Source organism: Longimicrobium sp., assembly GCF_036388275.1.
Lineage (GTDB): Bacteria > Gemmatimonadota > Gemmatimonadetes > Longimicrobiales > Longimicrobiaceae > Longimicrobium.
Map to the genome: position 1 here is coordinate 1 of NZ_DASVSF010000096.1, position 56,257 is coordinate 56,257.

The 56,257-nt window shown below is 68.0% G+C and carries 42 protein-coding genes, 28 tRNA genes and 1 pseudogene (1 of these 71 cut by a window edge); 45 read left to right on the forward strand and 26 right to left on the reverse strand.

The window, feature by feature from the left end:
* Nucleotides 1-54: 54 nt before the first annotated feature.
* Nucleotides 55-1,662, reverse strand: coding sequence for a peptide MFS transporter (locus VF632_RS19540; protein WP_331024618.1), 1,608 nt, complete (start codon nt 1,660-1,662; stop codon nt 55-57).
* A 220-nt stretch (nt 1,663-1,882) separates the two neighbouring features.
* Between VF632_RS19540 and VF632_RS19545 the strand changes: the two genes are divergently transcribed.
* The 6 genes from VF632_RS19545 to VF632_RS19570 all read left to right on the forward strand — a co-directional run bounded on the left by VF632_RS19545 (nt 1,883) and on the right by VF632_RS19570 (nt 8,073).
* Complete coding sequence (locus tag VF632_RS19545) at nt 1,883-2,695, forward strand: inositol monophosphatase family protein (protein WP_331024664.1); 813 nt, start codon at nt 1,883-1,885, stop codon at nt 2,693-2,695.
* Between the two features lie 91 nt (nt 2,696-2,786).
* On the forward strand, nt 2,787-2,996 hold the full coding sequence (locus VF632_RS19550; protein ID WP_331024619.1) for a hypothetical protein: 210 nt from the start codon (nt 2,787-2,789) through the stop codon (nt 2,994-2,996).
* Between the two features lie 81 nt (nt 2,997-3,077).
* On the forward strand, nt 3,078-3,506 hold the full coding sequence (locus VF632_RS19555; RefSeq protein WP_331024620.1) for an OsmC family protein: 429 nt from the start codon (nt 3,078-3,080) through the stop codon (nt 3,504-3,506).
* Between the two features lie 54 nt (nt 3,507-3,560).
* A complete protein-coding gene (pabB, locus tag VF632_RS19560) occupies nt 3,561-5,309 on the forward strand; it encodes an aminodeoxychorismate synthase component I (protein WP_331024621.1) in 1,749 nt (582 codons plus the stop codon).
* Nucleotides 5,310-5,323: 14 nt separating this feature from the next.
* The gene (locus VF632_RS19565; protein ID WP_331024622.1) at nt 5,324-5,803 is read left to right on the forward strand and encodes a carboxypeptidase-like regulatory domain-containing protein; all 480 of its coding nucleotides are present in this window, start codon (nt 5,324-5,326) and stop codon (nt 5,801-5,803) included.
* Between the two features lie 95 nt (nt 5,804-5,898).
* A complete protein-coding gene (locus tag VF632_RS19570; protein WP_331024623.1) occupies nt 5,899-8,073 on the forward strand; it encodes a TonB-dependent receptor in 2,175 nt (724 codons plus the stop codon).
* Between the two features lie 649 nt (nt 8,074-8,722).
* Here the strand turns inward: VF632_RS19570 and VF632_RS19575 are convergent.
* From VF632_RS19575 to VF632_RS19635, 13 genes are all read right to left on the reverse strand, one after another.
* Nucleotides 8,723-8,795: transfer RNA gene (locus VF632_RS19575), tRNA-Gln, on the reverse strand.
* 34 nt (nt 8,796-8,829) lie between these two features.
* Nucleotides 8,830-8,903: transfer RNA gene (locus tag VF632_RS19580), tRNA-Asn, on the reverse strand.
* A 14-nt stretch (nt 8,904-8,917) separates the two neighbouring features.
* A tRNA-Gly gene (locus tag VF632_RS19585) sits at nt 8,918-8,990 on the reverse strand.
* A gap of 20 nt (nt 8,991-9,010) precedes the next feature.
* Nucleotides 9,011-9,085: transfer RNA gene (locus VF632_RS19590), tRNA-Val, on the reverse strand.
* Nucleotides 9,086-9,089: 4 nt separating this feature from the next.
* Nucleotides 9,090-9,163 (reverse strand) — tRNA-Met (locus tag VF632_RS19595).
* Nucleotides 9,164-9,180: 17 nt separating this feature from the next.
* Nucleotides 9,181-9,253, reverse strand: a tRNA-Glu gene (locus VF632_RS19600).
* A gap of 13 nt (nt 9,254-9,266) precedes the next feature.
* Nucleotides 9,267-9,350, reverse strand: a tRNA-Leu gene (locus tag VF632_RS19605).
* A gap of 21 nt (nt 9,351-9,371) precedes the next feature.
* Nucleotides 9,372-9,445, reverse strand: a tRNA-Arg gene (locus tag VF632_RS19610).
* 4 nt (nt 9,446-9,449) lie between these two features.
* A tRNA-Lys gene (locus tag VF632_RS19615) sits at nt 9,450-9,522 on the reverse strand.
* A gap of 194 nt (nt 9,523-9,716) precedes the next feature.
* Nucleotides 9,717-10,442 (reverse strand): PHB depolymerase family esterase, encoded by a 726-nt coding sequence (locus tag VF632_RS19620; protein WP_331024624.1) that lies wholly within the window; start codon nt 10,440-10,442, stop codon nt 9,717-9,719.
* A gap of 164 nt (nt 10,443-10,606) precedes the next feature.
* Nucleotides 10,607-11,449 carry a KPN_02809 family neutral zinc metallopeptidase gene (gene ypfJ, locus VF632_RS19625; protein ID WP_331024625.1) on the reverse strand — a complete coding sequence of 281 codons (843 nt, stop codon included), beginning with the start codon at nt 11,447-11,449 and terminating at the stop codon, nt 10,607-10,609.
* A gap of 161 nt (nt 11,450-11,610) precedes the next feature.
* Nucleotides 11,611-11,916, reverse strand: coding sequence for a hypothetical protein (locus tag VF632_RS19630; RefSeq protein WP_331024626.1), 306 nt, complete (start codon nt 11,914-11,916; stop codon nt 11,611-11,613).
* A 71-nt stretch (nt 11,917-11,987) separates the two neighbouring features.
* Nucleotides 11,988-12,455 (reverse strand): hypothetical protein, encoded by a 468-nt coding sequence (locus VF632_RS19635; protein WP_331024627.1) that lies wholly within the window; start codon nt 12,453-12,455, stop codon nt 11,988-11,990.
* A 153-nt stretch (nt 12,456-12,608) separates the two neighbouring features.
* Here VF632_RS19635 and VF632_RS19640 point away from each other — a divergent pair, with 153 nt between their 5' ends.
* From VF632_RS19640 to VF632_RS19650, 3 genes are all read left to right on the forward strand, one after another.
* On the forward strand, nt 12,609-13,688 hold the full coding sequence (locus VF632_RS19640; RefSeq protein WP_331024628.1) for an isocitrate/isopropylmalate dehydrogenase family protein: 1,080 nt from the start codon (nt 12,609-12,611) through the stop codon (nt 13,686-13,688).
* Nucleotides 13,689-14,311: 623 nt separating this feature from the next.
* Entirely contained in the window at nt 14,312-14,749 is a 438-nt protein-coding gene (tnpA, locus tag VF632_RS19645) for an IS200/IS605 family transposase (RefSeq protein ID WP_331024629.1), read from the forward strand.
* Between the two features lie 127 nt (nt 14,750-14,876).
* Entirely contained in the window at nt 14,877-16,058 is a 1,182-nt protein-coding gene (locus tag VF632_RS19650; protein WP_331024630.1) for a CapA family protein, read from the forward strand.
* 465 nt (nt 16,059-16,523) lie between these two features.
* Here VF632_RS19650 and VF632_RS19655 read toward each other — a convergent pair whose 3' ends face one another.
* Nucleotides 16,524-17,117 carry a C40 family peptidase gene (locus VF632_RS19655; protein ID WP_331024631.1) on the reverse strand — a complete coding sequence of 198 codons (594 nt, stop codon included), beginning with the start codon at nt 17,115-17,117 and terminating at the stop codon, nt 16,524-16,526.
* Between the two features lie 308 nt (nt 17,118-17,425).
* Between VF632_RS19655 and VF632_RS19660 the strand changes: the two genes are divergently transcribed.
* From VF632_RS19660 to VF632_RS19675, 4 genes and pseudogenes are all read left to right on the forward strand, one after another.
* A complete protein-coding gene (locus VF632_RS19660) occupies nt 17,426-18,364 on the forward strand; it encodes a serine hydrolase (protein ID WP_331024632.1) in 939 nt (312 codons plus the stop codon).
* Nucleotides 18,365-18,387: 23 nt separating this feature from the next.
* Nucleotides 18,388-18,483, forward strand: a pseudogene (locus VF632_RS19665) (epimerase); the annotation flags it as partial.
* A gap of 629 nt (nt 18,484-19,112) precedes the next feature.
* Entirely contained in the window at nt 19,113-19,919 is an 807-nt protein-coding gene (locus VF632_RS19670; protein ID WP_331024634.1) for a hypothetical protein, read from the forward strand.
* 468 nt (nt 19,920-20,387) lie between these two features.
* The gene (locus VF632_RS19675) at nt 20,388-21,104 is read left to right on the forward strand and encodes a hypothetical protein (RefSeq protein WP_331024635.1); all 717 of its coding nucleotides are present in this window, start codon (nt 20,388-20,390) and stop codon (nt 21,102-21,104) included.
* A 450-nt stretch (nt 21,105-21,554) separates the two neighbouring features.
* Here the strand turns inward: VF632_RS19675 and VF632_RS19680 are convergent, their stop codons facing one another.
* Nucleotides 21,555-22,640, reverse strand: coding sequence for a M23 family metallopeptidase (locus VF632_RS19680; RefSeq protein WP_331024636.1), 1,086 nt, complete (start codon nt 22,638-22,640; stop codon nt 21,555-21,557).
* A gap of 274 nt (nt 22,641-22,914) precedes the next feature.
* On the opposite strand from VF632_RS19680, the gene leuS reads away from it, so the two are divergent.
* From leuS to VF632_RS19820, 28 genes are all read left to right on the forward strand, one after another.
* Nucleotides 22,915-25,401, forward strand: a complete 2,487-nt coding sequence (leuS, locus tag VF632_RS19685) for a leucine--tRNA ligase (RefSeq protein WP_331024637.1) — start codon at nt 22,915-22,917, stop codon at nt 25,399-25,401.
* A 3-nt stretch (nt 25,402-25,404) separates the two neighbouring features.
* Nucleotides 25,405-25,764: a hypothetical protein gene (locus VF632_RS19690; protein ID WP_331024638.1), complete on the forward strand. Its 360-nt coding sequence runs from the start codon at nt 25,405-25,407 to the stop codon at nt 25,762-25,764.
* Between the two features lie 131 nt (nt 25,765-25,895).
* A complete protein-coding gene (locus VF632_RS19695; protein WP_331024639.1) occupies nt 25,896-26,492 on the forward strand; it encodes a hypothetical protein in 597 nt (198 codons plus the stop codon).
* A 159-nt stretch (nt 26,493-26,651) separates the two neighbouring features.
* Nucleotides 26,652-26,725, forward strand: a tRNA-Met gene (locus VF632_RS19700).
* A gap of 56 nt (nt 26,726-26,781) precedes the next feature.
* Nucleotides 26,782-26,854: transfer RNA gene (locus VF632_RS19705), tRNA-Phe, on the forward strand.
* A 12-nt stretch (nt 26,855-26,866) separates the two neighbouring features.
* A tRNA-Trp gene (locus VF632_RS19710) sits at nt 26,867-26,939 on the forward strand.
* 7 nt (nt 26,940-26,946) lie between these two features.
* Nucleotides 26,947-27,019: transfer RNA gene (locus tag VF632_RS19715), tRNA-Thr, on the forward strand.
* 10 nt (nt 27,020-27,029) lie between these two features.
* Nucleotides 27,030-27,101: transfer RNA gene (locus tag VF632_RS19720), tRNA-Glu, on the forward strand.
* Between the two features lie 18 nt (nt 27,102-27,119).
* Nucleotides 27,120-27,192, forward strand: a tRNA-Gly gene (locus VF632_RS19725).
* A 42-nt stretch (nt 27,193-27,234) separates the two neighbouring features.
* Nucleotides 27,235-27,308: transfer RNA gene (locus tag VF632_RS19730), tRNA-Asp, on the forward strand.
* A 52-nt stretch (nt 27,309-27,360) separates the two neighbouring features.
* Nucleotides 27,361-27,433, forward strand: a tRNA-Ala gene (locus tag VF632_RS19735).
* 24 nt (nt 27,434-27,457) lie between these two features.
* A tRNA-Tyr gene (locus VF632_RS19740) sits at nt 27,458-27,541 on the forward strand.
* Nucleotides 27,542-27,545: 4 nt separating this feature from the next.
* Nucleotides 27,546-27,619 (forward strand) — tRNA-Val (locus VF632_RS19745).
* Nucleotides 27,620-27,634: 15 nt separating this feature from the next.
* Nucleotides 27,635-27,707 (forward strand) — tRNA-Ala (locus VF632_RS19750).
* A gap of 14 nt (nt 27,708-27,721) precedes the next feature.
* Nucleotides 27,722-27,793: transfer RNA gene (locus VF632_RS19755), tRNA-Thr, on the forward strand.
* 41 nt (nt 27,794-27,834) lie between these two features.
* A tRNA-Gly gene (locus VF632_RS19760) sits at nt 27,835-27,907 on the forward strand.
* A 23-nt stretch (nt 27,908-27,930) separates the two neighbouring features.
* Nucleotides 27,931-28,003, forward strand: a tRNA-Gln gene (locus VF632_RS19765).
* A 45-nt stretch (nt 28,004-28,048) separates the two neighbouring features.
* Nucleotides 28,049-28,135 (forward strand) — tRNA-Ser (locus tag VF632_RS19770).
* Between the two features lie 9 nt (nt 28,136-28,144).
* A tRNA-Ser gene (locus VF632_RS19775) sits at nt 28,145-28,230 on the forward strand.
* A 16-nt stretch (nt 28,231-28,246) separates the two neighbouring features.
* Nucleotides 28,247-28,320 (forward strand) — tRNA-Pro (locus VF632_RS19780).
* Nucleotides 28,321-28,340: 20 nt separating this feature from the next.
* Nucleotides 28,341-28,423, forward strand: a tRNA-Ser gene (locus tag VF632_RS19785).
* A gap of 531 nt (nt 28,424-28,954) precedes the next feature.
* Nucleotides 28,955-32,032, forward strand: coding sequence for a SusC/RagA family TonB-linked outer membrane protein (locus tag VF632_RS19790; protein WP_331024640.1), 3,078 nt, complete (start codon nt 28,955-28,957; stop codon nt 32,030-32,032).
* A 36-nt stretch (nt 32,033-32,068) separates the two neighbouring features.
* Nucleotides 32,069-33,472, forward strand: coding sequence for a RagB/SusD family nutrient uptake outer membrane protein (locus tag VF632_RS19795; RefSeq protein ID WP_331024641.1), 1,404 nt, complete (start codon nt 32,069-32,071; stop codon nt 33,470-33,472).
* Nucleotides 33,473-33,574: 102 nt separating this feature from the next.
* Nucleotides 33,575-34,177: a hypothetical protein gene (locus VF632_RS19800; RefSeq protein WP_331024642.1), complete on the forward strand. Its 603-nt coding sequence runs from the start codon at nt 33,575-33,577 to the stop codon at nt 34,175-34,177.
* 623 nt (nt 34,178-34,800) lie between these two features.
* Nucleotides 34,801-36,249: a S8 family serine peptidase gene (locus tag VF632_RS19805; protein WP_331024643.1), complete on the forward strand. Its 1,449-nt coding sequence runs from the start codon at nt 34,801-34,803 to the stop codon at nt 36,247-36,249.
* 252 nt (nt 36,250-36,501) lie between these two features.
* Nucleotides 36,502-37,869 carry a sigma-54 dependent transcriptional regulator gene (locus VF632_RS19810; protein WP_331024644.1) on the forward strand — a complete coding sequence of 456 codons (1,368 nt, stop codon included), beginning with the start codon at nt 36,502-36,504 and terminating at the stop codon, nt 37,867-37,869.
* A gap of 195 nt (nt 37,870-38,064) precedes the next feature.
* A complete protein-coding gene (locus tag VF632_RS19815) occupies nt 38,065-38,610 on the forward strand; it encodes a hypothetical protein (RefSeq protein ID WP_331024645.1) in 546 nt (181 codons plus the stop codon).
* Nucleotides 38,611-38,642: 32 nt separating this feature from the next.
* Nucleotides 38,643-39,935 carry a tetratricopeptide repeat protein gene (locus tag VF632_RS19820; protein WP_331024646.1) on the forward strand — a complete coding sequence of 431 codons (1,293 nt, stop codon included), beginning with the start codon at nt 38,643-38,645 and terminating at the stop codon, nt 39,933-39,935.
* A gap of 77 nt (nt 39,936-40,012) precedes the next feature.
* On the opposite strand, the gene VF632_RS19825 is transcribed toward VF632_RS19820, so the two are convergent.
* The 3 genes from VF632_RS19825 to VF632_RS19835 all read right to left on the reverse strand — a co-directional run bounded on the left by VF632_RS19825 (nt 40,013) and on the right by VF632_RS19835 (nt 43,031).
* Nucleotides 40,013-40,237, reverse strand: coding sequence for a hypothetical protein (locus tag VF632_RS19825; RefSeq protein ID WP_331024647.1), 225 nt, complete (start codon nt 40,235-40,237; stop codon nt 40,013-40,015).
* Nucleotides 40,231-40,635, reverse strand: a complete 405-nt coding sequence (locus VF632_RS19830) for a hypothetical protein (RefSeq protein ID WP_331024648.1) — start codon at nt 40,633-40,635, stop codon at nt 40,231-40,233. The genes VF632_RS19825 and VF632_RS19830 overlap by 7 nt, the downstream gene beginning before the upstream one ends.
* 170 nt (nt 40,636-40,805) lie before the next feature.
* Nucleotides 40,806-43,031: an aconitase family protein gene (locus tag VF632_RS19835; RefSeq protein ID WP_331024649.1), complete on the reverse strand. Its 2,226-nt coding sequence runs from the start codon at nt 43,029-43,031 to the stop codon at nt 40,806-40,808.
* 395 nt (nt 43,032-43,426) lie between these two features.
* On the opposite strand from VF632_RS19835, the gene VF632_RS19840 reads away from it, so the two are divergent.
* Together VF632_RS19840 and VF632_RS19845 are read left to right on the forward strand one after the other, a co-directional pair.
* Nucleotides 43,427-43,828 (forward strand): hypothetical protein, encoded by a 402-nt coding sequence (locus VF632_RS19840; RefSeq protein WP_331024650.1) that lies wholly within the window; start codon nt 43,427-43,429, stop codon nt 43,826-43,828.
* A 90-nt stretch (nt 43,829-43,918) separates the two neighbouring features.
* Nucleotides 43,919-43,991 (forward strand) — tRNA-Ala (locus tag VF632_RS19845).
* 151 nt (nt 43,992-44,142) lie between these two features.
* Here VF632_RS19845 and VF632_RS19850 read toward each other — a convergent pair.
* Complete coding sequence (locus VF632_RS19850) at nt 44,143-44,559, reverse strand: hypothetical protein (RefSeq protein ID WP_331024651.1); 417 nt, start codon at nt 44,557-44,559, stop codon at nt 44,143-44,145.
* Nucleotides 44,560-44,566: 7 nt separating this feature from the next.
* Nucleotides 44,567-45,373, reverse strand: coding sequence for a TorF family putative porin (locus tag VF632_RS19855; protein ID WP_331024652.1), 807 nt, complete (start codon nt 45,371-45,373; stop codon nt 44,567-44,569).
* Nucleotides 45,374-45,567: 194 nt separating this feature from the next.
* Here VF632_RS19855 and VF632_RS19860 point away from each other — a divergent pair, with 194 nt between their 5' ends.
* Entirely contained in the window at nt 45,568-48,327 is a 2,760-nt protein-coding gene (locus VF632_RS19860; RefSeq protein ID WP_331024653.1) for a phosphoenolpyruvate carboxylase, read from the forward strand.
* 55 nt (nt 48,328-48,382) lie between these two features.
* On the opposite strand, the gene VF632_RS19865 is transcribed toward VF632_RS19860, so the two are convergent.
* The 5 genes from VF632_RS19865 to VF632_RS19885 all read right to left on the reverse strand — a co-directional run bounded on the left by VF632_RS19865 (nt 48,383) and on the right by VF632_RS19885 (nt 55,409).
* The gene (locus tag VF632_RS19865; protein ID WP_331024654.1) at nt 48,383-50,482 is read right to left on the reverse strand and encodes a tetratricopeptide repeat protein; all 2,100 of its coding nucleotides are present in this window, start codon (nt 50,480-50,482) and stop codon (nt 48,383-48,385) included.
* A 75-nt stretch (nt 50,483-50,557) separates the two neighbouring features.
* A complete protein-coding gene (locus tag VF632_RS19870; protein ID WP_331024655.1) occupies nt 50,558-51,970 on the reverse strand; it encodes a hypothetical protein in 1,413 nt (470 codons plus the stop codon).
* A gap of 330 nt (nt 51,971-52,300) precedes the next feature.
* Nucleotides 52,301-53,635 carry a PAS domain-containing sensor histidine kinase gene (locus VF632_RS19875; RefSeq protein ID WP_331024656.1) on the reverse strand — a complete coding sequence of 445 codons (1,335 nt, stop codon included), beginning with the start codon at nt 53,633-53,635 and terminating at the stop codon, nt 52,301-52,303.
* Entirely contained in the window at nt 53,632-54,444 is an 813-nt protein-coding gene (locus VF632_RS19880; RefSeq protein ID WP_331024657.1) for an alpha/beta hydrolase, read from the reverse strand. The genes VF632_RS19875 and VF632_RS19880 overlap by 4 nt, the downstream gene beginning before the upstream one ends.
* 170 nt (nt 54,445-54,614) lie before the next feature.
* Nucleotides 54,615-55,409 (reverse strand): Cof-type HAD-IIB family hydrolase, encoded by a 795-nt coding sequence (locus tag VF632_RS19885; RefSeq protein WP_331024658.1) that lies wholly within the window; start codon nt 55,407-55,409, stop codon nt 54,615-54,617.
* Between the two features lie 350 nt (nt 55,410-55,759).
* Between VF632_RS19885 and VF632_RS19890 the strand changes: the two genes are divergently transcribed.
* Nucleotides 55,760-56,257, forward strand: partial view of a RelA/SpoT domain-containing protein gene (locus tag VF632_RS19890; RefSeq protein WP_331024659.1) — the 5' end (the start) only. 846 nt of this gene lie beyond the right edge of the window; 498 of the gene's 1,344 nt are visible here — the first part of the coding sequence; the start codon lies at nt 55,760-55,762; its stop codon lies beyond the right edge, outside the window.

Sequence of the window (56,257 nt, forward strand, 5' to 3'; positions counted from 1 at the left end):
CGCCGCGCGCGAATCCAATCGCGCGCGGCGCTTCTCGAACCCCGAGCGACAGGATCAGTGCGCGCCCGCCGCTCCGCCCTCTTCGCGCATCATCCGCCGGATGGGAATGCTCAGCAGCGCCAGCACCGCCGCGGCGATGAACAGCGACGCCGTGGTCACCGTGAACAGGCGGGGCATCTGCTCCAGCTTCTCCGGGTCCACGTGGCCGCCCACCAGGCCGCCGATCAGCGTGCCCACGGAAGACGCCAGGAACCAGATTCCCATCATCTGCCCCACGAACTTGCGCGGCGACAGCTTGGTCATCGACGACAGGCCCACCGGGCTCAGGCACAGCTCGCCGACGGTCTGGAAGAAGTAGCTGCCCACCAGCCACCAGGGCGAAACCAGCACCTGCCCGCCGCCGGCCACCACCTTGTTGGCCGCGAAGATCATCATCAAGAAGCCCAGGCCGGCGAAGAACAGGCCCAGCGAGAACTTGCCGGGGCTGGAGAAGTCGCGGTTGCGGCGGCCCAGGGTCAGCCAGAGCGCGGCGAACACCGGCGCCAGCGCGATGACGAAGAACGAGTTGATGGCCTGGAACCAGGTCGCAGGCATCTCCCAGCCGCCGATGTTGCGGTCCGTGAAGTCGGCCGCGAACAGGTTCAGCGAGGTGGGCGCCTGCTCGAAGGCGCTCCAGAAGATCGCCGCGAAGATGAACAGCACCATGATCACCGCCACCCGCTTCACCTCGTCGCGATTCAGCTCGCCGAAGATGAAGATGTAGCCGAAGTAGACGGCCGCGGTGCCCACCAGCACGTACGTCATGTATCCACCGATCGCCTGCGCGTTCAGGTGGATCGTCTTGGTGGCGCCCAGGATGAACACGATGGCGATGGCGATGCCGATGCCGCTGATGACGCCCTTGACCGTGCGCTCCTGCCGGGCCTGCACCACCGGGTCCGGGTGGCGCGTGGGCTCGTTGCCGATGTCGCCCAGCGTCTTCTGCGCGCGCAGCCAGTACCACAGCAGGCCCAAGAGCATGCCCACGCCCGCGGCCGTGAAGCCCGCGTGCCAGCCCACTTCCTCGCCCAGGTAGCCGGTGATCAGCTGGCCGGCGAAGGCACCCAGGTTGATGCCCATGTAGAAAACGCTGAACCCCGCGTCGCGCCGCGATCCGCCCTCGGGGTACAGGTCGCCCACGATCGCCGAGATGTTGGGCTTCAGCAGGCCGGTGCCGCAGACGATCAGCAGCAGGCCCAGGAAGAACATCGACTTGCCCAGCGTGCCCTCCCCGCCGAAGTACGACAGGCCGATGGAAAAGTGGCCCGCCGTGATCAGCGCCGCCCCCACGAAGATGGCGCGGCGCAGCCCCAGCAGCCGGTCGGCCACCCATCCGCCCGGCAGCGACGCCAGGTACACCAGCGAGCCGTAGATCCCCACGATGGCCGACGCCTCGCCGCGCTCGAAGCCGAAGCCCCCGCTGGTGACCGCCGCCGTCATGAACAGCACCAGCAGCGGGCGCAGGCCGTAGAACGAGAACCGCTCCCACATCTCGGTGAAGAACAGCGTCGACAGGCCGAGCGGATGCCCGAAGAACCGGGTGTCCTGCGAGGCGTGGCCGCGCATCGGGTCGTCGGCGAGGGTTCCGCCGCCGCCGTACTGGGGTGAGAGTCGCTTGCTCATGCCGAATCGCGTGGATGGGTGTGGGGCCGGGAAGCCGGATAAACGTTCGTCCGACCGGCGGTGCGGCGATGGGCCGCAACTGACAGCGTGCGGACGTGCTTGCGTGTGGGCGGCGCAATGTACAGAATGCCCCCGCGCCGCGCCACCATGGGTGCGGTGCGGCCCCTTGCGGGCGGATTTGCGTACCGGCGGCGGCACCCGGGAGTTCCCTTTCGTGACGATGGATACGGGGCCGTTCGCGGCCGAGCTGGCGGTGGCGCTGGATGCGGCGGCGGGCGCGGCGGCATTGATCACCGCGCGGGGCGGTGCGGCCGAGGTGCGCGAAAAGGGCAGGGCAGACCTGGTGACGGCGGTGGACGAAGCTGCCGAGCGCCTGGTCGCGGAGCGCATCCTGGCCGCCTTTCCGGGCGACACCGTCGTGGGCGAGGAGCTGTCGTCGACCCACGTGCACAGGGGCCGGCGCTGGTACGTGGACCCGGTGGATGGAACGACGAACTTCGTCCACGGCCATCCGTTCGTGTGCACCAGCATCGGCTTCGCGGACGACGATGGCATGGCCGTAGCCGTCATCCACGCGCCGCTGCTGGGCGAAGTGTACCACGCCGCGCGCGGGGGCGGCGCTTTTCTGAACGGCGCGCCGATCCGCGTATCCGATGTGACGGACGCGCGGCGGGCACTGCTGGCGACGGGGTTTCCGTTCAAGAGCGGCAAGGGAAACCTTGACGCGTACATGCGGCTGGTGGCGGATGCGGTGCGCGGCACCCACGACGTCCGCCGGGCCGGCAGCGCGGCGCTGGACCTGGCGTTCGTGGCCGCGGGAAAGGTGGAAGGCTTCTTCGAGGTGGGCCTGTCGCCATGGGACGTGGCCGCGGGAATGCTGCTGGTGCACGAGGCCGGGGGACGCGTCACCGGCTGGCCGGGTGATGCTCACGAGCCGCTGGTCACCGGCCGCGCCCTGGCGAGCAACGGCGCGATCCACGGCTGGCTGTCGGCGCTGGCGGCGGCGCACGTGGAGGCGATCGGCCGGGCATAGCAGCGCCCGTCCCGCTCCGGCACCTCTCGTGCATCGGTGGCTTGTGGACCGCGCCGCTACACGCGGCCACACCAACGCGGAGAGAACGACAATGTCGGCTTTCGGAACGTACCTCGTGGGATTCGTGATCTTCGTGATCGGCCTGGCGTTCATCGCGCACCTGCTGGATGTGCCCACGATGTGGATTGGCGCTGGCGTGATCGTGATGATCGGCATTGGCATCATATCCGCCACCAGCCGCACCAAGCCGCGCGACCCGCAGCAGCCGCCATCCGGCGGGCCGCCGCCGCCGCGGTACTGAGCGGACCGGTATTCGCGGCGCCGCCCGCCCCGCCCCGCGCCGGGGCGGGCGTTTTTCCGTTATTGCTTTCGAGAGACCGAGATGCCCGAGGGAGTGCCCGCGGAGTACCCGATCGAGGTGGTGTGGGAGGGCGGCATGCGTTACCGCGGCGGGCGCGCCGGCGGGGCGACGCTCACGGTGGACGGTGACGCGCAGGCGGCGCCCAGCCCGGTGGACGCGCTGGTGATCGCGCTCGCCTCCTGTTCCGCCATCGACGTGGTGGATTACTTGGAGAAGCGCCGCACGCCCGCGTCGTCGCTGTCGGTTTCGGTGCGCTTCTCCCGCGCGCCCAATCCGCCGCGCCGGCTGACGGAGGCCGTGCTCACCTATCGCCTCGCGTCCGATTCGCCCCGCGAACACGTGGAGCGCGCGGTGCAGCTCTCGTTCGAGAAGTACTGTTCCGTCGCAGGCTCGCTGGCGCCCGACACGCGGCTGGACTACGAGATCGAGCTGAGCCCCGCCGCCGGCTGACTCATCGACCGGGTCTCGGCGATCCGGCGAGCCGTCTCCTCATCCCATCCGCCCGTGGCCGCCCCGCCCGTCATTCGCTTCGATTCGCTGGATCCGCAGCGCGGCGCGCGTTCCCTGCGCTTCGCGGATTTTCAGCGCGTCCTCCGGGCGGAGACCGTCGACGAGGTGCGGCCGGTTCTCGCCGCCGTCCAGCGCGCGGTGGACGCGGGCCTGCACGCCGCCGGATTCGTGGCGTACGAGGCCGCGCCCGCGTTCGACCCCGCCCTCGTCACCCGCCCGCCCGATCCGCGCCTTCCCCTCGCCTGGTTCGCCCTCTACGCCCGGCGCGAAGAGGTGAAGCCGGCGTTCGGTGACGCGGCGGACGTGGATCTAGGTCCGTGGCGGATGGACATTTCGGAGGACGAATATCGCGATCGGATCGAACGCATCCGCTTCCTGATCGCGGCCGGCGACACCTACCAGGTGAACTTCACCGCCCGGCTGCGTGCGGACGTTCGAGGAGACGATCTGGCCTTCTACGAGCGTCTCTGCCTGGCGCAGCGCTCCGCGTTCTGCGCGTTCCTGCGGCTGGACGGCTTCTCCATCCTGTCCGCGTCGCCCGAGCTGTTCTTTCACGCCACGGCTAGCGACCTGGAGCTTCGGCCGATGAAGGGAACCCGGCCGCGCGGCAGGTGGCCGGACGAGGACCGCGCGCTCGCCGCGGAGCTGGCTGCCTCGCCCAAGGACCGCGCCGAGAACCTGATGATCGTCGACCTGCTGCGGAACGACGCCGGCCGGGTGGCCGAGTTCGGCAGCGTGCGCGTGGAGCGGATGTTTCAGCCCGAGCGATACGAGACGGTGCATCAGCTTACCTCCACCGTACGCGCACGGCTGCGGCCCGGCGCGGGGCTCCCGGAGATCTTCGGCGCGCTGTTTCCCTGCGGATCCGTAACTGGCGCGCCCAAGGTGCGGACGATGGAGATCATCGCCGAGCTGGAGGATGCGCTCCGTGGCGTGTACTGCGGCGCCATCGGCTTCGCGTCGCCCGGGGAGTCGGCGTTCAGTGTGGCGATCCGCACGCTGGTGCTCGATCACGCCACCGGTGAGGTGGAACTGGGTGTCGGCAGCGGGGTGACGTTCGATTCCGACGCATCCGCCGAATACCGCGAGTGCCTGGCGAAGGCCGCTTTCGCCCGCCGCGCGCCCGCCGGGTTCGACCTGCTCGAAACGCTGCTGTGGGAGCCGGACGGCGGATGGTACCTGCTGGACGGCCATCTCGATCGGCTCGCCGGCTCCGCGGAGTACTTCGACTTCCCGTTCGATCGCGAGGCGGTGATCCAGTCCCTGGCCCGCGCCGCGGGTACGTTCACGAGTCGCCCGATGCGGTCTCGCCTGACGCTCGCCCGCGACGGGCTGATTACCGTCGAAAGCGCGCCGCTGGAGTCATCACCCGAGCCCGTCCGCGTTTCGATTGCGCTGGAGCCGGTCGACAGCCACGATCCGCTGCTGTACCACAAGACCACGAGCCGCGCGTTGTACGAGAGCCGAGCGGCCACGCGACCCGACTGCGAAGACGTGCTGCTGGTGAACGAGCGCGGCGAGATCACCGAATGCACGATCGCGAACCTCATCGTCCGCATCGGTGGCGCGCTTTGGACGCCCCCGCTGGAGAGCGGCCTGCTTCCCGGCGTATTGCGCGCGGAGTTGCTGGCGCGCGGCGAGATCCGCGAGCGCGTCATCCGCCCGGACGACCTCGTCCGCGCCGAGGAAATCTGGCTGATCAACTCCGTCCGCCGCTGGCGCCGGGCGGCCCTTGTCCCGTAACGCAGGAGACGCCCATGGCTGAACGACGTGCGGTTCTTCCATTTCTCATCGGCTTCACCGTGCTGGCCGGTGCCGCCGCTTGCATCCCCATCCCCAATACCGTGACGCTCTCTCCGGCCATCGAGGGGCGGTACATTCACGATGACCGTACCCCGATCCCGGGCGCGCGGGTTCTGCTCTCCACCGCGGACAACGACTCCACGTGCGCCCGCCCCGCCGTGAGCGCCGTCACGGACGGGGAGGGCCGCTTTCAACTGGCGGCGACCACGCGGAGGGAACAGGTGATCCTGGTGATCCCAAACTTCGATCGCATGTTCTGCTATCAGATCTGCGGAGGCAGATCGGAGCCTCTCCATCGCGCCGAGCGCAGGTGCGAGATGCACTCGGTGGACGCGAGCCAGGAGGTGCGCTGCGTGGAGTACCCGGCGTCCGCACAACGGGACAGCGTCCGTCTTGCCTGCTACCAGACCGCACGAGAGAACGACGAAGCCTGATCCACGCGGCCGCCGTGGTCGCGTAAGTACGCGCGGCAATGTAAGTTTGGCCCGGTTTCCAACTCGCATCACCGATCCCGGGCCGCCGCGCAGACATGTCCGCTCGCTTCACGTTCCTGATCGCCCTCCCCCTGCTCACGGCTCTGCTCGCCCCGGCGGACGCGCGCGCGCAGACGGCGCCGGACTCCGTTACGGTTTCCCTCACCGTCACCTCCGGCGGCAACCCCATCTCCGCCGCGGAGGTGCGGGTCGAGAGCCGCTCGTGGCGAACGGACCCGGCCGGGCGCGCAGATCTTCGCCTGCTCCCCGGCCGCCACCGCCTGAACGTTTCCGCCGAAGCCCTCGAGCCCGCGTCGGTGGCCATCAACACCCATCGCGACACGACCATAACCGTCGCCCTCGCCCCGGCCGAGGACGAGCACGAACACGAGGCCGAAGAGCTGGAGGCGGTGATCGTGACCGCCACCCGCAGTGAGCAGCGCATCGAGGATGCGCCGGTTCGCGTGGAGGTGCTGGCGCGCGAGGAGGTGGAGGAGAAGATGATGATGACGCCCGGCGACGTTTCGATGATGCTCAACGAAACGAGCGGGCTGCGGGTGCAGACCACCTCGCCTTCGCTGGGCGGCGCCAACGTCCGGGTGCAGGGGCTGCGCGGGCGGTACACGCAGGTGCTCTCGGACGGGCTGCCGCTGTACGGGGGCCAGAGCGGGTCGCTGGGCCTGCTGCAGATTCCGCCGATGGACCTGGGGCAGGTGGAGGTGATCAAGGGCGCGGCGTCGGCGCTGTACGGCGCGTCCGCGCTTGGCGGCGTGGTGAACCTCGTTTCGCGCCGCCCGGCGGACGATCGCGAGCTCCTGCTGAACGCCACCACGCTGGGCGGGGCGGATGCGGTGCTCTGGTCGTCCGGCGCGCTGAGCGGTCGCTGGGGCTACACCTTCCTGGGCGGGGCGCACGGGCAGCGGACGGCGGACGTGGACGGCGACCGCTGGGCAGATCTTCCCTCGTACGCCCGCGGCGTGGTGCGCCCGCGGCTGTTCTGGGACGACGGGCAGGGCCGCTCGCTCTTCGTCACCGTCGGCGCGACGGCCGAGGACCGAAACGGTGGCGGGGAGATCCCCGGCGGGGCGCGCTTCGCCGAAGAGCTGCGCACGCGCCGGGCAGACGCGGGCCTCGTCGCCCGCTGGCTCACCGGTGGCGCCCTGCTGAACGTCCGCGCGTCGGCGATGGGGCAGCGGCACGACCACCGCTTCGGCGAGGTGCGCGAGCGCGACCGGCACGCCACCTGGTTCGGCGAGGGATCGGCGGCGTGGACGCGGGGCGCGCACACGCTCGTCGTGGGCGCGGCCCTGCAGCGCGAGGCGTACGCCGCGCGCGACGTGCCCGGCTTCGACTACACGTTCGCCATCCCCTCCCTGTTCGCGCAGGACGACTGGCACCCTGCCGAGTGGCTCGGCGTAACGGCCAGCGGCCGCGTGGACCGGCACAGCGAGTATGGCACCTTCGTCAGCCCGCGCGTCTCCGCGCTGGTGCGTCCAGGCGCGGGGTGGAACGTCCGCGCGTCCGCGGGCGGCGGCTACTACGCGCCGACGCCGTTCACGGAAGAGACGGAGGCGATCGGCCTGGCGCCCCTGCGGCCGCTGGAGGGGTTGAAGGCCGAGCGAGCCCGGGGCGCCTCGCTGGACGTCGGCCGGACGCTCGGCGACCTGGAGCTGAACGCGAGCGTGTTCGGGTCCGTCGTCGACGATGCGCTTCAGCTCGTGGTCCCGGAGCTGACGACGGACCTGGGGCTGGTGAACGTCCCCGGCGAAACCCGCACGTGGGGAACGGAGGCGCTGCTGCGGTACCATCGCGAGCCGTGGCACGTAACGGCCACGCACACCTACGTGCGCGCCACCGAGCCGCAGTTCCGGACGAGCGAACGGCGCACTGTGCCGCTCACACCGCGGCACCAGTCGGGGCTGGTGGCCATGTGGGAAGCGGAGGGGCGGGGAAGGCTCGGGCTGGAGCTGTACTACACGGGTCTGCAGTCGCTGGAGGACAACCCGTATCGCGACCAGAGCCGGCCGTACCTGGTCGTCGGGATGCTGGCGGAGCGCACAATCGGCCGTGCGCGCGTGTTCGTGAACGGCGAGAACCTGCTGGATGCGCGGCAGACGCGGTGGCAGCCGCTCGTGCTCCCCGCGCGCTCCGCCGAGCGCCGCTGGACGACGGACGCCTGGGCGCCGCTGGAGGGCCGCGTCATCAACGCGGGCGTGCGGCTCTCCTGGTAGGAGCCCTCACCCGGCCGCGCTGACACGCGTGCCACCCTCTCCCACAAACAGCGTGGGAGAGGGGGTACACTTCGAAACTTCGGTGCGCACGAAAGCCTGTCATCCTGAGGCCCAGGCGCGCCGCAGCTGCCCGTAGCACGACCGTCGCGGGCCGAAGGATCTAGCCTGAACCACGAATCAGCCCGGGCGCGGCAGCGGGCACACAGCCTGGGCCTCGGACGTGGGCGAGCCACGCCTCGCGGCCGGAAGCCACGGGAATGGCGCGCCCTCGGGGCTGCACGGGCGAATGAATTCGCTGCAACAACCACACGAAGTCCACCTTCGTGGACTACAAGCTTTTGTGTGGTGATTGGGTGGGTGGCGCGACCTGGTAGAGCAGGGCCGGGTGAGCCGGATGGAATGGTGCGCTTCGGTTGGTGTGTGGCGGATCCCTCGGTCGCTGCGGTCGGCGGTGCACCCTCAGGGTTGGCCGTGGCCGCTCCGTCGGGATGACACTCGCGCTCCGGCTGGTGAGGTGCGCGTGCGGTTGATGCCCCGCCACGCGCCAGCCGCGGGTTCACCCGCTCCCGCGGGGGGCGTCGGATCGGAACCACCGGTGGGATAGACGACGAAACGCCCGGACCGCTTGCGCGATCCGGGCGTTTGGGAGTTGCCCCTCCAGGGCTCGAACCTGGACTCTTCTGATCCAGAGTCAGACGTGTTGCCAGTTACACCAAGGGGCAGCATGCCGAACCGAACCAACCATCCCGACGAGAGCGCCCACTCCAGGACTCGAACCTGGGACCCTCTGATTAACAGTCAGATGCTCTAACCAACTGAGCTAAGTGGGCTTACCGACCTACAGAGCGGGCAACCAGATTCGAACTGGCGACCTCAACCTTGGCAAGGTTGCGCTCTACCAACTGAGCTATGCCCGCACTCCGTACTACACCAGCAGTGGTCGCCGTAGGATTCGAACCTACGACCTCTCGCGTGTGAAGCGAGCGCTCTGGACCAGCTGAGCTAGGCGACCCTCATAGCGGGGGCGGGATTCGAACCCGCGACCTTCGGGTTATGAGCCCGACGAGCTACCAGGCTGCTCCACCCCGCGACACGTTCTGCAAAAAGTACCCCGTACGGGAATCGAACCCGTGTTTTGGCCTTGAGAGGGCCATGTCCTAGGCCACTAGACGAACGGGGCCCTGCATCCATCATGCTCCCGAGAGGACTCGAACCTCCACGAGCTTGCGCCCACTAGATCCTGAATCTAGCGCGTCTACCAGTTCCGCCACAGGAGCAAATTGTCAAACACCGGAAGGTGCGCCCAGAGAGATTCGAACTCCCGACCTTCTGATCCGTAGTCAGACGCTCTATCCAGCTGAGCTATGGGCGCGCAGTGCACCGAGTAGGAATCGAACCTACAACCTTGGGATTAAGAGTCCCCTGCTCTGCCAGTTGAGCTATCGGTGCCTAATTGCTTGCAGCCGCAGAATTTACATCCACCCGGCCGCCTGCGCAAGCCCCCGCCGCGTCGCCGTGTCGCGCGTCCTGCCACGCTTCGGTCGGTGCGGGGCGACGAATATACCAGCGCGGCGCCCGCTTGTGAAGCCCCCCATCGCGATCTCCTGTCGCGCCCTGCCGATCCGCCCAAAACGCGGCCCGCCTCAGGTCAGCGGCGGCTGCTCCGCCGCGGGCTCCCGGCCCAGGAACCACGCCACCGCCTCCGCCGCCAGGTCGGGCGGAACCGTGTGCGCGCCGTCGAACTCGTGGTAGTTCACCGCGTAGCCCGCCGCCGTCAGCCGGGGCACAAGGCGGCGGCTGCACGCGTCGATGGGCAGCACCCGGTCGGCCCGGCCGTGCGACACGTAGATCTCCGGCGCGCCCCGCTGGGCCGGGGGCGCCGCGAAGCCGGGTGAGAACGCGATCAGGTGGGTGAACAGGTCGCCGTTGGCGAGGCCCAGCGACAGGGCGTACGAGGCGCCGTCGGAAAATCCCTCCACCGCCACGTGCGCGGGGTCCACGGCGCACCGGTCGAAGGTCGCCTCCATCGCCGACTGGATGAACGCCACGTCGGGGCCGAAGCCGCCCACGATCACGTCCCACGTCTGGTCGCGCGAATCGGGGGCCAGCAGCACCAGCCCGGCCTCGTCGGCCAGCCCCTGCAGGATGCGCAGGGCGTTCTGCCCGCTGCCCCCCGCGCCATGAAGCATCACCACCAGTGGCGCCGGCCGCGCGGCGTCGTACCCGGCGGGAACGTAGAGCAGGGCGTCTCGGCGCGGATCCAGCCCCAGCCGGTGCAGCCCCGGCTCCACGGCCCGGGTCGGCTGCCCGGGCCGGGCCGTCAGCCGCCCGCCGGCATCGTCACCGCGAATGGTTCTGCTTACGCTCACACGACGGGTCCGGTGGATGGGTTTCGGCCAAGACCTCGGGGGATTGACAACGAACGTGCCGCCCGTGCCGCAGCACCGCTCCCGCACGTCGGCTTCTCCCGGGAAACGAACGCGGGGCCGCCCGTTCCAGGCAGCCCCGCGTCGTTCCTCCGCTCGATCCCCTTCTAGAGTCGTTCCGCCTTGAAGGTGTCGCACGAGCGGTCGTCGCCCGATTCGAAGCCCTGGCGGAACCAGCGCACCCGCTGTGCACTGCTCCCGTGGGTAAAGGTTTCTGGCCTGACGTCCCCCTGGCGCCCCTGCAGCGCATCGTCGCCGATGGCCGTCGCCGCCCCCAGCGCCTCTTCCACGTCGCCCGTCTCCAGCCACTTCCGCTGCTGCTGCGAGTGGTGGCCCCAGACGCCGGCGTAGCAGTCGGCCTGCAGCTCCTGCATCACGGACAGCTGGTTGGCCTCTTCCTCGCTCACCCGCTGGCTGGCCGCGTTCACCTGCTGTGAGATGCCCCGCAGCGTCTGCACGTGGTGCCCCACCTCGTGCGCGATCACGTACGCCTGGGCGAAGTCGCCGGGCGCGCCCAGGTCGCGCCGCAGCTGCTCGTAAAAGCTCAGGTCGATGTACACGCGTTTGTCCGCCGGGCAGTAGAACGGCCCCACTGCGGCGCTCGCCCCGCCGCACGCCGACTGCACGCGGCCGGTGAACAGCCGCAGCTTGGGTTCTTCGTAGGTTTCGCCCGACTGCTGAAAGAGTCCGCGCCACACGTCCTCGGTGCTCGCCAGGACCACCGACACGAACTGCGACATCGAGTCCTGCTGGGCGGTGGTCTGCGTGGGAGCCGGCTCCGCCTGGGGCGTCGCCGCCTGCTGCAATCCGGACGAGTCGCCGGTCAGCGCGTAGTAGAGCAGGCCCAGGACCAGCGCTCCGATGCCGCCCCCCGCCGCCATCCCGCCTCCGCCGCCGCGCCCGCGGCCGTCCTCGAGGTTGGAGCTTTGTCGTCCGCCTTGCCAGCGCATGTGCTTCTCCTCAGTGGATATCCGCCGTTCCGCGTTGCGCGGGACACTCTCGCCCTCCCTCTCGCAAGCGCAGTGCTAGCCCGCGCGGCGGCCGGGCTGCGACGAAAAAGAGCGGGGCGGCGGACCGTGTGATCCGCCGCCCCACTCTCCATCCAGGCGCCTCAGCCGTTCTGCGGGCCGGTGCGGTTGATGTCGTCCGGGGTCGATGCCTCTACCCGGCGCGCCTGGTCCCGCAGCGCCTCGGTGTTCTCCTGGACGTTGCGAAGGTTGTCGTTGGCCTGCGACGCGTCTTCGCCGCCCATGCCATCCACGCGGAAGCCCTCGACGGGCTGGTCGGTGTCGGGCGCCGTCGCTTCTACGCGGCGGGCCTGGTCCTGCAGCGCCTCGAGGTTTTCGTGCGCGTTGCGGACGTGCGCTTCGGCGTTGCGCGTGTCTTCGTTGCCCTGGTTGCGATCGTTCTGGTCCATCCGTTCCTCCTGAGATGGGTCGATTTGCGTTTGCAGCCGGGCGCGTCCCGGTGCACGTCCCGTTCCGGCGCTCAGCCCCGCGCGTCCCCGTCCCCACTCCCGTCCGCGGGCCCGTCCACCTGCGGGACCTCGGTCCGGGCGATCTGGTTGCTCACGTCGGAGAGCTGGTCGCCCAGTGCGCGGACGTTGTCCTGGATGTCGCCCACGTCCCCGCGGTTGTCGCGCACGGCGCTTTCCGTCCGCCTGAGCTCCTGGCCCGTCTGGCGCAGCCGCTCGGCGTTTTCCTGCAGCAGCTGGGCGGCTTGCCGCTGCCCTTCGGCGACGTTCGCCTGCCGGTTCATCAGGTCCACGTCGTCGGCGCCGCGGATGCGGTCGGCCTCGGCCATGTCGGGCGGCAGGCGAAAGGCGTAGTCCGTCTCCTGGCCGCCGTTCATCGCCCGGACGTTCTCGTCCAGCGAGCCCGCTGCCTCGCGTGCCACCCGCGCCGCCGTGTCCTCCACGTCGCGCAGCGTGCCATCGCCACCCTGGTCCTGGTCCATCGTCCACCTCGGTGTGGGAGTTCGCGTTCCACCCCGGCGGGTGCAAACGCCTCGCCACGGGATCGCCGTGGCGTCGCGGGCGTGCTTGCCGCGCTGCCGCCGCCGCGCCTAGCTTCCGCGCCTTCGGTGCTCCATCAGGCAATGTCCCCCAGCATGAAAGCTCGAGAGATGGCGAAAGTGGCGGTGATTCCTGGTGACGGCGTGGGCAAGGAAGTCACGCGCGAGGCGGTGAAGGCGCTCCGCGCGGTGACGGAAGGCACCGGCTTCGAGCTGGACCTGGTGGAGTGGCCGCACGGGGCCGACCGCTACCTGGAAACCGGCGAGGCCATCACCGACGCCGAGTTCGCCGACCTGCAGTCCAATTACCAGGCCATCCTGCTGGGCGCGCTGGGCGACTCGCGGGTGCCGGGAAACGAGCACGCGCGCCAGATCCTGCTGGGAATGCGCTTCCGGCTGGACCTGTACGTGAACTTTCGCCCCGTGCGCCTGTTCCACGAGCGGCTGACGCCCCTTCGCGACAAGCGGGCGGAGGACGTGAACTTCGTCATTTTCCGCGAGAACACCGAGGGCGTGTACGTGGGGATGGGCGGCACCTTCAAGCAGGGCACGCCCGACGAAGTGGCCATCCAGGAAGACGTGAACACCCGCAAGGGCGTGGAGCGCATCATCCGGGCGGCGTTCGAGTACGCGCGGCGGAACGGCCTGACGCGCGTGACGATGTCGGACAAGGCGAACGCGATGGAGTTCGCGGGCGGGCTGTGGCGGCGCGTGTTCAAGCTCGTGTCGGCCGAGTACGGCGACATCGAGAGCGAGGCGCTGTACGTCGACATGCTGGCCATGGACATGGTGCGCCGCCCGGAGCGATACCAGGTGATCGTCACCGGCAACCTGTTCGGCGACATCCTGTCGGACCTGGGGGCTCAGCTGGCCGGCGGGCTGGGGCTGTCGCCGTCCGGGAACATCCACCCGGGGCGGATCGGCCTGTTCGAGCCGGTGCACGGGTCGGCGCCGGACATCGCGGGAAAGAACCTGGCCAACCCCTTCGCCGCCATCCTCACCGCGGGGTTGATGATGGAGCACCTGGGCCGCCCCGCCGAAGCCGCGAAGCTGGAAGACGCGGTGCGCGCCTGCATCCTGGCCGGCGAGGCGACCACGGATCTGGGTGGGACGCTGGGAACGCAGGCCGCGGGTGATGCGATCGTGCGGCGGCTGAGCGTAGCGGATGCGCCGTAGCAGCGGACGCGAGGTGGGTAGCAGCGGACGCGGTGGCAGCCTGTCATCCTGAGCCCCAAGCGCACCGCACTCACCCGTAGTGCAGACTCCGCGGGGCGAAGGATCTAGCCTGAATCGCCTCTCAGCCTAGGCGCGGCAGCGACACCGAACCATGGGCCTCGGTCTTGTTCCTCGCCTGGGGAGTGAGCCCAGGCCCGCACGGGCGAATGAATTCGCTGCAACGACCACACGATGTCCACCTTCGTGGACTGGCCTGCTGTCGTGTGGCTTCGGTGATGGGGCGCGCCCTGGCCTCTTCCCTTCCTTCGAGTGCTGCTTTCTGGGGTCGATCGCACCATACTCAGGCCGAGCGCAATCTGTAATCCAGAGGCCCGAGCGCACTGACCGGCCCGCAGTTGCATACCATGCACCGTGGGATCTTGCCGCGGAAGCCACTTTACCCGGGCGCGGCAGCGACACCGACCATGGGCCTCGGTCTTGTTCCTCGCCTGGGGAGTGAGCCCAGGCCCGCACGGGCGAATGAATTCGCTGCAACAACCACACGATGTCCACCTTCGTGGACTACGAGCTTTCGTGTTTCGGCAGGTGTGTGGCGCGACTCCACCTCTTCTCGGGAGTGGGATATGCGGGAGCCTTTCACCCAGTTGTACCTGCACGTCACCTGGGCCACGTGGAACCGTGCGCCGCTGATCACGCCATGGCTGATGGAGGCGATCGACCAGTGCATTCGCGCCGAGTGCGTAAAGCTGGGCGCCAACGTCGAGGCGTTCGGGGGCGTGCAGGATCACGTGCACCTGCTGGTCCGCTTCCCGACCACCGTCTCGGTCGCCGACCTGGTGAAGCAGGTGAAAGGCTCGTCGTCGCACCTGGTGGGGCAGAGGCTGCGAACGGCCTTCAAATGGCAGGGCGGATACGGCGCCTTCACCGTATCGCCCTACCACGTCGAGAAGGTGCGCAACTACGTGCTGCACCAGCCCGAGCACCACGCGGCGGGCAACACCCATCCGGCCCTGGAGCTTCCACGGCGCGACGAAAACGGAGCCGGCCCACGCGCCGCGTAGCGCCCAATCAAAGGCGCGCACCTGGAACCCGAACCATCCCAAAGCCGGTAGTCCACGAAGGTGGACTTCGTGTGTTTGTTGCAGCGAATTCATTCGCCCGTGCACAGCCTGCCCCGGAACCATCGTCATGGCACTCACGCAGACCCTGGCGCTCCCCCTCTTGGCCGCCGCCCTGAACGCAACCCTCGCCGCGCCCGCCGCCGCCCAGGCGGCTCGCCCGGGCCAGCCGCCCGCTCCCGTGCGCGCCGACACGGTGGGCGTGCGTATCTGCGCGGGCGGAGACATCACGCTGGGGACCAACCTGGACACCGCGTGGGTGCACACCGCGCGGGCGCGGCTGGGCCGGCGCGTTCCCGCGCTGCCGCCGCCCGACTCGCTCATCGAGCCGCTTCGCCCTCTGGTCGCAGACGCGGACATCGTGCTGTGGAACGTGGAGGGCGCGATCGGGGACGGGCCCATCAACCGGCGGAAGTGCGCGCCCGGGTCTACGGCATGCTACGCCTTCCGCTCGCCCCAAGCATCAGCGGACGCACTGCGGCAGGTGGCTGAGGGAGCCGAGGTCGTCGCCAACGTCGCCAACAACCACGCGCGGGACGATGGCGACGTAGGCCGACGCAACACCATCCGCAGCCTGGAGAGCGCCGGCGCACACGTGACCGGGGCCGACACCCTGGCCACCGTGGTCGCCACTGCGGAGGGCGACACCGTGGCGTTCCTGGGCTTCGCGCAGTGGGCAGGGCCGGACCCGCGGAACCTCGCCGCCGTGCGCCGCCACGTGAGCCGGGCCGCGGAGCGCTGGCCCCGGCTGGTGGTGACCATGCACATGGGTGCCGAGGGCCGCGGGCACCAGCGCACGCCCGACCGGCGCGAGATCTTCTACGGCGAAGACCGCGGCAACGTCGTCGCGTTTGCGCGTGCGGCCACCGGCGCCGGCGCGGACCTGGTGGTCGGGCACGGGCCCCACGTGATGCGGGCTGTGGAGTGGCGGGACGACGCGCTGGTGTTCTACTCGCTGGGCAACCTGCTGACGTACGGGCCGTTCTCGCTGGTAGAGCCGCTGAACCGTAGCGCCATCGCCTGCGCGGTGCTCGACGACGAGGGCCGCGTGCTCTCAGGCCAGCTCCGGTCCACGCGCCAAATGCCACCGGGCCAGGTGCAGGCGGACGACACCGGCCGCGCCGCTGCCCTGGCCGACTCGCTCTCGGCACTGGACTTTCCGGACACAGGTGCCCGCATCGATCCCGTCACCGGCGAAGTGCTGCGCCCGGACATTCGGCTCCCCGCGGACGTGCCCCGCCGCCCCTACTAAAGCGATCGAACAACGCGGTCAGATCCACAGCAAGGTCGCGCCCCGGTCTCGACGAGTGCACCAGAGCAAGCCAGTCCGCGAAGGCGGACTTCGTGTGGTCGTTGCAGCGAATTCATTCGCCCGCGGGGGCCGGGGCCACCTCGGGGTGGGATCCCATCACCCGTGCAGGGCCGGGGGGGCTGGCTTCTGGTTGGGATTCCCACGGCTCGGCCCACCCTCACACGAGGTTCCGAGCCCCAATACTCGGTGTCGCTGCCGCGCCCAGGCTGTTACGTGGTTCAGGCTAGGTCCGTCGGCCCGGCATAGGGGCATGTGCGGGTGAGTGCGGTGAGTTCGGGCCTCTGGATGACAGGTTTTGGCGAGGGACGGCAGGGGACGGCAGGGAGCGGCGGATCTTGGTGATGCGCACAAACGAAGAAGCCGGCCCCCCTCGGGCCGGCTTCGATGTTTCCACAGCGTCCGTGCTCAGCCGCGGCGTTTCGGCGCGACGGGGCGGGTGCTGGGCTGGGGCGCGGGGGCTGCCTGCGCCACCGCCCGCGTTTCGGCGCTGTCGCCGCGGATGTAGCGACGAACGCCCATCCACGCGCGCACCAGGTTGGACTGCGGCCGGTCGAGGCTGCTTTCCACGATGCGCCCCTGGCCGCTGCTGGCGTGCACGTACCGCCCCTCGCCCACGTATACGCCCACGTGCGTCACGCGGCCGCCCCGCCCGAAGGTGAGGATGTCGCCCGGGCGAAGCAGCGACCGGTCGCGCGGCACCTCCTGGCCCGCCCGCGCCTGCTGCGCCGCCGTCCGCGGCGTTTCCACCCCGAAGGCACGCATCAGGTACTGCGTAAAGCCGCTGCAGTCGAAGCCGCGCGGGCTGGTGCCACCGAACACGTACCTCCGCCCGAGCTGCTGCCGGGCCATGCTCACCACGGAATCGCGCCGAGCCTCGATGCTGAAGCGGGGCCCCGCCGAACGGACGGAGCGCGGGCCTTCCTGTGCGGCGACGAACACCGGCGCGGACAGAAATACGAGCACGAGCGCGCAGAGCGCGTTCCGGGGTGACCAGGCCATCTGTGTTGCGGGAGTTCGGGTTCGACAGATCGGTGCCAGGAACCGGATCACCGGGGGGCATCCCCTGCCAGGGACGGCCGCGGCGGCACCGAAGCGAATCGCAGAAGCGAGTGCGTTTGAGACGGACGCCATCTTACGCCCGCGGTCCGGCAGGCGCAACACCTTCGGTCTGGACGGATTCCTAAGCTGTTGAACCACAACCCGTTGCGGATTCATCTTCGGTTCGCCCCACAGGGCGCGGTGGACAGCGGATGCGCAACGCTCCATCTTGCCCTCGCATCCTCTTCCGCCCCGACGCACACACGCCCATGCCGCTGATCCGACTCGCCCTGCTCCTGGCGCTGGCCCTGCTCCCCGCCTGCGCGCCCGCCGCCGCACAGGCCGGCTCCACGCGCGCCTCCACCGACACGGCCGCGCTCCGGCGCACCATCGAGAATGCCTCCGCGGGCTACCAGGGAATCGTGGGCGTCAGCGTGCGGAACCTGGCGACCGGGGAATCCCTCTCCATCCGCGGCGGCGAAACGTTCTCCAGTGCCTCGCTGATCAAGGTGGCCGTCCTGGTCGCGCTGCTGGACGAGGTGGAGAAGGGAACCATGCGGCTGGACGAGCCGCTGTCGATGCTGGCGCGCGACCGGGTGGGGGGCAGCGGCGTCCTTCAGCACTTCCATCCCGGGCTGCAGCTGACGGTGGAAGACGCGGCCCGGCTGATGATCATCATCTCCGACAACACGGCCACCAACCTGCTCCTCGAAAAGCTGAACATCCGCACCGTGTGGACGAAGATGGAGGCGCTGGGGCTGCCCCACACCAAGATCCACTCCAAGACCTTCAACCGCGCCACCAGCGTGGCGATGGACAGCTCGGTGAAGTACGGCCTGGGCGTCACCACCCCGGAAGAAACGGTGGAGCTGTTCGCCCGGCTGCACGCCGGGACCGCCGTGTCGCCGCGGATGGACTCGCTGGCGCTCGCGATCCTGCGTGAGAACGAGGACTCGAACAAGCTCACCCGCTGGCTTCCGGCCGGCGCCCGGGCGGCGCACAAGAGCGGCGACGTGGACCAGGCGAGAAACGACTGTGGCATTCTGTACGGACCGGATGCAGCGGTCGCGATCTGCGTGATGACTCGCGAGAACCGTGATACCTCGTATGCGACCGACAATCCAGCTAACCTGCTGATCGCGCGGATCGGCAGCGAAATCTACCGTCACTACAATCCGTCGGCCCCGCCACCGGCGATCTCCCGATGACCTCAGGCCAGGAGAAACGGCGGATGAAGATCGTGTTGCCGGGCGGGTCGGGGCAGGTGGGAACCCTGCTGGCCCGCGCCTTCGTGGCGGATGGGCACGAGGTGGTGGTGCTGTCGCGAGATACCGGTAGGTTCTGGCCCCTTCCGCGCCTTTAGCAAATTGTACACATCAAGAAGATGAAATGCGAGAACGTCGGCTCACTGTTGACTCTGGCTATTTTTGTTGACCGAAACTAAAGTTAGCTCGACCTTCAGGAACTCGCGCGTCGAGAGCGATGCCTATAAAGCCGGCCAAGCAGGCCAGACCGAGAATTCGGGCGGAACGTCCCCTCTACGAGCCAACTCCGCGGCCGCCTCATCTGATTTTGGATGAGGGCGTGGATGGCGTAGCCATTGATCTCTGGCAGATTCTTAACGATTGCGAGCTTTGGCGGTCGAGCAACTCCAGGGGAGGGTTGTTCCGCGTCGGTGGGCGGGAGTGGAGGGAGGAACTTTGGGCTCCCGAACTAGTGGAATCGCTTTCAGTGCTTCGTGCCGTCTCGGCGGGGACCGATCTCGCCCGCAGTGACGACCTAGCCGTCGCCGCAGCTAATGTTTGGGAATGGGCGGAGCAGAACCAGCTCGTCGAAACAGCGCTTCAGTTTAGTGAACTCGCGGCTCGGCTCAGTCCTGCCTCGCCTGAGCGCTCTGCCACAGCAGGACGCCTATCCCGTCGAATCGGCGATGTAAGACGGGCGACGCGATGGTTCATGCGTGCGATTCGCCTCGCTCGCTTAGCGGACAATGAAGTGGCGCTCGCGACCGCCCATCTCGGCTGGGGTATGCTCTACTTCAATCAGGGCGATTACCTACATGCGGAGGTTCACTTCACGAGAGGGTACCGTTGTGCGATGCGTGCGGGATTCCATGGGCTGGCCGGATCGGCGACGCACGATATTCTAGTCGTTAGCATCTCGTCTGGACGGTATGATGATGCCATGCCCCAAGCGACAGCAGCAGCGAAGCTTTACACTGCCGATCATCCGCGATTCCCATTGCTAGCGCATGATGTCGCGTTTCTGCTGTCGCGCTTGGGATACTATTCTAGCGCTCTCCCCGTTTTAGAGAAGTGCTTGCCGTTTGTAGAAGGTACGCGGGAACGAATACTAGTCCTGGCGACCCTTGCTCGCGCCGCCGGCGCAGTACGTGATCGACTGCGTTTCGAGCGTGCGGCGGCCGAGGTAGTGAGGTTGGCTGCGCACAGCGAGGAGATGTCGGATATGAGTCTCTACCATGTGGCCCAAGGTGCGCGAGGATTCGAGATGTGGGAACGTGCACGTGAGTTGGGCGGGCGCGCTGCTGCGATCGCCACGCGCTCCGGGAATAAGTACATCCTCCAAGCTGCGCCTGCGCTTCTAAACAGCATTGAGAACCGCGAGCCCGGAGACGAAGACGTCGTACCGCCGGAAGGCGGCGAAATCGATGCGCTCGTGGCGAAACTGCTGAAACGCCTTCAAAAACACACCGCTCCCCACGATGGGAGAGCGGTGCCTGTAGAAAAATTCCCAAAATACTGACTTAGTGCCCGGAGCCTGCGAGTCCTGGGTTCCGATTGGTACCTCCTGCCGAATCCACCTCCGTAGTTTGCGTGGCTACTGATGTCGTGTCCCCGTCACGATGCCCGCCGCCTGCAAGGCCTCCGTTTGATCTCAGTTCAGAACCCGTTGGGCCGACGGGTGTCGGCCCGTCAGCACACGAGGCGATCAGCAGCGCTGCGAAAAGAATAGGAAGGATTCTCCAGCGGTGGTTTGGCTTCATGAGTCATGCTCCGTTGTACGAGGAGTGGTGGCGGTCACGAATTGTAGGGCGCACCGATGGAGACAGCAACGGTAGTATATTTTTCTCACCGGTACTGGCAAGACATCCGTAAGGGTATATCCGACCCATAAATGTGCACGCCGACGTGTCCGTGTTCGCACGATTGGGCGCGAAAGGATTGACCTCCCACTCGGATCCGGTTTACCGTGGCTGGAAACGCATCCACGGTGAGCATTGGCGAGGAGGACCGAGTGACACTAGTAGCGCACCAAGAGCGGAAGATTCTGCTGACGTTGTATCACACGCTCCAAGCTCGTGATGGGTGGAAACGGCGGGGAGTCGTCGGATGGCTGTTCATTGACGAAGTGGATGAGTCGCGACGGGCGTATATCGGCGACGCGCTCAACCACCTGGTCCGGATGCGGCACGTTGAAAAGCTCGATGTGCGGGAGCGCGGATCGGGACGGGCGGTGAATCTCTACCGCATCACGGGGTCGGGGCTCGTGTGTATCGGCGAGCAGGCGATAACGCTGGAACTTCCGGCAGCGGAGGACAGTGCTCTAGAGGACGCGAGTCTGTACATGCCGAGGGCGTGCTGGGGTGCACTAGCTGTTCTGCAGACGCAACTGAACCGCAGCCTTGGGAAGAGGCGATTCGATGAAGTAGGCTGGATGACGGCAGGTGAGATCTACATCGCAGGCCAATACGTGCTTTCCGAGGAACTAGCGTGGCTCGTAAAACGCGGCTTTATCGTGAAGCAAGTGGTTGATCGGCCGGGTAAACCCGGCCGTGGGCCGACGTTCTACAGAATCACTGAACGCGGCCTCGGATGCGAGGCGTTGCAGGCGCGTGGGCATTTTGTCCAGGTCGTACTACCTACGCCGTCTCAAGTCACGGGACGTTCACACAGTTCAGGCCGGCAACCAATTCGGCCGGGAGCCTGAGCAATGTATCTCGACCGATTAGCTGAGTTAGCGCAAGAGGAAGAAGTTCGGCGGGCTATACAAGGGCGTCTCCGCACAGGTACCATGCGGGCCGTTGCCTCCGAAATCGGGATCAGCAGTAGAAGGCTGACATCCTTCCTCAACTTGGGATCCCCCCGATTTGAAACATTGGAACGGCTGCTCGACTGGTACGGGGACCAGCCAGAACAGGAGGTAGCGGAGGGAGTCGTGCACATCTTGAGTCTGGTATATGCGCTTCCCGCGCCCTCTCGATATCCGGCCCGGGTGCGTTTGGCCCAAGATCTACTGACTGTCTACGCCGCAGCTGAGGCCCAGCCTCCCGGCTGGCTGATCGAAGAAACAGAAGTTGTGGGCCGGGCTCTCCGTTCATCGGCTTAAGGGGGCGCGTCCAAGCCTCCGCTCATCCGGAACGTTCCCCGGAGGCGAGCGCTACGGGTGCGCTTCCGCTCCTGGCGGCTGGTCGAACACCCGCACGGCGAAGGGGAAGGTGCCGCGCAGCGACGGGGTAGCCGGGCCCCCAGCGGCACCCGCGGGCAGCAGGGTGAAGGGCTGGGTATGGATGAGCTTGTCACCCTGATACGTCCGGATCTGCCACGCACCGGCCTCGATCAGTTCGCCACTCACCGGAACGTCCAGCACGAAGTAGCGCATGCTGAACGAGGCACCGGCCTGCACCTGTCCTGCGTTCCTGAGCGCGCCCCCCGGTGCGCGCAGCTCGAACCGGGTCTGGGCCGCCGGCTGGTTCGCGACCTGGAGCCAGAACCGGAAGCCGGTGGCGTTCAACGGGAACGTGCTGAGCGTTGGCGGACGCTCGATCAGCACGGCGAAGGCCCCCGGCTGGTCCGTAATCCCCGCATCCGTCACCTCGAACGCATTCTGATAAGGGAGCTGGTCCGCCCACAGGCTTTGCGACGGCGAGCAGTCGCCGGCGAAGGGATCGATCGAAGCTCCGCCTTTGCGCACCTCGAAGTGCAGATGCGGCCAGTTGGACCTGCCGGAGCTGCCCACCAATCCGAGGACCGCGCCCCGTCGCACGCTCTCACCGTTGCTGACCGCGACCGAGCCGCGGCGGAGGTGCCCATAGATCGTGCTCAACCCGCCGGGGTGGGTGATTTCGACGGCGTTCCCGAACCCACTGGTGCCCTCCCACGTGATGTTCCGGTCGGGAAGCCCATCACTCACCCACGTCACGGTGCCATCCGCCGCCGCGATCACCGGTACGCCCTTGTCCTGCACCTGGAAGTTGCGCAGCAGGATGTCGACACCCCCGTGGCCGTTGTACGACTTCAGGCCGCACGCGTGGTCCCGGGCACCGGTGCCCGGGTCGTGGTCCAGGTACGCGCCGTAGAACACGTCGTCCATCGGCACGCCCACGATGGGCGCGGTGAACGAGGACTCATCCCGCGGCCCCGTGGAATCTCTGCAGCCGGCCAGGGCTGCGAGCGTCAGGGCTGCGCCGAGAGAGCGCGCGGCGGACATGGTTCCTTTCGAGGTGGGGTCCAGGCGAGAGTGCATTCATTGATAATCGTCAGGGCCACGCGCCACAATGCTCCCGTGCCGATGCGGCGATCCTGATCGCGGCATCGGGAGGGATGCCGCTTCGGGCAGCGATCCCTGCTGGCGTTCCACGTGCGCCACGGTCGGAAGCGCGCTGGACAGGCCTTGTAGATTACACGCCTGAATGGCAGTTTAGGGGAGCGAGCCGCCGACGCACCGACGCCGGCGGCTCGAACTGCAGTCGGCACCATCGGCAGGCGCAATCCATCGGGGCGCGGGGTCTGAACGGAACATGAGCAACGGAAACCATACCGACAGCTACAATCCCGCCGAAGTCGAGCGGAAGTGGCAGGCGCGCTGGGACGAGCGGGGCACCAACGCGTGGACCGACGAGGCGCTGCGGTCCGCTGAAAAGCCCTTCTACAACCTGATGATGTTCCCGTACCCCTCGGCCGAGGGGCTTCACGTGGGCAACATCTACGCGTTCGCGGGGGCCGACATCTACGGCCGCTTCAAGCGCCTGCAGGGATACCAGGTGTTCGAGCCCATCGGCTTCGACGCGTTCGGCATCCACAGCGAGAACTTCGCGCTGAAGCAGGGGATTCACCCCACGGAGCTGATCCCCCGCAACGTCGAGCGCTTCACGCGGCAGCTGCGGCGCGTGGGCTTGATGTACGACTGGAACCACACGGTCGACACCACCACGCCCGATTACTACCGGTGGACGCAGTGGATCTTCCTGCAGCTGTACAAGGCCGGGCTCGCCGAGAAGAAGGCCGCGCCCGTGAACTGGTGCCCGTCGTGCAACACCGTGCTGGCCAACGAGCAGGTGATCGGCGGCGAGTGCGAGCGCTGCGGCACCGCGGTGGAGATGCGCTTTCTTTCGCAGTGGTTCTTCAAGATCACGAACTACGCGGGCAAGCTGCTCGACAACCTCAAGACGCTGGACTGGTCCGACACCACGCGCAAGGCCCAGGAGAACTGGATCGGCCGCAGCGAGGGCGCCGAGCTGGCGTTTCCCATCGCCCGTCGCAAGGTGGCCGACGACCGGCACGAGGGCGCGCAGGTGGAGGCCGAGCGGCCGGTGATCCGCGTGTTCACCACCCGTCCCGACACCGTGTTCGGCGCCACGTACATGGTGCTGGCCCCCGAGCACCCGCTGGTGGACCGCGTCACCACGGAAGATCAGCGGGACGCGGTGGATGCGTACCGGCGCCAGGCGTCCGCCCAGGACCTGGTTACGCGCAAGAAGACCGACAAGACCAAGACGGGCGTGTGGACGGGCGGCTACGCCGTGAACCCCGCCACGAAGCAGGAGATCCCCGTCTGGATCGCCGACTACGTGCTGATGGAGTACGGCACCGGCGCCATCATGGCCGTGCCCGGGCACGACGAGCGCGACTTCGAGTTCGCCACGGAGTTCGGCTTGCCCATCGTCCGCGTGGTGGCGGGCGAGGGGGACGATGCGCAGACGCCGCTGGCCGAGGCGTACACCGGGCCGGGGCGGCTGGTGAACAGCGGCCAGTTCGAAGGCACGGACGTCGGGGAGGCGAAGTCCGCCGTCACCGAGTGGCTGGCGTCGATGGGCGTGGGGGAGAAGCGGATCAACTACCGCCTGCACGACTGGACGATCAGCCGGCAGCGGTACTGGGGCCCGCCCATCCCCATCCTGTACTGCGACGAGTGCGGCATCGTCCCGGTTCCGGAAGACCAGCTGCCCGTGGTCCTTCCCTTCGTGGAAGACTTCAAGCCCGACGCCTCCGGCATCTCGCCGCTGGCCCGGCACGAGGAGTGGTATCTGACGGAGTGCCCGTCGTGCGGGGGCAAGGCGCGGCGGGAGACGGACGTCAGCGACACCTTCCTGGACAGCGCCTGGTACTTCCTGCGCTATCCCAGCGCCGGGAACGAGCAGGTGCCGTTCGATCCCGCCATCACGCGCACGTGGCTGCCGGTGGACAGCTACATCGGCGGCAACGAGCACGCGGTGCTGCACCTGCTGTACGCGCGCTTCGTCACCATGGCCCTACGGGACATGGGGCACGTGGACTTCGAGGAGCCGTTCACCCGCTTCCGCGCGCACGGGCTGATCGTCAAGGACGGTTCGAAGATGTCGAAGTCGCGCGGCAACGTGGTGGTTCCCGACGACTACATCGCCGAGTGGGGCGCCGACACCTTCCGCACCTACCTGATGTTCCTGGGGCCGTACCAGGAAGGCGGCGACTTCCGCGACAGCGGCATCACCGGCCCGTACAACTTCCTCACGCGCCTGTGGGACTCGGCGCTGACGGCGGAGGAGCGCGAGCTGGACCGCGACGTCGAGCAGAAGCTTCACGCCACCATCCGCAAGGTGACGGAAGACCTGGAGGCGCTCTCGTACAACACCGCCGTCGCCGCGATGATGGAGTACCTGAACGTGGTCCGCGCGGGCGGCCGCACGCCCGAACGCGCGGCGGTGGAGCCGCTGGTGCGCCTGGTGGCGCCGTTCGCGCCGCACATGGCCGAGGAGCTGTGGGAGCGGATGGGCGGCGAGGGCTCCATCTTTGAAGCCGCCTCGTGGCCGGCGTTCGACGCAGCCAAGGCGGTCGCCGACACCGTGGAGTTCGTGGTGCAGGTGAACGGAAAGGTGCGGGCGCGCATGCCCATGGCCCGCGGCATCGGCGAGGCGCAGGCACGCGACTCGGCCCTGGCTGACGAAAACGTGCGCCGGTGGATCGAGGACAAGCAGGTGCGCAAGACGGTCTTCGTTCCCGACCGCCTGGTGAACCTGGTCGTCGGCTGAGCCGTGGACGGCGCGCCGGGGAACCTGTCCCGGGGCGCCGTGGGGCGGCGGCTGGTGCAGGAGGCCACCTTTCCGCCGGCGCTGAACTCCATCCACGAGGCGCTCTCCACCCTCGACGCCGACTACCACACGCGGCACGAGGGGAGCGACGTGGGCGGCTTCCGCTACGTGCGGACGGGTGACCGCTCGTGCACGGTAGAGGTGCGCAGCCCGTACCCGTGCGAGCTGGACCGCAACGTGGTGGAGGAGCTGGCCCAGCGCTTCAAGCCCGGCGATTCGCCGGCCGTTTTCGTCAGCCCCGCCGACGAGGCCCGCTGCCGCAAGCGCGGGGCGGAGGCCTGCCTGCTGGCCGTGAGGTGGTGAGCCAGGGCGTGGCATGATGGTTGGAAGGGGAGGAGCCGGCCGCGGCTCCTCCTTTTCGTTCGGAGCGGGAGGACTGGAGCACGGGCCCGGATTGCTTATCTTGGGGGAAAGGCCGAATACGCGAGGTGACGATGAGTGCGCCGATCGAGGCTCCCAACGTTCAGGTGACGCTGCCCGCCCACCCTCCCGCGCCCGCGCGGGTGGGGCTGGTGCCGCAGCCGCTGCCCGGGCGCGCGCTCAAGGCGCTGCTCTCGCTGGCGTTCTTCTGGGGCATCATCCCGTACGCCGTGTGGGTTCCGCCGCACTACCCATGGCCGGCGGTGTGCGTATGCGCCGGCGGGTTCCTGGCACACCTGTTCTGGACCGGGCGCTACCGCGTGCTCTGGTTCCTGGGCGTGTGCCCGCGCTGCGGCAAGCACCTTCGCATCGCGTCCGGGACGCGCATCGCGCTTCCGCATACGCTCACCTGCTTCGCCTGCCACTTCGAGCCCGTGCTGCGGGTGCAGGAGCCCGCGGAGGCGCCCCCCGAGGCGCTGCTGCGTCACCTGAAGCCCGAGTGCACCGGCGCCTGGAGCGAGGGATGGATGTGGGACGAGCGCTTCCTTTCGTGCGACGGGTGCGGGGCGCGGCAGCCCGCCACCCCGGAGCTTCGGCGCGTGGCGGCCGACGAGAACGAGCGGGGTGCGCTGCTGCGCCGCCTGGCCGACGAGGGCCGCTTCCTGACGTGAGGCCGGACAACGAAAAAACCAGTTCTTGTCAAGGCCTTGAAAAGATCGGAGATCGGTTTATACTTACGCCGTCGCCGCCGGGGACACGGGCGGTGAACGCGAAAACCCGCCGGCGGGGTTGACGCGGAAGGGTGAGGGTGATACATTCGGTGTCCTTGTCGCGGGGTGGAGCAGCCTGGTAGCTCGTCGGGCTCATAACCCGAAGGTCGCGGGTTCGAATCCCGCCCCCGCTATGCCGGACCCCCGCCGCCGCAGCCGGGCGGCTTTTTGTTGGGGAAGCAAGGGTGAGGGCCAGGTAGCTCAGTTGGTAGAGCACACGACTGAAAATCGTGGTGTCGGGGGTTCGACTCCCTCCCTGGCCACCTGAACGCCGTAGGTCAGTAGCTCAATTGGTAGAGCACCGGTCTCCAAAACCGGCGGTTGGGGGTTCGATTCCCTCCTGGCCTGCTTGGGTGCTCGCGTAGCTCAGCCGGCAGAGCACTTCCTTGGTAAGGAAGAGGTCATGGGTTCGAGTCCCATCGCGAGCTTGAAGGGCATGCTCCCATCGTCTATCGGTTAGGACACGACCCTTTCAAGGTTGAGAGCGGGGTTCGACTCCCCGTGGGAGCGTCGGGTAGCAGTGGTAGTGCGGGCATAGCTCAGTTGGTAGAGCGCAACCTTGCCAAGGTTGAGGTCGCCAGTTCGAATCTGGTTGCCCGCTCCTGGCCGGAGATGAAGACTCCGGGGTACAAGTCAAACGCAAGGGGCCGTAGCTCAGTCGGTTAGAGTGCCGGACTGTCACTCCGGAGGTCGCGGGTTCGAGTCCCGTCGGCCCCGTTCGCGGGAAGGTTTGAAAATTCGGGTTGGATTCCGCCCTTCGCGGCGGTCCGGGGCCGTAGCTCAGTTGGGAGAGCGCTTGAATGGCATTCAAGAGGTCAGGGGTTCGATTCCCCTCGGCTCCATTGGCACGCAGTGAGCACCAAAGCGGTGGGGTGGCCGAGTGGCTAATGGCAGCAGACTGTAAATCTGCCGGGCTAAGCCCTACGTAGGTTCGAATCCTACCCCCACCACTTCGGGCGGTTAGCTCAGTTGGTTAGAGCGCCACGTTGACATCGTGGAGGTCACAAGTTCGAGTCTTGTACCGCCCACTCGCGCTGGTTTTCGGGGCTGTAGCTCAGATGGGAGAGCGCTGCAATCGCACTGCAGAGGTCAGGGGTTCGATTCCCCTCAGCTCCACTTTGACGGACGTTGCCACCGTAGCTCAGGGGTAGAGCACTCGATTCGTAATCGAGCGGTCGTCGGTTCAATTCCGACCGGTGGCTCTGGTGCAACCGCGGCAGCGGGTTTACATTTGGCAGGTCGTGCGGGAGTAGCTCAGTTGGCAGAGCATCAGCTTCCCAAGCTGAGGGTCGCGGGTTCGAATCCCGTCTCCCGCTTCGTTTTGACAATCCGGTTTTGGTGCCCTCTGGTGTAATTGGCAACACGCCTGACTCTGACTCAGGAAAGTCCAGGTTCGATCCCTGGGGGGGCAATGGAGGAAAGGTGCGCGCGGTGGGCTGCCGCGCGTGCACGGTACTGGAGAGGTGGGTGAGTGGCTAAAACCAACGGTTTGCTAAACCGTCGTGCCCAAAAGGCACACGCGGGTTCGAATCCCGCCCTCTCCGCTCCGTCTTGGACCGGTGTCCGAGCGGCTTAAGGAGCACGATTGGAAATCGTGTGGGGTTAACAGCCCTCGTGGGTTCGAATCCCACCCGGTCCGCTCCGTGGGGAAGTTTCGGGACGTGGCTCAGCCCGGTAGAGCACTCGCTTCGGGAGCGAGGGGTCGCCGGTTCAAATCCGGCCGTCCCGACTGACAAGTCGGTTGTTGTGGGAGGCGTAGTCTAACTGGTAAGGCACCGCACTCGAAATGCGGCGGGCGCAAGCCTTTGGGGGTTCGAGTCCCTCCGCCTCCGCTGTGTCCGAACATCATCAGAACGGCCCCTCTGCCCCTCGCGGGTGGAGGGGCCGTTTTGCGTTGTCCCGATTTTGCCGGCTGGAACGCTTCTCCCCCAGGGGCGTTGAGGCGGGCCCTTGTGCGGCCCCGCCCCGCGCGTTCCATCATCATCCGAATCATCCGTGCGGCGAGCCGGCGCGCGACCCTCGAGGCGTCCGCAACGAACATCATTGCCGGGCTCCTCCGCAATCGCCAGTATACGGTGACCGTGTGCCGCGGCCCCCGGCTGTACCCGGTGGGTAGATGTGATTGACATCGAACGGCGATCTTCGTATCCTCCTATTCCCTCACACACTTACGTCATCGCTGAGTGTCTTGCTCTGGACCTGGCCGTCCGTAGCCGACGCTGGTTGATATCAAATGTTTGGCGGGTGCCCCCGGAGGCATGCGCGCCAAAGCCAGAACCGCGGACCACGGGGTCCGCGCCGCCAGCTTGCGGCCGCCTCCAGGCGGCGGGCTGGTTCCATCACCCTCCTCATGCGGAGAGCGTATGATCCGGAAAACTTGTCGGTGGCTGGCGGTGGCAGCCGTCAGCCTGCTCGGCGGCCTGGGCGCGCCGCAGCTTGCGGCCCAGGCGGGCGGCACCATTACGGGCCGCGTCACCGAGAGCTCGGGCGAACCGCTCGCCGCGGTGCAGGTGAACGTGGTAGGCACCAGCGTCCGGACGTCGACGGACGTGTCGGGCCAGTTCACCCTGCGGGGCGTTCCCACCGGGCGCAACGTTACCGTTCAGGCTCAGCGCGTGGGGTACGCGGAGCAGGCCCGCACCGTCATGGTGCCGACGGGCGGCACCGCCACCGTGAGCTTTCAGCTGCAGGCCGCCGCGGTTCAGCTGGCCGAGATCGTGGCCACGGCCACCGGCGAGCGCCGCCGCGTGGAAGTGGGCAACGCGGTCACCCAGGTGAACGCGGCCACCATCGTCGAAGAGCGTCCCGTCGCCAACATGACCGACCTGCTCACGGCGCGCGCGCCGGGCGTGCAGGTGCTTCCCGGCGGGATGACGGGCACCGGCGCGCGCGTGCGCGTGCGCGGCACCAGCTCGCTCTCGCTGTCGAACGACCCCATCTACATCATCGACGGCGTGCGCATGCAGAGCGCGAGGGAGTCGGGCAGCATCTCCACGGGCGGACAGCTGCCCAGCCGCCTCGGCGACATCAACCCCGAGGAGATCGAGAGCATGGAGGTGGTGAAGGGGCCGTCGGCGGCAACGCTGTATGGAACCGACGCCGCCAACGGGGTGATCGTGATCCGCACCAAGCGCGGGCGCGCGGGCCGGCCCCAGTGGAACCTGTACACCGAGCAGGGCATCCTGGAAGACCGCAACGAGTACCCCGCGGCCTACCGCGCCTACACGCGCAGCACGGGCTTCACGCCCACCACGCCCTCGGGCGGCAGCCAGTGCTTCCTGGCCGACCGCGCGCGCGCCGCATGCACGCAGGACAGCGTCACCAGCTACAACCTGTTCGCGAACCCGCGCGCCACGCCCTACGCCCGCGGCAGCCGCCAGCAGTACGGCATTCAGGTCAGCGGCGGCACCGAGGCCATGCGCTACTTCGTTTCGGGCGAGCGCGAGCAGGAGACCGGCGTGCTGCGCATGCCTTCGTTCGAGCAGGACCGCCTTCGGCTGCAGGGCGTGGCCCTTCGCGACGAGTGGGTGCGGCCCAACGCGCTGGAGCGCCTTTCGGGACGCGCGAACCTGAACCTTACGTTCTCGCCCAAGGCCGACGTGGCCATCAGCACGGCCTTCACGCACCAGAACCTGCGGCTGCCGCAGCACGAGAACAACGCGGTGGGCCTGGGCTCGAACGCGTACGGTGGACCGGGCTCGGGGGCGAACACCAACGCCGCCGGCGACAGCCTGTTCGGATACCGTGCCTACGCGCCGGGCGACATCTTCCAGTTGGCCACCACGCAGGACATCGACCGCTTCATCGGGTCCATCACCGGCAACTACCGCCCCCTGGAGTGGCTGACCGCGCGCACCAACGCGGGCATCGACTTCACCAGCCGGGTGGACGAGGAGATCTGCCGCCGCGGCGAGTGCCCCAACTTCAGCACCTACCGCCAGGGCTTCAAGCGCGACAACCGCACCACCTTCCACACCGGCTCGCTGGACGGCTCGATGAGCGCGGAATTCCAGCCGCTCAGCTGGTTGCAGACCCGCACCACCGTGGGTGCCCAGTTCTACCAGGACGTGTTCGACCGCAACGGGTCGTACGGCGAGAACCTTCCGCCGGGCGGCACGCAGATCACCTCGGCGGCCACCCTGTTCGCGTCGGAGAGCACCTCGGAGTCGCGGACGTTCGGCGCCTTCATCGAGGAGAACCTGACCTTCGGTGACCGCCTGTTCGTCACGGCCGGCCTGCGCTCGGACCGCAACAGCGCGTTCGGCGCGGACTTCGAGACGGTGTACTATCCCAAGCTGGCCGCCTCGTACGTGATCTCGGCAGAGCGCTGGTTCCCCAACTTCGGCGGCACGCTCGACGAGCTTCGGTTCCGCGCGGCCTGGGGCGCCAGCGGCGTACAGCCGGGTACGATCGACGCCGTGCAGTACCTGGGCGCGACGCAGGTGCGCGTCGACGCTTCGGAGCTGCCGGGCGTGGTGTTCACCTCGCTGGGCAACCTCAACCTGAGGCCCGAGCGCTCCGAGGAGCTCGAGCTGGGTGTGGACGGCACGTTCCTGAACAACCGCGTGAACGCCGAGTTCACGTACTACGACAAGCGCTCGGCCGACGCGCTGATCGACCGCGTGCTGCCGCCCTCCCTGGGCACCGGCTCGACCTCGCGGTTCGAGAACCTGGGCGCCGTACGCAACTGGGGATACGAGGCCCTGGTCAACGCGCAGCTGGTGCAGCGCAGGGCGTTCGGGTGGGACGTGACGCTGAACGGCTCCACCAACTCCAACGAGCTGGAAGACCTGGGCGAGGTTCCGCCGATCATCGGCGCGACCATCCGGCAGATCGAGGGCTACCCGATCAACGGCTGGTGGCAGCGCCCGATCGTGAGCTTCGAGGACAAGAACTCCGACGGCATCCTTGGGGTGGAGGAGGTCGTGGTGGGTGACACGGCCGTGTTCATGGGGTACTCGATTCCCCGACACGAGGTCGCGTTCACCAACGGGTTCGATTTCGCGAACCGCACCATCCGGCTGGTCGCGATGTTCGACTACAAGGGCGGCTCCAAGCAGCTGTACGGCACGGAGCGCATCCGCTGCCAGAACCGCGGCAACTGCCGCGGCGCCCTGGACCCGACTGCGCCGCTGGAGGAGCAGGCCGCGGCCATCGCGCTGCGGAGCGCCGCGCTGGGGAACAGCCAGGCCGGCTACATCGTCGACAACTCGTTCTTCCGCTTCCGCGAGCTTGCCCTGAACGTGAGCGCTCCCGAGGGCTGGGCGCGCCGCGTGGGCAGCCGTTCGCTAAGCGCGACGGTATCCGCCCGCAACCTGAAGCTGTGGTCGGACTACCCGGGCGTGGACCCCGAGACGGGCTACGGAACCGACGTCGTCAGCGACTTCCAGTCGCAGCCGCCGCCAACGTACATCACGCTGCGTCTGAACCTGGGCCTGTAATCAACCAGCACGGCTGACCTCTACTGGGAATTGAACATGAAGAACATGCTTTCCAGGAGCAGCGCCCGGATTCGCGCCACCCTGGGGATGCTCGCCCTCGCGGCGAGCCTCCCCCTGGCGGGGTGTGAAACCGAGGAGCTCCTTACGGTAACGGACCCGGACATCATCAACCCCGGCGACGTCGCCAGCCCGGCCGGCGCCGAGGCGGTGCGGCTGGGCGCCCTGTCGCGCTTCATCGGCACCACCACGGGGAGCAGCGGCGGCACCTTCACCGAAACGCTGTTCGTGTGGAGCGGCCAGCTGGCCGACGAGTGGCGTACCGGCGACACCTTCGCCCAGCGCCTGCAGGTGGACTCGCGCTCGATGGATGCGAGCAACTCCGGCGTGGACAACGCCCTGCGCAACGCGCACCGCGCGCGGCTGTCTGCCGCCCAGGCCGTCGTGGCGCTGCGGCAGTACGCGCCGGCGGCCCCGGCGTGGCAGATCGCCGAGATGTACTTCGTGCAGGGCTTCGTCGAAAACATGCTCGGCGAGTACTTCTGCAGCGGGGTGGCCTTCAGCACCGTCGTGGACGGGGCCGAGCAGTTCGGCGGCCAGGCGACGACCGCCGAGACCTTTGCCCGCGCTCTGGCGCACGCCGACTCGGGGCTGGCGCTGAGCACCGGCACCGACGCCAACTCGATCCGCGTGCGCAACGCCATCATGGTGCTTCGCGGGCGCATCCTGCTGAACCAGGGCAGCTTTGCCCAGGCGGCGGCCGCGGTGAGCGCGGTGCCCACCAGCTTCGCGTACGCACACCAGCACTCGCAGACCACGCGTGACAACGTCAACTGGCTGATGAACAACAACTCGGGCCGGTACGCGGTGGGCGACAACGAAGGCGGCAACGGCCTGAACTTCGCGACCGCCAACGACCCGCGGCTTCCCGTCTGCCGCGGCGGTGACGTGGCGTGCAAAGCGGTGGGAGTGACGAACACCAAGCCATTCAACACGCTGACCACGACGCCTTACTACGTGCAGCTGAAGTGGCCCAACCGGGGGGACCCGATCGCCGTCGCCAACGGCATCGAGGCGCGCCTGATCGAGGCCGAGGCCGCCTACAGCATGGGCGCCAACGGAAACGCCCTGCCCATCCTCAATGCCCTGCGGGCCACCGTGACCGGGCTGGCCCCGCTGACGGACCCGGGCACTCCGGCGGGCCGCGTGAACCAGCTGTTCCGCGAGCGTGCCTTCTGGATGTTCGGCACGGGGCACCGCCTGGGCGACCTGCGCCGGCTGGTTCGCCAGTACGGCCGGGCGCAGGAGACGGTATTCCCCGTGGGCAACTATGCCGAGGGCGGCACCTACGGGTCGGACGTGAACTTCCCCGTGCCGCAGTCCGAGGCCAACAACCCCTCGATCCCCCAGGGCACGAACCTGTGCATCGACCGGAACGCTTGATCCGGACGGCCTGATGTACGACAATGCCCTGGAAGACCGACCGGTTTCCCAGGGCATTCGTTCATCCAGAGATCCACATCCATGACCACCTCCCCCGCTTGGATGCCGCTTGCACGCGCCGCGCGGCTTCTCGTAGGGACGGCCGCTCTCGCCGCCTGCGCGGCAAGCCCGGAATCGGCCGCGCACGTGCTCGGACCGTACGAGCCGCTGGCGCCCCGGCTGGAAAAGGTGAGCAGCCGCCGCGCGACCGTGTCGGTGGCGCATCCCGCGCACATCTCGGTCATCGAGGTGGCGACCGACGGCGCACGCCTGGTGTACCCGAACGATACGCGCGGGCGCGAGCCGCTGCCGCGGGGGCGCCACCGCATCGACTTCGGTGCGAACCCGCTCTCGTTTGGCCCTCCCGGCCCGGGGACCGTCCATACGCGCAGGGTTTGCATGGACGAGCCCGGCGACCGAAGCACCGGCCTGGGGCGCCAAGCCTGCGGAAGCCACCAGGCGGGCACGCCCGCCCCGCCCGCGGCGGGCTTTCGCCACCTCGTGGTGTTCGCCTCGCACTCGTTCCTGACCGCGGCGCAGCTGCGCGACGCACTTCGGGCGCATCCGTCCACCACTCCGGAACACGTGGCCGTGGCGCTGGCCCACGCCCTGGAGGATACGGGCCAGGACGCGCGCTGGGCCGCATACGTCTCCGGCCCGTATTGATCCCGGGCCTCGCCCCCGCCCGTCGACGTGACGATGCCGAACCCCTCGGCGGAGCTGAACAACCCCAACGTGCAGCAGCTCTGCATCGACCGGAACGCCTGAGCCAGCAAGGGCCTCCGGCCTGATCGCGGTAAGCAGCCCCGGCTCTTCGCGGAAGAGCCGGGGCTGTCTCTTTTCCGGGGGCGCGACACTGCGGCACGCACGAGGTGGCTGGGGAGGCGGTCGCGAGCGCCCGCTTTCGCCGACTTCCCTTATTTGGTGATATCCTTCACCAAAAGGGAAGCGTTCTGCACCTAAATAGTGAATACCCTGTTTCCGTGCTCATCCATGACCCTCGTGGCCGCGCGGTGAAATCCCGTGGAAAGGCTCTTGGCCAACCAGCCGCGCCGGGAGGGCCGCTGCGACTGACACGTCGCCGCAATGATTCGACTGCAGGAGGTTGGGGCAGGAGTGCAGTCGCGCGGGACTCGCCCCGGCCAGGCCGGCCGGACGTGCTTTTTCCAGCTTTTCGACGGTGGCGCAATGCGGTGGATTTCGAGTGGGGGCCTGGACCCGTGCTTGCCTTTGCCGGCGCCGGACACGAACCCCTCGTGCATCGAACGCCCCGTACCGGAGAACGCCTGATGAAGCGGATGATCGCCGTCGCCGCCAGCGTGATGCTGGCCGCCGCCTGCCAGGATGGGCAGGCGCCCCTTACGCTGGAGACCGGCACGCCGGCCTCCCTGCTGGGCATCCGGCCCGCCGTGCGCGTAGACCCCGTGCTCAGGAACCTGCTGAACATGGCCAGCCCGGCGCAGCAGCTGGAAGTGCTGGTGACCTTCGATCCCGCCGTGACCACGGCCGACGCCGTGGCGCGCGCGCTGACCCGGTCGGGCGCGGGAATCATCCGCTTCGAGCACCTTCCCATCGTGTACGCGGTCGCCACTCCGGTGCAGATCACGGGGATCTCGGCGCATCCGGGGGTCATTTCGCTGTTCGCCAACAAGCAGCTGCGGTACCAGATGTCCGAGAGCCTGCGCAGCATCCGGGCGGACGTGGCGCACGTGGAAGGCTACACCGGCAAGGGCGTGGGCGTGGCGATCCTGGACAGCGGCATCGACGGCCTGTTCAGCCCGGACCTGAAGTACCCGTCGCGCACCGTGAAGAACGTGAAGATCGTGGCCGGCTGGCGCGACCTGGCGCTCTTCGGCGAGGGGCAGGCCCCGCTGGCCAGCGACCTGTACCTGGACAACGTGCCCAACAGCGAGACCAGCGTGGGCCACGGCACGCACGTGGCCGGAACCGCCGCGGGCGACGGCACCGCGTCCGGCGGCAAGTACACCGGCGTGGCTCCGGAAGCCAACCTGATCGGCGTGGGCGCGGGCGACGTGCTGTTCGTGCTGTTCACCCTGGCCGGCTTCGACTACATCCTCGACAACCAGGCCGCCTACAACATCCAGGTGGTGAACAACTCGTGGGGCGGCTCGGGCGTGTTCGATCCGGCGGACCCCGTCAACGTGGCCACGAAGCGGGTGTACGACCGCGGGATCGCGGTGGTGTTCGCCGCGGGCAACGAGGGTCCCGCCGAGAATACGCTGAACCCCTACAGCGCGGCGCCGTGGGTGATTTCCGTCGCCGCCGGCTGCAAGACGGTTTCGCCGGACCCCACCAACTCGGAGGCGCAGTGCGTGGACGGCCGCGCCAACCTGCTGGCCGACTTCTCGTCGCGCGGCGTTCCGGGTGACGCGCTGTATCACCCCGACGTGGTGGCGCCCGGCGTGAACATCGTGTCGACCCGCGCGGCGCTCGGCGTGGTGATCAACGGAACGGCCGCGCCCGACGACCTGACCACCTGCCAGATTCCGGACGGGCTGGAGGTGTTCTACACCTGCATCGACGGCACTTCGATGGCGGCCCCGCACGTTGCCGGCGCGATCGCCCTGCTGGAGCAGGCCGCCGGCGGCAACCTGACGCCCGACCAAGCGTACCAGGCGATCCGCGCGACCGCGAAGCCGATGCCCGGCTACGCGCAGTGGGAGGTGGGCGCGGGCTACCTGGACGCCTACGCGGCGGTCCAGGCCGTCAGGCCCTGACCACGGGCATCCTCGGCTGCCGCGGAGCAGAAGCGCCGCGGTAGCCCGCCGGGAGGGGACGAGGTTCGAGTGCGTGGGGCGCGCCGGAACGATCCGGTGCCGCTCCACGCACTCGCCGCATTCCGGGGCTCTTGGTGCACCCTTCTCCGCCCCGGTACCCTGGTTCGCCCTCTTCACCGTTGCACCATTTTGCGGAAACGCGCATTATGGGCAATCCCCCGTCTCACCCTGCGCATCCGCCCGGCGGTGCCCTTGCCTTCTTTTCTCGTCGTCGATGCCGCGCCCGAGACGCTCGCCGCCGCCCGAGAGGCGGCAGGCGCGCGTACGGAGGTGCGCGCGGCGGCATCGCTGGGCGAGGGGCTGGAGATGCTGCGCGGCAGGAAATGGGACGCGGTGCTTCTCTCGCTGGACTTCGAGGCGGCGGACCTGGCGCTGGTCTCCCGGCTGGCCGAATCCGGCGTGCAGCCGAATTCGGTGGTGCTCACCTCGTCGCGCCCCACCATGCAGGCGATGGTGGAATCTTCGCGCCTGGGGGTGCTGGGGCTGATCGCCACGCCCGTGAACGCCGACGAGCTCGCCGCGCTGCTGCGCGAGGTGTTCGCCGGCGAGGACGTGGTCCCGCTTCCCCCCGCCGATGCCCCGGCCGACGACGAGGAGACGGCCATCGGCGCCAGCCCGCCCATGCTGGAGGTGTTCCGCATGGTGGGCCGGGTGGCCGGGAGCGCGGCCACGGTGCTGGTGCTGGGGCAGAGCGGAACGGGCAAGGAGCTGGTGGCGCGCGCCCTCCACCGCAACAGTCCCCGCTCGTCGGGCCCGTTCGTGGCCATCAACTGCGCGGCCATCCCCGAAAACCTGCTGGAGTCGGAGCTCTTCGGCCACGAGAAGGGCGCCTTCACCGGCGCCATCGCCCGCAAGGTGGGGCGCTTCGAGCGGGCGCACGGCGGCACGCTGTTCCTGGACGAGATCGGCGACATGTCGCTGCCCCTGCAGAGCAAGATCCTGCGGGCGCTCCAGGAGCGGGAGATCGAGCGGGTGGGCGGGGAAGGGCGCATTCCCGTGGACGTTCGCGTGGTCGCCGCCACGCACCGCGACCTGCGCTCGGCCATCGCCGAAGGGGCCTTTCGCGAGGACCTGTACTTTCGCCTGGCCGTGGTGACGCTGAACCTGCCCCGGCTGGCGGACCGCGGCACCGACCTGGACCTGCTGATCCGGTTCTTCGTCGCCCGCTACGCCGTGCGCTACGGGCGTCCCCTGCGCGGCGTCAGCCGCACGGTGATGGACCTTCTGCAGCGCCACCCGTGGCCCGGCAACGTCCGCGAGCTGAAGAACGTGCTGGAGCGCGCCGTGCTCCTGGCCCGCGGCCCCGTTCTGCTTCCCGAGCACCTTCCCCTGGACCAGCTTCGCAGCCACACCGGCGCCCCCGCCCCCGAGAACGCCTCGCCCCTGCCGGGCTACGCGCCGGAGATGTCGATGGAGCAGGTGGAGGCGCTGCACATCCGCGAGGTGCTGCGCCTGGTGCGCGGCCACCTGGGGCGCGCGTCGGAGGTGCTCGGCTTTCACCGGAACACGCTCACGCGCAAGATCCGGGAGTACGGCCTGGAGGACGCGGTCCGGGCGTGACCTCGCCTTGATTGGGGAGGGACCCCGCTTTTTGGTGAGCCTTGCCCTCTTTTTGTGCAGGCTGGTGGATCGCGCGGCTGGATCGATAGCCGCAAGTCCAGCAATTACGCGGAGATACGTGATCTTGTTCCCCGGCACGGCCCGTGCTAAAGCCAGGCTCCATCTCCGATCCGCATCCACCGACAGGAGCCATCCGTGACCGCTCGCCGCACGCTCGCCCTTGCCGCCGCCCTGTTCGCGCTGGCCGGGTGCTCTGATTCTTCGCAGCCCATGCTCTCGACCCCGGCACCCGCCGCGGAGTCGCTTGCCGGAACCGTCAGCGTCAACGGCCTGCTGCAGTTCGCGGGCACGCCCAGCCTGCTGGGATCGCGCCACGCCCAAAAGCGCATCATCGCGGCGCAGGGCGGCTTCGTGGAGCTGAACGGCTTCCGCGTCGACATCCCCGCGGGCGCGCTCCCGGCCGACACCACGGTCACCATCGACCTGCCCGCCGACGCGCTGCTGGCCAAGCGCCTCGTCGCCGAGTTCGGCCCGCACGGCGTGCAGTTCAACGCGCCCGTCACCCTGAGCTTTCCGCTCACCGGCGTCCTGTGGAACGGCGGCGGCATCGAGGTGGCGCGCTGGGAGAACGGCGCGTGGACCTCGCTGGGCGGAAGCGTGAACGCGGCAGGCACCGCACTGTCGGGCACCACGCCGCACTTCAGCCTGTACGGTGGCAAGTACCTGCTGGCCGGCGGCTGAGGCAGGGCGCCCTGAACGGTTCCGCGCTCCAGATGAGCAAGCTGTCTCCGCCCCACCTGCTGGTGGAGCGCGCGCTGGCGCTCGTTCCCGACTACGAGGAGTTCCTGCCGTTGAGCGACGCGCTGATCGTCGGTTCGCGGGTGGACGCCGACAAGGTCTGGGCGCGCTCGGGCGGGTACGCCACCGTGGGCAAGCGCGTCGTGGACACCGACCGCGTGGAAAAGCTCATGCAGGTGCTCCTGGATCGGAACCAGGAACGCCTGCGCGAGCTGTTCGGGCTGGTGCTCGACGCCATCCGCGAGCAGCAGGCGGGGAACCCGGCCGCGGCCGCCGCCCTGCTGATCCGGGCCGGCGAGCTGGAAGAGGCCGAAGGCCGGCTGGACAAGGCCGAGCGCGTGTACCGCCAGGCGCTGGACATTGCCCGCGACCTGCGCGCCAAGGACAGCCACGCGGTGGCCCTGCGGCGGCTGGGCCGCACCGCGCGGACCGCCGGGCGGCTGGACGAGGCGCGGGTGTGGTACGAGCAGAGCCATCAGCTGGCGCTGGACGGGATGGATGCCGTGGGCCAGGTGATCGCCTTGCAGGGCCTAGGCAACGTGTGCGACGACCGCGGCGAGCGGGACGAGGCACGCCGCTGGTGGGAGGCGGGGCTGGAGATGGCGGCCGGGCTGAACGCCCCCGAGCTGGACTGGCCGCTGTACGCCAACCTGTCGGTGCTCACCATGCTGGAGGGCAACCTGGCCGAGGCCGAGCGGCTGCTGGGCCGGGCCCGCGAGCACATCGAGGCGGGCGGCGTGCCAGGCGGCCACCTGTACTGGCTGAACAACCGCGGCCTTCTGCTGCTGGAGCACGGCGACGTGGCCGGTGCCGAGGCCGTGTTCCGCGAGGCGCTGCCCGAGTCGGAGGGCCGCTGGGAGTTGACGCTCCGCGTGAACCTGGGCGAGTCGCTGCTGCGGCAGGGCCGGCTGCTGGAGTCCGAGGACGAGGCCCGCCGTGCGGAGGAGATCGCCATCGTCCAGCGGCTCATTACCGACCTGGTGGACGTGTACTCGCTGCTGGGCTCCATTGCCCGCGAACGGTGCGACGACGAGGGGTTCGTGTTCTACGAGCAGGCGCTGCGCGTGTGCCACGAGCGCGCCCTGCCGCGCAAGACGGAGGCGGCCATCCTTCACGGAAACGGCCGCTTTCACCTGGCGTGCGCCCGCGACGAAGAAGGGCGCGCGTACCTGGAAGCCGCGCGCGAGATCTACCGCGAGCTGGGCTTTGCGCAGGAGCTGGCGCGGGTGGAGAACGACATGGCGCGCCTGGTGCCCGAGCCGGTGTAATCCCGGGAAACATCGGGGAAAAGCGAAGGGGAGCCGCGGGTGCGGCTCCCCTTCGTGCATCTGCTCCCGCGCCGAAGTCACTCCGTGTGAACGGCCCGCTCCACGTCGCGAAGCAGCTCCTTGGCGCCCTTGCCGGAGTGCGCGACCATCCGCTCGCGCCGGCCCGCCGCGTCGGTGATGGTGATCGTGATCACGTCACGCGCGATTCGGTGGCGCGTGGCGCGCGTCTCCCAGGCCACGACCGCGACGCTGAGGAGTCCCGCGGCGATGCTTCCGTACCCGACCAAGTCGTCGATCAGCATTTCTGTACCTCCGCGTGAGCAAGGTAAACGCAGCCGGCGCCTACGAGGATCGTTCCGGCGAGAACTTGCAGTGACGTCGTGAAGATGGCCGCCGGGTTGGGATCGGCGGTGGCCTTGATCGCGGCGAAGTAGAACGACGCCGCCAGGATCAGGATCATGCACACCCCTCCCGCGACCAACCGCGCCACCGGGTGCTCGCGGCCACCCGGGATCAGTTCGCCGAACGCGCCCGCCGCGATTGCCGTGCAGGTCAGCAGCAGCCCCCCATCGGCGGTGATCAGCACCACCGGAACGGGCTCGCGCCCGAGCGCACGGGTCAGGAAGCTGACGGCGAACGGCACCAGCGAAACCAGGACGCTGAACATGAACCAGCGTGTCATCCGTTCGGGGCGGCTCATCGTTGCGTTCCGGGGTTGAGGCTGTATGCCGCTGCGATCCTCCTCAACGATAGTGAACAGAGGGAACGCCGTCAAGGGCGTCCAGAAACTCGTCGCACCTGTGGCCGAAAAGCAGCGGGGGAGCACAGAAATTCCGTGCTCCCCCGCCATTTATTCCACCGGTGTCGGGTTCAGACGCCCGCGGGCTCCGGCTGCGGTTCCCAGGCCACGATGCGCCCCTCCATGGCGCTGGCCGCCACGGTGTAGGGCGAGGCCAGGTACAGCTGCCCGGGGCCCGAGCGCCCGGGGAAGTTGCGGTTGATGGCGCTGATGGTAACGTCGGTGGGCTTGCGGCTGACCCCCGGGCCGGCGTTGATGCACGCCCCGCACGACGGCTCGATGAAGGTGGCGCCCACCTCGCTGAAGAGCCGGTCGTAGCCCAGTTCCTGGCAGTAGGCGTACACCTCCTGCGAGCCGCACTGGATGTACAGCTGCACGTGCTCGGGCTTTTGCACCCCGCGCTCCCGGTACTCGCGCAGCACGCGGGCGTACATGTCCATGTCTTCCTTCTTGCCGGCCGTGCAGCTTCCCGCGTAGGCGATGTCGATGCGCACGTCCTCGCCCAGCTCCTCCACGTACATCCCGTTGCCGGGGTCGCCGGGGAGCGCGATCATCGGCTGCAGCGCCGACGCGTCGATCTCGATCACCTTCACGTACTCGGCGCCCTCGTCGCTGAACAGCCCGTCGATCAGCCGCTCGGCCTCGGCGCGGTCCATCCCGCGCTGCTCCACCAGGTAGTCCACCGTCTTGTGGTCGGGCGCCACGATGCCGGTGAAGGCGCCCACCTCGGCGGCCATGTTCGTCATGGTGGCGCGCTCGTCGACCGACAGCGACTCCACCGCGGGGCCGGCGTACTCGATGATCTGGCCGATGGCGTGCCCGTCCTTGATGTACGGGTGGCGAAGGATCTCGAGCATGAAGTCCTTGGCCGACACGTTCTCCGGCTTCTGCCCGTTGACGATCACCTTGAACGAGCGCGGCACCTCCACCCGTACGTCCTTGGTGATCCACGAGTTGAAGATGGCCGTGGTGCCCACGCCGAACGCCACGCACCCCACGGCGCCCGCGTGCGGCGTGTGGCTGTCGGAGCCGATGATGATGTGCCCGGGAAGCGCGTACGCCTCGAGGATCTTGCTGTGGCAGATGGCCTCGGAGCCGTGCTTGCCGTGCCCCAGCTCGCCGTACAGGCGCACGCCCTGCTTTTCCGCGAACTGCCGCTGCTTCACCTCCAGCTGGTTGGCCACGTCCAGCAGGCCGAGCTGCACGCGCTCGGGGGGCATGGCGTCCTTGAGGAAGGTGAGGTGGTCGCGGAAGAAGAGGATGCTCTCCGGCTCCACCACCCGCTCTTCCGGCCCCACCAGCGACTCGAAGAAGATGGCCGACATGGGGGTGACGTACTCGTGCGAGAAGCGGATGTCCGTCTGCACGAAGCCCGAGTCGCCCGGCTGCACCCACTGCACGCCGATGTCGCCCCTGGAAAGGTCCGTCACCCAGTGGCGGGCGAAGATCTTTTCGGCGATGGTCATCGGCCGGCGGCCGCGGTGGCGGGTGCCGTCGGGGGCGCCCACGCTGTCGGATTCCACGTTGGAGGTGGACGTAGCCACGAACTGGGCGGCGGCGTAGTCCACGCCCGTGTCCGGCCCCGGCCCGGGAAGGTTGCCCTCGCCGCTGCCGCGCATGGCCCGCACGTCGGCCGCGTCGGTGGACGCCGGGGCGTCGCCGGGCTGGCCGTGGTGGCAGGAGATGGCCGGCGTGCGCACCGTGCCCTGCAGCCGCGCCACGTTGTAGTTGAACAATCCGCCGTGCTCGATGATGCCGCGGGTGATCTCGTCGGCGCCGTCGGTGAACTCGGTCAGCGGAATGGTGTCGCCGCGGCGGATGCGCTCCACCAGCTCGAAGTTGGTGGACGTGAGCACTCCCAGGTTCTGGCAGTTCTCGCGGTAGATGCGCTCGATGTTCTCGGCGATCACCACCTTGATGCCGGCCATCATCTCGGCGTAGGGGCTCTGCTCGCGCGAGCTGCCCTTGCCCCGGCGCGTGCCGCTGACCGAGGCCACGAACCCGCCCTGCCGCACGCTGCCCTGCTTGATGGGGAACTCGGCGCCGGCCTTGAGCCCCAGGTACGGGAACTCGCCCAGCGTTTCGTCGAAGTAGTAGCAGATGTACGCCGGGGTGATCTCGTCGGTCGAGATGTTGTCGCGCAGGGTGGCGCGCACCTCGTCCGTAAGCTCCACGTCTTCGCCGGCCAGCTGCCGGCGGATGAGCTCGGGGTCGTCTACCAGGAAGAGCACGCGGCCCTGAAGGCGCACCTCCGGCGGCAGCTTTTCGATCGTGCGCGTCAGCAGCGAGGGAATCATCGAGTACCCGCGGGATGGATCAGGATCGTAAGGACCCGGACGTACACCGGGCCGCGACGGAACGTCCGCAACCTTGCAAATTTGGGCTGTCGAGCGCCTTGCGGCAACCCGTGGGGCGTCACGCGGCTCAGTCCCGGGGGGATGGGCTCAGCCCCGGAGCCGGCAGGCGGGGCAATGCTCGTTGCGGATAGCAAATGGTAGGAATGTTACATTAGGCGCCGTAAAACGTATTATACATGATCACTTGTGTGATGATGCGTCAGGGAATGGTGAGGTGGCCGTGTTTACGATGTAATCGTTTTCCGACACTAGGGAACTAATCGATCTGCCGATCGGTAGCACGTGTACTTCCCCGCTGAAGGGGGCCGATTCTCACCCGTTCGATGGAGTTTCCCATGTTCCGCCCCCGTATCTTCGTTGCACTGGCCGCCGCGGCATTGTCGGTGGCCGCGGCCTGCGACTCGGCGCCGATGGCCAGCGCCGCCGCGAGCGCTCCGAGCCTTCTGGTTGCGCCCACCTCGCAGGTAAACCTGACGGTGCTGGGCACCGCGTACTGCGGCCCCGGCGCCTGCGTGCACAACTATCGGTTCGATGCGTGGGAGTCCACCGATTCCGACGGAACCATCGTGGCGTACGAGTGGAAGGAGGGCGGCACGGTCGTATCGACCAGCAGCACGTACTACGTGACGGCGCTGCGTGCATACGAAACGTGCAGCAGAGAGGTACAGGGGACGCTGAAGGTGACCGACAACGACGGCAACACCCACACCGACTGCTACAGCTACACCCCGGCCTGACCGGCGGCCGGATGCGGGGGCGAACCCGGCGCCGCGCCGGGTTCGTCCCCCGGTTGAAGTTCTTGCGCGACTCCGTTATTTTTTCGGCACGGGGCGTTAGCTCAGTTGGGAGAGCATCCGCTTTGCAAGCGGAAGGTCATCGGTTCGAACCCGATACGCTCCACTATCATCCAACGCGGCGCACGGTCGGCACCTAGCGACCCGTGCGCCGCGTTCGTTTCGTGCGTACCTCAGGTGCGCTGTATCAAAAAGCTGCATGGTATTCATGGTGCGTCCAGCCGCGGTGGCGTTCCGGTTCCCCTGCCGCTGCCCCGCTACTCGGTATTCCGGTGGGTGTCTCTCCACCATCGAAAGACCATCGCGCAGAAGCACACAAAACACAGGGTCGTGACGGCGTAGTACAGGCAGGTGCCCTGGATGACCGAGGTCCGATAGGGATGTTGACGGTCCATCTTGAAGTTCTCGAGACCATCCGCCGCGCACAGAGCTCCGAAAAGGGCAAGCGGTACGAACAGGATGCAGGCCACGATGTGCTGGCCCCGGCTCTTGCGCGTATTCCAGGCGAGCAGCCCGTAGCCCAGGGAAGCAACCGCCATCACGGGAAGTCCCGTGAATGGTAAAGTGCCCGTGAAATCACTCGCGTACGCTGCCGATGGTGTGGCCGCCACGGCTACCGCCGCCGCTGGAACGAGCAGACGCAGCTTTACGGGCGGTGTGGCATCGCTCTTCATCCCGAGGTCAGTCCGCGGGGCGGCTCAGCATGGCTCCCCAGGTCACCCGCACCCCGACCCACGCCTTGACCCCGGACTCCTTGTCCGGCTCGGTGATGCGGGTCACGGGATCGCTGCCCAGCACCACGTGTGCGGTTGGCGTGATGGCCGCCCGGCCCGAGGTGAGCGGCACCGAAACCGACAGGTCCACGTGGGTCAGCCCGTCGCGCGCGAAGTTCGCGTTGTCGAACCCCTCGGGCGTGTGCCCCCAGCTGGCGCCGGCCAGGGCCCCCAGCGTCACGGTGGTCCACTCGAACACGTTCACGGATTGCGAGACGGAGCCCTCGGCGTAGGTGCCGATGACCTTGTCGACGTCGCGGTAGATGGTCAACGAGGGCGAGAGCGGGCCCTCTACCGACAGCCGGCCATAGAGCTCGGTGGTGTTGAGGTCGTCGGTGAAGCCGTTCTCGTTGGGAAAGCGGAACGCCAGCACTCCCGCCGCCAGCGTGGTCGCTCCGAAGTCGTAGCCGTACTCGGCCCACAGGTCCACCTCGGTGATGTCGGGTCCGTCGGCGGCGTTCATGCTGATGTCCCGCGGGTAGGCATAGGTGCCCGGCTCGTAGTTGGCCCACGCGCCGCCTGCGAGCGAACCGCCCAGCACGGGGACGGCGAGCGAGACGTCGCCCTGCACCACGGAACGGTTCGAAAAGGTGATCCCGCGCCAGAAGTAGGCGCTGTTCAGGGCCAGGTTGCCCGTCACGGTGGCCTGCGCGGCGGCGGGCGTGGCGGCGAACAGGGCGGCGAGCGAGGCCGCGGCGAGCAGGGAGCGACGCATGGATTCCGGGGGATTGTAACGTCTGTGGGCGAGACGGAGCGCGGAGACGCGCCGGGGATCGCGAGCCCAGAATAGCCGCCGCGGCCCCGGTCCGCATCCCCCGATCGCCGATCCACCGCGCCGGGACGCGAGCGCCGCGGCCCGGATCGCGCAAAGACGCGCGGCAGGCTGATCCACACACCACGGCGGTGAGCATGGCGCACGAACCACTCTGGACGGTGCAGGACCAGGCGCGGCGGCTGGCGGAGCTGACGGCGGACGAGGCGGCGCTCAAGGAGGCCCCGCTTCGCCATGACGTGCGCTCGCTCGGCACGCTGCTGGGCGACGTGATTCGCGAGCAGGAGGGCGACGAGCTGTACGCCGCGGTCGAGGAGCTTCGCCACTTGGCGATGAGGCACCGCGAGGCCGAGGACGCCGAGGCCCCGGTGGACGAGGCGATGCGGCGTGCCGAGCAGGTGGTGGACGGAATGCCGGTGGAATCCGCCTACCGGCTGACCAGGGCGTTCTCCATCTACTTCGAGCTCACCAACCTCGCCGAAACCAACCACCGCAAGCGCCGCCGCCGCGCCACGGCCCTGCATGCGGACCAGGCGCCGCAGCCGGGCACCTTTCACGGCACCCTGCTGCGCCTGCGCGACGCCGGCCTCGATGCCGAAACGGTGCTGCGCCACCTGGCCCGCGTCCGCGTGATCCCCGTCTTCACGGCGCATCCCACGGAAGTGTCGCGGCGCACGGTGCTCTTCAAGCGCCGCCGCATCGCCCAGGCGCTGGAGCAGCTGGACCGCCTGCCGATGACCGACGCCGAGGCCGCCGGGCACGAAGCCGCCATCGCCGCCGAGATCACCGCCATCTGGCAGACGGACGAGGTGCGCCGCCGCCAGCCGTCGGTAATCGATGAAGCCAAAATGGGGCTGGACTACTACCCCGGCGTGCTGATCCCCACGCTGCCGGCGCTGTACTTCCAGATGGCCGACGCTTTCCGCCGCGCCTTCGGCCAGGCGCCGCCCCCGCGCGAGCTGCCGCAGGTGGTACGGTTCGGGTCGTGGATCGGGGGGGACCGCGATGGAAACCCGTTCGTGACGCCGGACGTGACGCGAAAGGTCCTGCGCCTGGCCCGCGAGACCATCCTGGACTACTACGTCACCGACCTGGAGGCGCTGACGGAGCGGCTGAGCGCGTCCACCCACCAGGTACCCGTCTCGCCCGAGCTGGCCGGCGCGCTGGAGCGGTACACGCAGACCATCCCGTCGCTGGACCCCACGCCGGAGGCGCGCTCGGCGACGGAGACGTATCGCCGCTTCCTGGGCTACGTGGGCTGGCGGCTGCGCGCGGCGCGCGACGAGCCGGAGACCCCCCACGCCTATCCCGACGCTTCCGCGCTCGCCGAAGACCTGCGGCTGGTGCGCGAAAGCCTGGTGCAGAACCGGGGCGAGCGCCCGGCGCGCCTGCTGCTGGGGCCGCTGCTGCGCAAGGTGGAGACGTTCGGCTTTCACCTTCACACGCTCGACATCCGCCAGCACGCGCGCTTTCACGAGCGCGCCATGGCCGAGCTGTTCGGCGGGGCGGGGGAGGGCGATGCGCCCCTTCCGCCGCCCCCGTCCGCCGAAACCATGCAGCTGCTGGAAACCTTCCGCGCCGTCGCCGAGCTGAAGCGCACCTATCCCGCGGAAGCCGTGCAGACGTACGTCATCAGCGGCGCGCGCTCCGTGGAGGACGTGCTGGCCGTCGTGCGCCTGGCGGAGACGAGCGGCGTGCGGGTGGCGGGAACGGAGGATGATCTCGGGCTGATGCCGGTGCCGCTCTTCGAATCCATCGAAGACCTGCGCAACGCGCCGGAGGTGTGCCGGGCGCTGTGGACGCGAGAGGACTACGGGCGCCTGCTGGACTCGTGGGGGCGCCGGCAGGAGGTGATGCTGGGCTACTCCGACAGCAATAAGGACGGGGGGATGCTCACCAGCACCTGGGAGATCTACAAGGCGCATCGTGAGCTTCACCGGGTGGCGCGCGAGTGCGGCGTCACCCTGCGGCTCTTTCACGGCCGCGGCGGCACGGTGGGGCGCGGCGGCGGGCCCACGCACCGCGCCATCACCTCGCAGCCGGCGGGCGCTTTCGACGGCGAAATCAAGATCACCGAGCAGGGCGAGGTGCTCAACTGGAAGTACAGCGACCCCGTCCTGGCCGAGCGCAGCCTGGAGCTGATGGTGGCCGCGTCGCTGGACGCGCTGGCACGGACGGACGCGCCCGAGCCGGCGCAGGAGGAGCGCTGGGAACGGGCGATGGAAGAGATGTCGGCCGAGGCGTTCGGCTTCTATCGCGAAAAGATCGCGGAGAACCCCGACATCCTCGTCTACTTTCAGCAGGGCACGCCCGTCGGCGAGCTGGAGCACGCGCGCATCGGCTCGCGGCCGGCGCGGCGGGGCGAGACGCGTGGGCTCGACGACCTGCGCGCCATCCCCTGGGTGTTCGGGTGGATGCAAAGCCGCCACGTGCTTCCCGCGTGGTTCGGCGTGGGCTACGCGATGGAGCGGTACGCGGCGCGCGGAGCGGAGCAGGAGGCGCTGCTGCGGAAGCTGATGGGGGCCTTTCCGCTGTTCGAGGATCTGATCCGCAACGTGGAGATGGGGATGGCCAAGGCCGACTTCCCCATCGCCCGCCGCTACGCCGCGCTGGTGCCCGACGAGGAACTGCGGGAGCGCGTCTTTGGGATGCTGGTGGAGGAGTTCGAGCGGACGAGGGAGGTGGTGCTGCGGATCACGGGGCAGAATCAGCTGCTGCAGACCAACCCGGTGCTGGCCCGGTCCATCCGTCTGCGCAACCCGTACGTGGACCCGTTGAGCCTGATCCAGGTGAGCCTGCTCCGCCGCAAGCGCGCCGGCGAGGAGGGCGACGAACTGAACTACGCCCTGGCCGCCACCATCAACGGCATCTCCGCCGGCCTGCGCAACACGGGCTGATCTGATCGTTCCGCTCGCACGGGGTTCGGTGACAGGCGTATCCTCCGGGCCGGGTTCATCCCAGCGCCTCCAGTTTGCGCCGAACCGCCTGTGTCGTCGCGTGACCCGGCCCATAGATGCGCTCGTACAGACGCAGTGCGTCTTCATACGCTGCTCTCGCGCCTGCATGATCGCCCAAGTCGTCGAGATTGCGAGCGATCTTGGCCAGGGTCATTGCACGCGAAGGTGCGTCTCCAAGCCGCTCGTAAACGGGGAGCTCCTCCTCGCGGCGGATACGAATTGTCTCCTCCAACTGTCCCCGATGCTCGTACACATCAGCGATTTTGCCCATCGTCACGGCACGCGAGTGTACGTCGCCCAGCCGTTCGTAAACGGGCAGCTGCTCCTCACGTCGGATGCGGAGGGCTTCCTCCGTCTCCCCCTGCTGCTGGAGAACGTCGGCGATCTTACCCATCGTCACCGCGCGCGCGCGTACGTCCCCCAGCCGCTCAAATACAGGAAGCAGCTCCTCTCGGTAGATGCGCAGCGCCTCGCTAGTTTCGCCTCGCTGCTGCAGAGTGTCGGCGATTCTACTCATCGTAATTGCACGCCCGCGTACGTCCTCCAGCCGCTCAAATACGGGTAGCAGCTCCTCTCGGTAGATTCGCAGCGCCTCGCTAGTTTCGCCTCGCTGCTGCAGAATGTCAGCGATCTTGCCCATCGCCAAGGCACGCGCGCGCACATCTCCCAACTGCTCATAGACAGGAATTTCTTCTTCTCGGCGCATGCGTAATGCCTCATCCACTTCGCCCCTTCGCGTCAGGATGTCGGCGATCATCCCCATCGTCACGGCACGCGAGCGCACATCCCCCACGCGGTCAAAAACAGGCAGTTGCTCCTCGCGGTAGACGCGTAGCGCTTCCTCCGTATCACCCCGTTGCAGCAAGATACGAGCGATCTGGCCCAGTGTGACCGCACGCGCGTAGACATCGCCGAGTCGCTCATAGACCGGCAACTCCTCCTCACGACGAATGCGCAAAGCTTCTTCTATTTCACCGCGCTGCTCCAGGATGCCGGCGATCTGGCCCATGACCACGGCACGTGATCGCTCATCTCCCAGGTGCTCGAACACCGGGAGTACTTCCTCCCGATGAATCCGCAGCGCCTCCTCCGTTTCTCCGCGTAGTTGAAGGATCTTCGCAATCTGGGCCATCGTTGCGGCGCGCGAGTGCCGATCACCCATTTGTTCGAAAGTCGGGAGTTGCTCCTGCCGCCGTATCCGCAGCGCTTCATTCAGTTCGCCACGCCATTGCAGTAGATTCGCCAGGTGGCTGTATGCCACGGCACGGAGGCGCGGCTCGTCCAAACGCGCGAATGTCGGGATGACATTCTCCCGCAAGGTCCGAATCGCACCATCCGGCTGACTTCGTCCCGCGTGAATCAAGGCCTCCAGCATGTCGGCGATGGCGCCCTCACGGGGGTGGGATCGTGTCCCGTCCGTCGCGCGGTACGCATGAACGGCGTCAAGCGCCTCCGAGAGTTGAGAAAGTCGCAGATACTTGTTTGCGGCAACGAGCAATGGCGGCGCTTCCCGTATGTCTTCCCTCGTGACTGCCGGCGTCTCGCGGTGCCCGCTTTCCAGTTGCGACGGACCCTCCGCTGTTTCGCCGCGCTGGTGGTTCTGCGCAGGCGCTTCGGCCCAGAACGATGCAAGGTCGCAGAAATCCGGTGCTATGGACCACCATTGCTGTCGCGATTCAGGATGGACGAACACCAGCCACAAGCACGGATAGTCGCGAACGAGAATATCTCGCTGCACATTGATCTGCTGAAGCAGTTGTGAGCGGTCGGTCCGTCCCCGGTACATCGCATCCTCAAAGCCCCACAAGGCCAACACTTGCCGCCTGTCATCGGTTTCCGGCGGCAGTTCTTTATGCAGTAGCGCCCACAGATTGAAGCTTTCGACGCCACGTGTTCTGGTTAGAGCACCGATATCATAGGGGTGAACCGGAAAATCGGGTGGTTGAAGCTCTGAAATGAGCCAGTCCAGGATCGCCTTCCGATCACGAACGTTGAGTACTTCCACGAACGCCAGCTTGAAACCGGACCCCAGCGTGCGCTGCACAAGGCGCAACAGCCGAGACTGATCCTCCTCGGCCATGATCGTCGTGGCCAAGGCGGCCGGGTGCCGGGGCCCGGATTCGCGTGCAGGCTCGCGAACGGGTCGGGAAGGTTTGGGCATGGAGCGCCTTCAGCTCTGCGGGTCCGAGATTCGGCGCTGAAAGTCCGGTAGCTCACTCACGAGTGGATGAACGTCATACCAGATCTCACCGTTGTACTGGAAAGCCAGCCGCTGAAAGAGCACCTCGAGATATGCGTCGCCGCTGGACAGCCGCTTCGTTCGTGCAATGTCGATGAGCACGTCCCACCAGCCGTTCGCATCGATCCGGTCCCGCAGCCGCTGCCGCCGCCGCTCGAGGGTCCGATTGACGTCGGCCAGCGTAATCGTCTCGCCCGCGGCATCCAGCGTGGCGTCCTGCGCCAGCTCCAGGAACTCGCGGATCGCGCCGCCCGATGCAAGCGCGAGCCGGGTCTGGGCCAGCGGATCGGGAATCAGCGTCTGGACCTCGATCCGCTTGTCGAGCGCTTCCAGCAGCTTGTCGCGTCCCGGGCCCGAAGCTTCGAAGTAGGGCTGGTGCTTCGCGCGCATCTTGACCGTGGGCATCGTTTCGCACCGGAACACCGATTCCAGGCTCTGCGATTCCGGCCGCAAGACCAGGCTGATCGGAGGCGTGACGATCAGGTTGCACTGCAGCGCCCGGAACCGGTCAGCCGACTGGACGAGGAGCGAATCGATCAGGCGAGGCTCATAGCGGTCCATATTGTCGATCAGGATCAGCAGATCATAACCCTGCCGCCGCAGGATCTCGCCCGCCGCGCCCAGTACGTTGTTGACGTGCGCCATCAATGTGCCGGGAAACTGCTTCAACGTCGTCTTCACCGACTTCCGGTGCGCGCTTTCCACGCGCAGCGACGACGTGACCGAGGCCATCAGCTTCGCGAAGAACGGCACCCCGCCTTCCGCGGTTGCGCTGGCGTTGACGCCGGCCAGATACTGCTTTCCTTCCTCGTCCGCGAATACCACCTCGCCGAACCACTGCTCCACCCGTTGAAGCACCTGGGGGTCCAGCGGCGTTCCGCGCTTCCGCATCTCTTCCTCGACCACCCGGGCGATGACGAGGAGCAAGTCCTCCATGGCGAAGTCGTTCGCGTCCATCTCTACGTTCGCCTCGAAGTAGATGGCGAAGTAGCGTTCCCGGAGCTGATGGGTAAGGCGCTTGAGTTCGGTGCTCTTTCCGGCGCCCCGGTGGCTGGCGAACACGACATGCTGCCAGCGGCCGGCGGGCTGCCGCCTCAACAGGTTCTGGAGCCGCGCTGCCGGATCGTCGCCGCCTCGCGCGGGGGCCAGGTCCGTCCACCGCCGGTCCCCGCTTTCCAGGGGAAACTCGAAGTCCAGCGCCGGCGTGGCTTCGTCCAGAGTCCGGGCGATTGGAGGTGGTGTTTGGCGGCTCATGGATCCGTCAGTCTCTGCGGGTGCGCAGACGGGTAGCGTCGGCCGAATTTCCTTCATTATGATCCGGACGCACGGCTTTGCCAGGATCATGGGTCTATTCTAACCCGTGGACGCCGGATGGGGAATCTTCATCGGGCCAAGCAGAACGTTAGACCGCCAGGACGGTGGAACGCCCCTACGTGCAGGCGTCCAGCGGCGAGCCGTGGCCTTCAACAGCATCACGCAGAGCCGCAGAGGAAACGGAGAGGACGCAGAGGAAGTGACGAATTCCCCTGCGTCCTCTCTTTTCTCTCCTCGCCCTCTGCGTGAAATGGTTTTCAGCCCTTGGGCGCACCGCCCAGTAACAGGGGAGAGGCGACCTGAACTACGCCTTGGCGGCGGCGCTGGAGTGGGCTTTCTCTGGACGATGACGCGGGGAGGTCAGGCGATCGATGGGCTGTCGGCGGCGGGAAGGGTGAGGGTGAATACGGATCCGCCACCGTCGCGGCTGCGGACGCCCAGGTCGCCGCCCATGCCGCGGGCCAGGTCGCGGCTGATGGCCAGCCCCAGCCCCGTGCCCTCGGAGCGGCGGGTGCGGCTCATGTCTACCTGCACGAACGGCTCGAACACCGACGCCTGCTTTTCCGGCGGAATGCCGACTCCCGTGTCGCTGACGGACAGGAACACGACGGACGGCTGCCCGGGGGCCACGCCCGCCTCGACCGCGATGCGGCCGCCTGCCGGGGTGAACTTCAGCGCGTTGCTCAGCAGGTTGATCACCACCTGCTGCACCTTTTCGCGGTCGGCCCGCACGGGCGGGGCGTGCACGTCCACGTCGAACGCCAGCTCCTTGGCCGCCATCTGCGGCTCCACCATCGGCGTGACGGCGGCCATCAGCTCGGGGACGTCCACGTCCTCCACCACGTACTCCACCCGGCCAGACTCGATGCGCGCCAGGTTCAGCACGTCGTTGATCAGCCGCAGCAGGTGCTGCTGCCCGCGCGCGATGCGGTCGAGCGCGCCCAGCTGCGCCTCGGTCACCGGGCCGTGGATGCCCATCTCCAGCAGCTGCACGTAGCCCGCGATGGCGTTCAGCGGCGTCCGCAGCTCATGGCTCATCACCGCCAGGAAGCTGCTCTTGGCGCGGTTGGCCTCTTCGGCCGCCGTGCGCTGCCGCTCGAGCTCTTCGGACCGTTCGATGAGCTCGTTGTTGATGGCCGCCATCTCCTCGGCCTGCGCTTCGAGCTCGGCGGCCTGCTCCTGCAGCTGGGTGTGCTGGAGCTCCAGTTCCATCCCCTGCTGCTCCAGCATGTCGTTGGCCTCGGCCAGCTGCGTGGCGTGCGCCTCGGCCACGGCGCGGGCCTGCTCGGCTTCACGGCGGGCACGCAGCAGCTCGTCCTCGAACTTGCGCCGCTCGTTCACCTGCATGAACACGCAGTCGTTGGCCCACGCCCCGCCGCGCTCGCGCCGGGCGGCGTTGGCCAGAACGCCCACGTCCTGCCCGTCCCTGGCGCGAAGGAGCAGAAAGATCTCTTCGGCGTGGCCGTGCAGGCGAACGAGGGGAAAGAAGTGCGTCTGGTAGAAGACGCGCGTTCCCACCCCCATCAGGCTCTCGATGCGGCGCCCCTGCAGCTCGCCGCGCCCGTAGCCCAGCATGGCCGCCAGCGTGGCGTTGGCGGCCGTGATGGTGCCGTCGTCGGCGAACGACGCATAGCCGCACGGCGCCTGGTCCAGCAGCTCGTCGAGTGTGGTCTGCGTGACCCCCACGGTGGTCACGCGACGGCGGCGGGCTGCAGGTAGTCGCGGATCAGCTCGATGGTCTCTTCCGGGTGGCTCATGTGCGGGCAGTGGCCGGTGGCGCTCATCACCCGCAGCGTGCTCCCCGGCAGCTCGCGGTGCAGGTAGTCGCCCACCTCCAGCGGCGCCACCATGTCGTCGGAGCACTGCAGGATCAGCGAGGGCACGCCCACCTTGCCCAGGTCCGTGCGGTTGTCGGACAGGAAGGTGGCCTCGGCGAAGCGGCGCGCCACCACCGGGTCGGTGCTGCAGAAGCTGGAGGTAAGCTCCTCGCCCAGCTCCGGCCGGTCGGGGTTCTTCATGATGGCGGGCGCCAGGAAGTTGGCCCAGCCGATGAAGTTGCGGTCCATCATGTCGAGCAGCCCCTCGATGTCGGCGCGCTCGAAGCCGCCCACGTACGGCGGGTCGTTGATGTAGCGCGGCGACGGCCCGATCAGCACCAGCCGCTCGAAGCGCCCGGGCTCGCGGTTGGCCGCCAGCACCGCCACCATGCTGCTGACCGAGTGCGCCACCAGCACCACGTCCCGCAGGTCCAGCGCGTGGATGACGTCGATGACGTCCTGCGCGTAGCCCTCCAGCGTGGAATACCGGCTGGCGTCGTACGCGGCCAGGTCGCTGCGTCCCGAGCCCACGTAGTCGAAGAGGACGATGCGGTAGTCGTCCTCGAAGGCCGGCGTCACCAGGCGCCACATGTTCTGGTCGCACCCGAAGCCGTGGGCGAAGACCATCGGCTGCGTGCCTCGGCCGAACACCTTCACGTTGTTGCGAGCGAGCACGTCCTGGGGCATGTCCAATTTTCGTCTAGGGTTGGGCGTAAGTCCAAGCTGCTTCTCGCCCGCAAACATCATGCGCCGTCAGCTTCTGTCGGGTGCGGAACTCCTGCCCAAAGCCGGCGGCGCGCCGCTGATTGCTTCCCGGAAAGACACTTCGCGGGGGCAGAGCGTTGAGGAGGGAGGGACTACAGCGTGGCTGCGTACTGCAGCGCTTCCACCAGGCCGCCCCGGTCCACGTGGCCCACGTGGTGGCGGGCCGCCGCGCGCACCTCGGCCGCGGCGTTGCCCATGGCGACGGGAAAGCCGACCACGCGCATGGCTTCCAGGTCGTTGGTGCCATCACCCACCATCATCACGCGCTCCAGCGGAATCCCGTACTCGTCCGCCACCACGCGCACCGCGCCGGCCTTGTCGAGCCCCGGCGCGGTCAGGCTGATGAACGCCGTGTCGGGCATCACGGGCGACGTGGAGGGCGTAAGCACCAGCCCGTCGTGCGGTTCCACGAGAACGGCGGCTTCCTCCGCCAGCGGCACCACCCACTGCGCGCGAACGATGGCGCCCCGCAGCTCGCCGAACGGGCGCGGGGTGAAGGGGACGCCGAGCAGCCCGGCGTGGCGCCGGGCGCGGTCGTCGGTGCTATCGACGGCGTATTGGGTGTCGGTGTACAGCTCCAGGATGCGCCCGGTCTCCCGCGCCCGGGCGACGAGCATTCGAACGGTGTCATCGGGGATGTGGCCGGAGCGCGAGCGGCCCGTCGGCAGGTGCACGATGCTGGCGCCGTTCTGAAAGACGTGCCATCCCTGCGGGTCCAGCCGCTCCGCCAAGTCGCGCGTCAGCCCGAATGCGGGGCGCCCGGAGCAGATCACCAGCCGCGCGCCGGCCTCCCGCGCGCGTTCCACCGCGGGCCACACCTCCGACGCCACGTCGCCGGAGCTTCCCACCAGCGTTCCATCCACGTCCACGCAAATCAGCTCGATCATCTCGCACCCACCGTTCTCATGTCCGCCTCCTGGCACTCCGGCGAACAGCGGAAGAACAAGGCCACAAGGCAAACGGCGTGACTCCGCTGACGGATAGAGCCCGGACGGCGGCGGATTACCCACCAGCGTACCACGCGGCGGATCGGTCGCACCACTCGCCAGCGTTTGCGCCCCGGTCGAGTATTCTCACCCGTGTTGGATTTGGCTTCCCTCCTCTTGCCTGCTTTTCTCACCAGAGGTAGCGTTGTTGGCTAGCGGCTTCGACTGGCCGGTTCCACCGATGCGTGTCCCGCTGCACTCGCTCATTGCAGTCGTGCCCTAGGTAGCAGCCTTCGACTGAGTCTCGGCCCATGGATCTTATCGATGACTTTCTCTCGCGTTACAGGCGTGAGTATGATTTCTACGAACTGTCCGCACGCCTCGTCGCGCAGCAATTGGATGCGCGCCTACAAGCGTCCGGTATCCGCGCCATGGTCACGTCCCGCGCGAAGAATGCACGTCGCCTAGAAACCAAAGTCCGCCAGCGAGGGAAGGACCGTTCGTATGACTCGGTCCAGGCAATCTATGATGACATTGTTGATCTTGCGGGGGTTCGGGTAGCCTTGTATTTCCCGGCTGAACGTCATGAAGTTGAGAAGATAGTCAATGAACAATTCAATGTTGCTGGTTCTCCAAAGTCGTTTGTGGGGACAAAGCCGAAGTCGCTCACCGGTACGGAGACACCTTCGTATACCAAACGGTTTTCCGGTTACTGGGCTACTCACTACCGGGTCCAGTTACGCGAAGGATCCCTAGATGAGACATTGCTTCGCTACGTGGATGCACGGGTTGAAGTCCAAGTGGCTTCC

What these genes read in the sequence shown, in the direction of transcription:
- VF632_RS19540 (WP_331024618.1), bottom strand. Translation starts at nt 1,662, where the DNA reads ATGAGCAAGCGACTCTCACCCCAGTACGGCGGCGGCGGAACCCTCGCC.
- VF632_RS19545 (WP_331024664.1), top strand. Translation starts at nt 1,883, where the DNA reads ATGGATACGGGGCCGTTCGCGGCCGAGCTGGCGGTGGCGCTGGATGCG.
- VF632_RS19550 (WP_331024619.1), top strand. Translation starts at nt 2,787, where the DNA reads ATGTCGGCTTTCGGAACGTACCTCGTGGGATTCGTGATCTTCGTGATC.
- VF632_RS19555 (WP_331024620.1), top strand. Translation starts at nt 3,078, where the DNA reads ATGCCCGAGGGAGTGCCCGCGGAGTACCCGATCGAGGTGGTGTGGGAG.
- VF632_RS19565 (WP_331024622.1), top strand. Translation starts at nt 5,324, where the DNA reads ATGGCTGAACGACGTGCGGTTCTTCCATTTCTCATCGGCTTCACCGTG.
- VF632_RS19570 (WP_331024623.1), top strand. Translation starts at nt 5,899, where the DNA reads ATGTCCGCTCGCTTCACGTTCCTGATCGCCCTCCCCCTGCTCACGGCT.
- ypfJ (WP_331024625.1), bottom strand. Translation starts at nt 11,449, where the DNA reads ATGCGCTGGCAAGGCGGACGACAAAGCTCCAACCTCGAGGACGGCCGC.
- VF632_RS19630 (WP_331024626.1), bottom strand. Translation starts at nt 11,916, where the DNA reads ATGGACCAGAACGATCGCAACCAGGGCAACGAAGACACGCGCAACGCC.
- VF632_RS19635 (WP_331024627.1), bottom strand. Translation starts at nt 12,455, where the DNA reads ATGGACCAGGACCAGGGTGGCGATGGCACGCTGCGCGACGTGGAGGAC.
- VF632_RS19640 (WP_331024628.1), top strand. Translation starts at nt 12,609, where the DNA reads ATGAAAGCTCGAGAGATGGCGAAAGTGGCGGTGATTCCTGGTGACGGC.
- tnpA (WP_331024629.1), top strand. Translation starts at nt 14,312, where the DNA reads ATGCGGGAGCCTTTCACCCAGTTGTACCTGCACGTCACCTGGGCCACG.
- VF632_RS19650 (WP_331024630.1), top strand. Translation starts at nt 14,877, where the DNA reads ATGGCACTCACGCAGACCCTGGCGCTCCCCCTCTTGGCCGCCGCCCTG.
- VF632_RS19655 (WP_331024631.1), bottom strand. Translation starts at nt 17,117, where the DNA reads ATGGCCTGGTCACCCCGGAACGCGCTCTGCGCGCTCGTGCTCGTATTT.
- VF632_RS19660 (WP_331024632.1), top strand. Translation starts at nt 17,426, where the DNA reads ATGCCGCTGATCCGACTCGCCCTGCTCCTGGCGCTGGCCCTGCTCCCC.
- VF632_RS19670 (WP_331024634.1), top strand. Translation starts at nt 19,113, where the DNA reads ATGCGTGCGATTCGCCTCGCTCGCTTAGCGGACAATGAAGTGGCGCTC.
- VF632_RS19680 (WP_331024636.1), bottom strand. Translation starts at nt 22,640, where the DNA reads ATGCACTCTCGCCTGGACCCCACCTCGAAAGGAACCATGTCCGCCGCG.
- leuS (WP_331024637.1), top strand. Translation starts at nt 22,915, where the DNA reads ATGAGCAACGGAAACCATACCGACAGCTACAATCCCGCCGAAGTCGAG.
- VF632_RS19695 (WP_331024639.1), top strand. Translation starts at nt 25,896, where the DNA reads ATGAGTGCGCCGATCGAGGCTCCCAACGTTCAGGTGACGCTGCCCGCC.
- VF632_RS19790 (WP_331024640.1), top strand. Translation starts at nt 28,955, where the DNA reads ATGATCCGGAAAACTTGTCGGTGGCTGGCGGTGGCAGCCGTCAGCCTG.
- VF632_RS19795 (WP_331024641.1), top strand. Translation starts at nt 32,069, where the DNA reads ATGAAGAACATGCTTTCCAGGAGCAGCGCCCGGATTCGCGCCACCCTG.
- VF632_RS19800 (WP_331024642.1), top strand. Translation starts at nt 33,575, where the DNA reads ATGCCGCTTGCACGCGCCGCGCGGCTTCTCGTAGGGACGGCCGCTCTC.
- VF632_RS19805 (WP_331024643.1), top strand. Translation starts at nt 34,801, where the DNA reads ATGAAGCGGATGATCGCCGTCGCCGCCAGCGTGATGCTGGCCGCCGCC.
- VF632_RS19820 (WP_331024646.1), top strand. Translation starts at nt 38,643, where the DNA reads ATGAGCAAGCTGTCTCCGCCCCACCTGCTGGTGGAGCGCGCGCTGGCG.
- VF632_RS19825 (WP_331024647.1), bottom strand. Translation starts at nt 40,237, where the DNA reads ATGCTGATCGACGACTTGGTCGGGTACGGAAGCATCGCCGCGGGACTC.
- VF632_RS19830 (WP_331024648.1), bottom strand. Translation starts at nt 40,635, where the DNA reads ATGAGCCGCCCCGAACGGATGACACGCTGGTTCATGTTCAGCGTCCTG.
- VF632_RS19835 (WP_331024649.1), bottom strand. Translation starts at nt 43,031, where the DNA reads ATGATTCCCTCGCTGCTGACGCGCACGATCGAAAAGCTGCCGCCGGAG.
- VF632_RS19840 (WP_331024650.1), top strand. Translation starts at nt 43,427, where the DNA reads ATGTTCCGCCCCCGTATCTTCGTTGCACTGGCCGCCGCGGCATTGTCG.
- VF632_RS19850 (WP_331024651.1), bottom strand. Translation starts at nt 44,559, where the DNA reads ATGAAGAGCGATGCCACACCGCCCGTAAAGCTGCGTCTGCTCGTTCCA.
- VF632_RS19855 (WP_331024652.1), bottom strand. Translation starts at nt 45,373, where the DNA reads ATGCGTCGCTCCCTGCTCGCCGCGGCCTCGCTCGCCGCCCTGTTCGCC.
- VF632_RS19860 (WP_331024653.1), top strand. Translation starts at nt 45,568, where the DNA reads ATGGCGCACGAACCACTCTGGACGGTGCAGGACCAGGCGCGGCGGCTG.
- VF632_RS19870 (WP_331024655.1), bottom strand. Translation starts at nt 51,970, where the DNA reads ATGATCCTGGCAAAGCCGTGCGTCCGGATCATAATGAAGGAAATTCGG.
- VF632_RS19880 (WP_331024657.1), bottom strand. Translation starts at nt 54,444, where the DNA reads ATGCCCCAGGACGTGCTCGCTCGCAACAACGTGAAGGTGTTCGGCCGA.
- VF632_RS19885 (WP_331024658.1), bottom strand. Translation starts at nt 55,409, where the DNA reads ATGATCGAGCTGATTTGCGTGGACGTGGATGGAACGCTGGTGGGAAGC.